Origin of the sequence: Pseudomonas sp. NFACC56-3, assembly GCF_900100025.1 — a bacterium.
GTDB lineage: Bacteria > Pseudomonadota > Gammaproteobacteria > Pseudomonadales > Pseudomonadaceae > Aquipseudomonas > Aquipseudomonas fluorescens_AA.
Window position 1 is genome coordinate 512,206 of the sequence record NZ_FMTK01000001.1, and the last position, 57,671, is coordinate 569,876.

Here is a 57,671-nt window from a genome sequence, read left to right on the forward strand (position 1 = left end):
CGGTATTTGGGGTTGGGAAGTCATAAGCTATAAACGGTCCATTCTGGACAAATGGTTCAGAAACTGTGTGCATCCCTTGTAGCTTGGGGGGTTAACCGAATCACTCCGCCAGCTTGAACTCCGCGGCCTCGTCAAACTTCGACCGGGCCGCTTCAACCTCGGGCAGTTTGTCGAGCGTCCATTTATGCAATTCGCGAAATGGCTGCTGCAATGTTCGACCCAGCGGGGTGATCTCATACTGCACTGCCACGGGCGAGAACGAAATGATCTGGCGCGAGACGAGACCATTGCGTTCCAGCCGCCGCAGACACTGGGTAAGTGCCTTCTGGGTGACGCCCTCCAGGCGACGTTTGATAGCGTTAAAGCGATGCGGCCCGTCATCAAGTACCGCCAGAACCATCATTGACCACTTATCCGCGATCTGGTCGAACCAAACGACTGGGCTTCGATACTGTTGAGATCCACGGAGCCCATGGCTATTTGATCGGTCAGTTTTTCTGTCTGGTAGCAATCTGCGCACCGACCGCCTGAGTTTCCCGAAACTGACGGTGAGAACGGGTTGAGCTGCGCGGGCTGGGCGAAGAAAGTCACTGGCGCCACAACCATCAGCGTCGGTTCGGTTGGGCTGGAGAATGGTGTCACTAACGCCTTCGCCGGCAAGGGATCAGTCCCTGCGAGTCTGGATCGGCTCATAGAGCGTATGGAGCGCGGAGAGTTCGATCTGATCGCAGTAGGGCGTGCGTTGCTGAGTGAAGGATTGGGTCGCCAAGGTGGAAAGAGGCGATTACGCGGAACGGAAGGGCTTCAATCCGGCCTCTTTAGCTGAATTGGTTTGAATTGCGGTGTGGCCCGGATGTACGCGCAGGCCACACGTTCAATGTAATGAAAATGGACGCGCAGCTTGAACTCAGTACCTCTCGATCATGTCGGCCGCCTGCTGGGTGGCCTGGCTGGTACGGGTGGCCAGCTTGCGGACCTCGTCGGCGACCACTGCGAAACCCCTTCCGGCTTCACCGGCTCTGGCCGCCTCTATGGCCGCGTTCAAGGCCAACAGGTTGGTCTGTTTGGCGATGCTTTGGATGGCGGCGACTATCTGCGTCAGCTTGGCGAGGTTTTCCTGCATGGCTTGATGCTGACGTTCCTGAGTCTGGCGCAGCTGGCTTTCCTCGCGATGGGAGTGCACGTCGGTGATCGCCCCCACTGTACGTAAGGGCGTGCCGTCGGTGCTTCGCTGGGTCTGACCTCTGCCTCTGAACCAGCGGTACTCGTCGTTGCGGTGCTTGAGGCGGTAGGTCACATCGAAGGGTGTTCGGCCGGAGCGGTCGGCGACATGCTCGACAAACGCTTGCACGGCACGCTGGCTGTCTTCGGGATGCAGGCGGGACAGCCAGCTTTCGAACACATTGGGAAACTCTTCGATGGTTTCGTAGCCGAGCAGACGACGCATCTGTGACGAGAACCAAATGACGTTATGCGGATTGGCTGGATCGCCTGCGACGATATTGATATCCCAGAGCGCGTCCTGGATGCATTCGCGGGAAATATCGAAGCGGGCTGAGAGCATCGCGAATTCTTCGTCTTGCATGCGCTGTGTGTGGATGTCGCGCAGCAGACCGACGCTGATCTGTGGCAGCCCCCGTTCGTCACGGAGCGTTTCGCCGCAGATCCGGACCCAGCGGTATTCTCCCGAGAGGTTCGCGAGGCGCACCTCCACCTGGTAGGGAGCATGCCCGCTGCGATCGGCAAGGTGATGGGCCAGGGCATCCAGGTTGGCCTGGCGGTCGTCAGGGTGAAGGCAATCGTTCCAGGGCCCTAGACAGACGGGGAGATCCGCTTGGGTGGGCAGGTTGCCGAACCATTGCAGTACTGCATCGCGTGCGGGCCGTTGGCGGCCATCGTGCTGCAATTTCCAGAGCAGCTCACCCGACCCGCCTGCCGCCAATTGCCAAAGTTGTTCTTGATCATGCAACCGCGTTTCGTATTCACCCAGCTGAAGCTTGAGGCGTTGCAGTTCAGCATTAAGGTCGACCACGCTGGCCCGGAGCGCCGTGCGATCGGCGAGCAGGCGTTCGATGCCCGCCAGTACCCGTCGCAGTGACGAATCCTTCGTCGCTATCAATACTTCCTCGCCGTCGGGCTGGTCCAGCCGGTCGCCGAGCCGCTTCAATGCCTTGCGGGTGCTATTTCTGAAAAACATCAAACACCTCTGGTTCGCTCACGAGGTTTCGGGGCGGTTCTCGCTCTTGATGCCCCGAGCATCACGGTCTTCGAATGCCCGGGGACAGTCTGGCCTGGAGGAGTCTGTCGACTCAGGCGGCCTGGTACAAACGGCGCTCAAGCAGCGTACTACCACGCAGGCGATGTGTTGCCTTGGCGCCGGCCAGCACGGCCAGGTCCAACAGCGGTTCGAGGATGACGACGGTCATGTAGGCACTGCCGAAGGTCAGAATTGACAGGGCGTTTTCTGCTGTGAAGCCTCGCCCGTAGAAGGCCCAGAAGGCAACCCAGGCGACAATGCCCCCCTGGAAGGCGGTCGACAGCCCCAGCGCTTGCCTATAGCTCAGTTCCACATATGGCGTGTTTGGCGCGATGACGCGTTTCGCCAAGGCGGTAACTGCGAACAGCGGTACCAGGAGGGTGGTGACGTTCATGCCGTATTGCGGCAGGTCGAATGGCGCGAAGAACAGACCCTGGATCAGCAGCCCCAGGGCCAGACCCGCTGCCGCAGGTGCGGCGCCGAACAGCAGAAACAGCGTTGACCCGAGGATGAGATGGACCTCGGAGACGCCGACAGGATGGTGCGGTAGTAGCTCGAAGAAGCTGAATACCAGGGCCGTGGCAGTGACAGTGCGAGCCAGCAGCGAGAAGGCACCACGCTCGCTCATGGCCTGGGCGGCGAGTTTGAGGGTGTAGGCGCCGGCACCCGCGGCAGTGACGTAGCTCAGCCAGAGTTTTCCAGCTTCCACCAGGTTAGGTTCGATATGCATGACGATTGCCCCTTGGCCGCTACGCGACCTCGAAAGTAAAAAACAGGACGACTCCGGCCTCAGCTAGTGGCCCGGCTGATCGCCACCGGCTCGTGCCGCGGCAGGTGTTCGTGCCCGCTTCCATGGGCCGGTGGGCAACTCGCATTGAGCAGCGTGACCGGTTGTCCATGGGGGGTATTCAAGTAAGCTTGCTGCCATTCCTCGGTGCGGCGGGTGATGTCTTCCATGCCCGTTAAACCGAGTGTGGTGACCATTCTTTCCAACGCTGTGAGCCACTGCCGGTAGTAAGTGTCGTTGACGCTTTCTCCGGGTTGCGCCGGGGCAGCCTTGATCTCGTCGCTGAATACCTGCACCCAGTCCTCCCAGGTGAAAAGACCGATTTGGTGCAGGTGTACCAGCAGGGAAAAGGCCTCGGCCTGCCAAGGTTTGTCGAATACCGGGCCTTCGTCGAGAGACAGGCCGGCTATTGGGAGAATGTGACGCATGCTGGCGCTCATACGGCCTCCAGGTAGTTGTCCCACAGATCAATGCAAACACTGTCCGGTCGTGCCACTCCCCACAGTTCTGTCGCACTGAAGCGAACGGCATAGACCTGTTGGGGTTGTTCGCCGAGACCGTGGGCTAGCGTGTCCGGAGTGGCAAACGCGCCGTGTACAATTTCGATGGTCCCGACCTTGCCGCGCGCGTAGCGCGGCAGCCGGGTGTGGGTGGTTGGGTTGAGGTTCTTCGTCCGCACCCGGTCACCGACCCGGAAGCGGCCAGGGACGGGTTCCTTTGCCCGGGAAGAGGCGCCTCCGAGCACCACCGCCTCGACGATGTCCGGTGTCAGCACCGTTGGGGGCTGTGCCGGTGAGGTCGGTTTGACCGTGCCCAGCAGTTCGGCCGTGCTGATCACTCCTTTTTCCAGCAGCAGGGTCTCGAAGGCGTGCAGCCAGTGCTCGTAGTAACTTGACTGCAAGTATTCAGCCGGTTCCATGCGTTCAATGGAATGGCGGAACTCGTCGACATTGAAGTGTCCGCCGACGAAGAGTGAGGCGAACAGCGGAAAGACTCTGCGCTCCCAGTCGTGATGGAAGATGGGTTCATTTTCTTCGATGAGCACCGGGCCGAAACCGTGCATACCGCCTAAGTCGTGTACACCGTTCATGGTTTTTCTCCTTCTCGGGGTCAGGCTTCGTCGCCCGGCGTCTTCGGCAGGCCAGTGCCGATCATGGCGTCGCGCGTCACCAGCTCGACCAGTCGTTCCTCGCTCCAGCCGTCAGTACCGGCCGGACGTTCCGGCAATACCAGATAGCGCAACTCAGCACTGCTGTCCCAGACGCGGACTTCCTTGTCATTGGGAATCATCAAACCGAATTCGGCCAGCACGCTGCGCGGATCGATGACTATCCGTGACCGATAGGGCGCGGACTTGTACCAGACGGGTGGCAGACCCAAGGTCGGCCAGGGGTAGCAGGAGCACAGCGTGCAGACCGTCACGTTGTGCACGGTCGCGGTGTTCTCCACCACGACCATGTCTTCGCCCTGCACGCCGGAAAAACCCAGTTCGGCAATGGCCGCGGTGGCATCTTCCAGCAGCCGATGTTTGTAATCGGGATCGGACCAGGCCTTGGCGACCACCTGAGCGCCGTTGCGCGGGCCGACCTTGTGCTGGTAAGTGTCCACCAGAGCATCCATGGCGGCTGGGTCGACCAAGCCCTTTTCGATCAACAGGGATTCGAGTGCCTTGACACGCAGGGCGATGGCCTCGGGGGGCTCGGTGTGGTCGTGATCGTGATCGTGATCGTGATGATGTTCGTGGGTATGGCTCATGTATTGGCTCCTCTGAAGTTGATGCTCACTTTCAGTGCTACTTGCCGGTGTTTGCTCGCCAATGCGATGCGCAGGTTCACAACGTCCGCCAATCAACAGAAGCCTCGAATGCGGCTGCAGCCTGATAGAGGGTGCCTTCGGCATAATGTTTTGCGACTAACATCAGCCCCACGGGCAGTCCGTCCACCAGGCCACAAGGGATCGACATGGCGGGGTGCCCCGTAATGTCTTGAGCGGCCGTATTGCCCAGCATCTCCAACGCACGCGTGACGGTCTCGGTGATTGAGGAGCCCGGTTCCGGGAGCGGCTGGGCGGTGATTGGCACCGTCGGCATGACGAGCAGGTCATAGGTATTCAACGCCCGGTCATAGGCGTCTCGGGCAAAGCGCGCTATGTTCTGGGCCTTGGCGTAGTAGCGGCCGTTGTAGCGCTCCAGACCGAACTGGCCCACGAACATGCAAAGCTTGAGTGATGGCGACAATGCGTTTGCCTGGTCGCGCCAACCGACCTGTTTGTCCAGCAGGCCCACGTCGTAAAGCCCCTTCCAGTTAAAACCCGCGCCATTGCCGTGCATCATTTGCATGGTCAGGCCTTCACAGCCGATAGGGTTCCATAACGATCCCGCCAGGTTGTGTTCGGGAACCGATACTTCCTCGACCCGCGCGCCCAAAGCCTCGAGCTGGGCGATAGCGGCGCGCACCTTTTCTGCGATACGTGGATCCTGGTTAGCGAGTTGGAAGCCTTCCTGGAGGATCCCGATCCGGAGTCCGGTCACGCCTCGCTCCAGATAATCGCAATAGGCATCGACCTTGGGGGCGGCCTGGCGAGGGTCGAGCCCGTCGGCGCCGGCCATCACTTCGAGCATGAGCGCGTTATCGCGTACGTTGCTCGTCATGGGGCCGACATGGTCGAAGGTGGACTCGATCGCCATGACCCCGGTGTAAGGCACTAGCCCCCAGGTAGGTTTCATTCCATAAATGCCGCACCATGCGGCGGGAATGCGGATGGAACCGCCTTGGTCGCCACCGATAGCCAGGTCGACCGCGCCCGTCGCCACAAGCGCCGCGCTGCCCGAAGACGAACCGCCCGTCGTGAAACCATGGCGAAAAGGGTTGTGCACCGGCGCGGGGTCCGAGGTATGGCTACCACCGGAGAGGCAGTAATGCTCGCAGGTGGCTTTGCCGAGGATGGTTGCGCCAGCGTCGAGCAGACGCGTCACCACGGTGGCATCAAACGACGGTACGAACCCCTCCAGCGGTGCGGCGCCGTTCATCATCGGGACACCGGCCAGAGAGATATTGTCTTTGAGCGCGACCGTCTTGCCGGCAAGCTTGCCCGAACTGGCGCCCATCACCTCAGTTCTGTAGTACCACGCGTTCAGCGGATTTTCCGTGCTTGAAGGGCGATAACCGGAACTGCGCTCGTAGCGCACCGCAGGGATGAAATCAGGTAACTCATCGACTAGGTCGTAGGCATCGAAACTGGACTGCATAAGCGCCAGGTATTCGCTGGCTTGCTCGGGTGTCAGCTGTATGTGCAGGCGGCTGGCGAGATCCTGCACGTGTTCGAGAGTCGGGCGGATGATGGCCATGGGGTGTCCTGTGTCCTGTGCCAACCCGCAGGGCTGGCAATGTCTGTTCAAACGTCATCTCGGGGATGCCCGGGCACGGTGCGAGCCGTGGCCGGGGCTGGTATCAAGCTATCGCCACAGATTGAGCAGCGCTTGGCTGAGAAGGACAGTCGCTTGGTTGAGCGGGACTCGCTTGCCCCTCCACGGTAGCCCTCCATTGCTGTGGCTTAGCCTTATGCCGAGGGTATTAGTCTTCGGATTCAGGCGTGGTCTGTTTCCGAGATGATTTCCCTGGTTTTGGCCAGACAACCCCAACGCTTCTCATGCCTTTGGCGGGGTCCATTTCCGGGTGCGCGAGTACGACGTCCCGATAGGAGGGGCTCCCGATCACCGCCGGTTTGAACTTGATGAGGAAGTCATTGACCTCTTTGCGCAGGTCTGGGGCCAGAGCGTAGTCGTCGTAGCACGCCTCGAGACAATCGAGCACGGCTTGCCAGTGCACCTCGGTCAGCCCCATCCCGCGATGCGCGGTGACCATGTCTCTCCCCCTGTATTTGGCGCTTCCACCCCAGTGCTCGGAAAGGAAATCGACAAAATTGATGTGTTCCTTCTGGAACGTCGATTCCGACATATGGGCCCAGATGTGCCCGATGGCGGGGTGTCCCATTGTTTTTCTCAACACTGCGCCTGCGAACTGATAGATCGCGTCATAGCCGCCAAGACGGGTATAGAGGGAGGGTTGTTGTTCCGTGGTGGGTTGCTGGTCGGTCATTGTCGGGTTACTCCGTTTCGGGTGAGAGGCATCTCATTAGCCAACTGTCGCGTTGGCACGATTGATAGGGATGCGAGGTCTTGCGACGGATCCGAGTTGAATTCGTCGTCGGGCACACGCTTGGTTGATCAGGACAACGGGTGGTAGAAACGGGTGGCTCTAAAAGACCCTGACGTAGCGCAGGTTCATGCGAAAGTTCTCCTTGGGGCCGTTCTCCACCGCAAGGTCGCGTCCAAGTTGCACTTGGAGTTGGTCCTTGGCGGTGAAAAACTTTCTGGCCGTGACGCGAAAGTTGGTGGTTTCCATCCTGTCGTCCTGGTTGACACCATCGATCTGGTTTTCCCCGCCCCAGCTGTGGCCGAAGCCGATAGCCAGCGCACTGGTCTCGTCGGGCATGTAGCGCCCCATTAACTGAGCGCCGTAGGAAACGTCCTGCTCCCGGCGGGCGGAGCTGGCGCCGAAGTCGTTGTTGTCTGCGTACCAGATGGCGTCACCGACGAGGTCGATGGCCCACTTCTCCGTGAAGTGCTTGACGTAAGCGCCCTGGAGATCAACCTTCCAACGGTTCTCGCCAAGGTTGAGCGCGTCGTCTTTGTCATAGTTGCCAGTCGGCACGTACAAGTAGGCGGTCGCACCGAGGGTGTCGTTGGCGTCGTTGAGGCGGTACTTGAGTGGTGCAGTGAGAATGAGGTCGCCGATGCCGCTGGCGTCGCCTAGACCAGAAGCGTCACCACCGCCCGAGACATGACCGAAGGGCAACAGGAATTGAGGCTCGATGGTCAGCCGCTCGCTCAACTGATAGACGTGCAGCAGACGCAGAATGCCGACATCGGAAGTCAGGTTGAAATCGGAGCTGGTCTTGTGCCCTTGGGCATAGGCACTGTCCGTGGTGGCGTGCTGGTAGTAGACCACGCCGATGGTCGCTCCCACGGGGAGCGGCTCGTAATCGCCAGGATCCACCTCGAGCGCGTGGGAAGAAAGGCTGGGGAGGAGGGCGACAAGCGACAGGTAGCGGAACTGTTTCATGATCGATGATCCTTTTTTCGGGCAAAAAGAGCCCCGCAATCGCCAGTCAGGCAATGCGCAGGGCTAAAAGTGGAGTCAGCGATGGAGTCAGGCGGGCGACACTTGCGCGTCGCGCATCATCCCGGTCTGCGGGTGGCAGTTGATGTACTCGAACAGTTGCTGGCTACCGTCCGCCACCGAGACCTCGTGATACAGCCGCAGCTTCGAAAGGCCTCCGATCACTCGGAAGAACGTGGTGAAAATACGTAAATGAGTGGGGTGGGATTCTGCCCAGCGTTCCAGTTTGTCGAGCGATCGCCAGTGACCGATGTCATAGGCGATGTCGAGGAGATTGCCATCCAGGTCGACATTGCGTACGAAGCGGTTGCTATAGCAGCCCAGCGCCTGCCCTTCGTCACGCAGAAAGTTCATGCCGTCTTGCAGTGGCGGCAGCATCTCGTTGAAGTAGAGCGCACGCTCTTCCTCGCCGGCTTCGACCCAGTCTTGTCCGGAGCGGATCAGCGTCAGGTTGTCGTGGCCGCGTACCACGACCCTGCCGCCCTTGGCGGGGTCGCCTGAAATGACGTGTAGTTCGCTGGTCGGCTGCATCCAGTCGGTCTGCGAAATAGCAAAGCGGTCGCGCGCCGAGCCCCAGTAGCCGTGCTCCTCGATCTCGCCGCTGATGCCGTCCATGATCGCACCGACACCTGGCAAATCGTCCTTGAATGCATACAGCGTCTCGAATTGCTCGGCACGTGGTGCGATGACTTCGCGGAAATACCCCAATCCCTCGTTCAGGCGCGCATCGTCGCCCCACCAATCGGCCACGGGCGCTGAAAGTAGCCATCGGTGATAGGCGGCGGGATCACGCCAGTAGCCCACAGCGATGAAGTTTCCATAACCCTGATTGTCGAGGTGGTAGGTCAGGTCGTGATTCCCAGGGCCATCGGCAAGGGCAAAGCTTGCGTCAATGTAGCGCATGGCTTGCAGGGCGGCGGCGCGTTGCTCGTCGCGAAATTGCACCCCGAGGTAAGCCATTACCACTTGCTTCACGTTTTCGTCGGCTCGCCCCACATACATCGGGAAGGGTGGCTGGTAATCGTCGTGAACACGACGGGACAAAGTCCGGGGACATTTGAGGTGTTTATCGATTGCAGATTCCATGGGGGGCTCCTTTATTTCCGTCTCAAACGGACGGTTCGCTGTTCTACATCCCGGGGGATGTCGTTGTTTTGCGGTGGGGACCACGCCATCGGCGTTGCAGCACCAAGGTTCCGAGCAGCACCAGGTAAGTGGCGAACTCTTCGGGTGCCATGTCCCATCTCTGTAAAAACCAGGAGGAATCGGACAGTCGCTGCTGTTCTCGTGGATGCATGAGACACCTCATCATTCGTGCTTGTAGGGACACGGCGTGGAGTAAAAATTATCCAGGGGGGATGCAACGTGCTTGGCTCGAATGGACAACCGTTTGGTTAAAAAGGACAGGTAAAAAAAGGCCGGCATCTCAACGCGCAGCAATGGTGCGGGGCTTGTGGAACAAGAGGGCGAGGCGCCCCGAGAAGTGGCATGGGGAGTGTTGGAAGGATCGACCTATGTAACGCGCAGGCGGCTGTCTTCCGAGGTGTCTGACCGCGGGAATGAGGCAATGGCGATGGCCTGCTAATTGCTTGGCTCGCAAAAACGTTACCCCGCTTTTCTTGTTGAAACGCCGCCGCGAGGTGAATGCAATGAGCCAGACCTGTCAGTATTCAACGCTTGCCGTTACGGCACCCCTCCGGTTCGATTACTGGAAAGAGGTGGTTTGTCACCACTGCCTGGACGCAGACAGCAAACCGCTGGCGCAGAGCGATTTTGATGGGGCGTTGGAGGTGCATAGCATGGGCGCGTTGGACATCTGCACGTTGTCCGCACCCTTGCATTATTGGGAGCGGTCCGCCCAGCACCTGCGCAGTGATCCCAATGACGATTTGTGGTTGGGCTTCACCAGGAGCGGTTATGGCGAACTGGAGCAGGCTGACCGACGGACGAAACTGGGGGCGGACGATCTGTTTCTTTATGACGCATCCCAACCGTTCAGGTTCAGCTTCGGTGGTACCGATAACCACCTTGTCCGCATTCCGCGACAACTGCTCAGCCAGCGGCTGCCGGGCGTAGCGGATTGCACCGCGATGGTTCTGGATGATCGTCGCCCAGGGGTGATTCCGTTACGCGAGATGTTACGCCAAGCCGCGAGTATGCCTTCAGTCTTCCATAACACAGGAGTCTCCAGTCGTTACTCCAGCACGTTGCTCGACCTTCTGGTGGTCAGCCTGGAACTCCAGGATTTAAAGCAGACTCATGACGAGTTGGATCTGCATGGCCGGATCATGAAGTACATCCATCAGTACTTGACCGAGGCGGACCTGTCGCTCGAACGCATCGCTCAAGCCCACCATGTCTCCACACGCACGGTGACGCGTGCTTTCGCCCGTCATCAGAAATCGCCGGTCGCGGAAATCTGGAAGGCGCGATTGCTCGCCAGCCGCGACGCTATTGAGCGCGGTCAAGTCCGCAGCATTTCTCAGGCGGCGCTGGATTTCGGCTTCTCCGACTTTTCTCATTTCAGCCACGCTTTTCGCAAGGCCTTTGGCGTCGCTCCCCATACGCTCCTGCGACGAGAGTGAAAGAGGAGCATGCTCTGGGGGCACCGTTTTCAACAATCGAAATGTGCCCCAACTGGTCGGTCTATCTATTGAACGAAGCTTGATCAGCGCACATCGTTTGCCCGCAGCAGATATAAATCAGTCATGGAGTGTGGAACGGCAGCGTCATGGAATATTGCGATAGAGCATCAGCCGCGCCGTTTCGTGCAGTCCCCGTGTCAGCCCATTCAAGCGCCGAAACTCTTCGGGATGCTGCGCGGCCACATCGTCACGCGGCGTGGGCGATGCCAAGTCGTGCAGGGTCGGTGAACTGCCGTCGTGCTGCATCTGCAGCAGGAAGTCCTTGGTAACGCCGCCAATGATCGGGAATGTACCCTCGCGCAGCACCAGCGGCACCACGCGCTCACCCTCGGGTGCCGGCTGCTGGATATCCCGGCCCAGCGCGCCATTTCTGAACGGTATACCCGCCATGCCCGCCACCGTCGGCAACAGGTCCACGAGACCGACGGCCTCTTCGATCACCCGGGGTTGCGCGCGTGAACGGCCGATGGTTGTCGGAGGTTTGCAGGTAAGCGAAGAATGGCTGGTCCTTGGGCACGGGACGCAGCAGTCGGTCGCTTTCCTTGAACAGGTCCAGATCGGAGATCCTTCGTGGGGGCACACGTTGCCAGGCGGCTGCCAGATGGAAAAAGTTGTAGAGGGGTTGCTTGTCCCGCGCCGTACATTCGACGGCATCCGGAAACGTGATTTCGGGATGCGCGACTTGGGCGAAACCGCAGGAGCGCTCGGCATCGTCATGCCAGCCTTGGAAAAATTGCCACTGTTCGACCTTTTCCGGTGCCCAGCTCAACAGGCGAGGCGAAAAGTCGATACCGGCGAAATCACAAAAGCGCGCCAAAGTGCTTCGCGTATCGCCCATCAGGTCCTCATCACTGTCCAGGTACAGCACCTGACTGGCATCACACTGTTCGAGCACCCGCTCATGGATACGAGCCAGCTCATCGAAGCCGGATTCATCCGTCGAAATAGGTGGTGCCACCGCTCTGGCTGACGCGATACAGCGAGCGCATCACATCCCGCGGCTGGCGGACCAGGAACACATGCCTGAATTGCGCCAGCCACGTGCTATCAATCGAGTTGAAGTCGACGAAGTAAGCAATCTCCTTGGAGAATTGCAAGCGGTGCGGTGGTGCTGGACGTTCGCCGAGCAACGTCATCGCCTCGGCGTAACCGGTAATGCCGGGTGGTCCGTTATTGATCCGGCGGGTGTGCTCAATCAGCGCATGTTTTTCGGGAAAATGCCTGGCCAGAAAAGGCCCGGAGAGCCTTTCGTGCAAGACCTTGACGTCCGGATGCTGCATCACGGCCCGCTCGAAAGCGGTAGAGCGGCTGCGGGAAACCGCCCACAGAATCACATTGGGCAGGGAATCAGATGACGTCAGCATAAACAGCTCCTTGTTAAGGTCTGTGCATGTGAAGCGTTCAGCGCGTGGCGGTGGGCTTTTTCAGCAGGATGAAGCCTGAAATCAGGATAAGGGCCAGACCGGCTGCGGTCCGGCCATTGAGCACTTCATTGAACAGCAACGCCCCCCAGGCAATCGCGAAGATCAGGTAGGTGTAATCGAATGCGCCGATGATCGAGGTCTCGCCGATTTGATAGGCCCGGGCGATACCGGTACTGACCAATACCATCAGAATCGCCAGCACGACCATCACGCCCCAGTCGCTGATCGCCATGGGCGACCAGTCGCCCACCAGAAATCGCAGACCCTCGTTGGCCGGCAGGTGAGGGCCAGTCTGTGCGACGACAATGCTGCCGACGATCCCCATCAACAACAGGACGATGTTCAGCGCCAGGGCCAGGTGCATCGGCACCTCATTGGCGCACTTGCCCTTGGTCACGACCGCTGCGAGGGCATAGAAAATCGCAGCGAGCACGGGCAGCAGTGTCCATAGGTTGAAGTCAGCCTGACTGGGTGCGAGTGTGACCAGCACCCCGGCAAATCCCACCAGAATGGCCACCCATTTGCGCGGTGTGACATGCTCGTCCAGGGTGACTGCCGAGAACAAAGCGATAAACAAAGGTGTTGTATAGATTGCCAATGCGGCTATGGTCAGGCTGATGAAGGGCAGTGCGCTGTAAAAGGCGATCCACATCAGGGCGAGCAGCAGGCTTCTTGTCCCTATCCACAAGGGGGAAAGCGGCCGCTGCCGCGTTGTGCCGCGACGGTACATCAACAAGGCGACGAGCATGCCGATGGCCAGGACCGAGCGAATCACGTAGAGCTGCCACATCGATGTCTCGGCGCTGGTGGCCTTGATAAGAGCGTCTGACACTGACAACAGGAACACCGAACCTACGACGATGAGGATGCTTTGTCGGTTTTCAGCGGCGGTAACGGTTGTGGTTGCAGACATGATGAGTCCTGATGTGATCGACCTGGAGGATTCTGGTTGAGCTCGTATTGCATTTAAAGTGACTTATGGTTACGCAGGAGGAATGAAAATTATGGATAACTTCAAACGCTCACTGCCCCCACTTTCCAGCCTGGTTCCCTTTGAAGCCGCGGCGCGTCTGGAAAGTTTTTCCAAAGCTTCGGATGAGTTGCATCTCACCCAGGCTGCAATCAGTAAACAAATACGATCCCTGGAAGAATTCCTTGGCGTCGCGTTATTTACGCGTAGAAATCGCGCCGTATTTCTGACCGAAGCGGGCGCCGAGTTTCGCGACGCGGTGCGCACGGCGTTCCTGGGCATTGCTTCACGCGCCGAAGACCTGAAGTCAGGACGAGACAACAGTGAAATCGTCCTGGAGGTTCAATTGTGCGAAGCCTTTTACTGGTTGATGCCCAATATCACGCATTTGCACAGGAAGTACCCTGACCTGGACGTTCGCCTCAATGCATCCATCCAGCCGATTACCGAAACCGCGGAAAAATTCGATATAGCCATCCAAACCTCAGGGCGCCCATCCGGTGATCACACCCGGTTGTTGACCTTGAGTGATGACGTGTTTCCGGTGTGCAGTCCCGGCTACCAGGCCTCGTTGGGCGATCACCCACTGACCTTGCGAACCTTGGTGGATCTGCCTTTGCTGCATCACGTCGCCACGCCTCAGTACTGGAGCACCTGGAGCGACTGGCTGGGGGAGTTTCATATCAGGCCCGGAGAACTCAAGGGCAAGTTCTATGACAGCTATCCGGTCATGATGCAGGCGTGTGTCGAAGGCCTGGGTTTTGCCCTTGGGTGGCGTAGGACCAGTGAAAAGATGCTCGCCAGTGGTGACCTGGTACGGCCTTTTTCCGAATCCATACACATCCCTGAAGCCCTGAGCGTGTACAAATGGCGTGATGAAACCCTGAACCCGTCGGTTCGCCAGGTGCTGGAATGGTTGAGTTCATCGTTCGGAGACTGAGTTCTCGTGGTCCGTGTGCAGCAAGTCCCAGCGCGGCGAGGGTCTTTTTCTGAATGTCGTGCACGGCATGTTTGCTGTTGGCCCGAAATCACGGGGTATGGGCGAGACGCGTTACCGGAATACATGGGCGTCTGGGCGTGGGGTGATTTGGAGATTCAAGAGTGCTGCCCGTTTTGTGGATGCTTTTGCGGTATGCATTACCAAGACGGCTTCCAGCATGTACCACTGCATCAATTGCGCTGTGCTCACAGACTTTTCGGAGATCTCGCGGGAAGATTTTGATTGATCCTCGCGCTTCGAACTTTCTCGATCATGGCCGTGAAATTTTTGAAGGTGCTGCCGCGGATCGGTGGCCCAGTGAAGAAACGCGAGATTGGGTATTCGTGGCGGGGGTTGGAGGTGATCAACGTCTAAGCCGTCCGGCAATTCACCTACCCGACCCCGGCCATAAGAGCGAGAGGGTAATTCACCATACGCTTACACCGATTCCTCATTGATCGTGTTGGTCTCCGCCACGTTTGGTCATGCCGCTATGTTCGGGGGAGGATCGTATCGTGTCTCTGCACCGGGCCGGCAGTATTTCATAGGGGCCAGAAGATGGTAATCGACACGCTGATGTAATCGGATAGCGCTCGACGTCGGTTTGCGATCAGTAGCGTATGACTTTTCCGAGAAGGAGCTGCCGGACCTTAGGTTAGGGCCATCCTTTTCAAACCATCCAAAGCATGCCTCAGATATGCCCCAATGTAGAAATCCACTGGAAGTGAATGGATCTCCATGGCCTATGAAAAGCCAGAAATGATCAGCTAAACAGGCTGCCCGGCGACGCCTAAAGACTCTCAGGGTCGCCGAAAAACATCTGAATCCGCGAACGCAACCAGCGTTCACCCGGATCATTGTCCTGAGAACCCCGCCAGGCCATGTGCAGTTCGAAGCTGCGCACCGGTATGGGCGGGTCTTCGGCGCGTACGCCACCGGCGGCGGTCAGCGCGTCGGCGGTGTAGTCGGGCACGGTGGCGATGATGTCGGTGCCCGACAGCAGGGTGCTCAAGCCATTGAACTGCGGCACGGCCAACACCACATGGCGCTTGCGGTCGAGTTTCGCCAGCTCTTCATCGATGAAACCGCTCAAGTCACCGGCGAAGGAGACCAGGGCGTGGGGGCGAGCGCAGAACTCGTCCAGGGTCAGCCGTCCCGGCGCGGTGTCTGCCCGTAGTACTTTGGGCAGGCTGCGCCGCAAGACCTTGCGCTTGGCGTTGGCCGGCAGGTCGTCGGTGTAGCTGACGCCGATGGATATTTCACCGGACGCCAGCAGGCCCGGCATCAGGATGTAGTTGACCCGGCGCACCACCAGCACAATGCCCGGCGCTTCGGCCCGCAGGCGTTTGAGCAGCATGGGCAGCAGGGCGAATTCGGCGTCGTCCGACAGGCCGATGCGAAACACCGAGGTGCTGGTGGCCGGGTCGAATTCCGCGGCGCGGCTGACTGCCGTGGAAATCGAATCCAGGGCCGGAGAGAGCAGGGCGAAGATCTCGACCGCCCGGGCCGATGGTTCCATGCTGCGGCCGGTGCGCACGAACAGTGGGTCATCGAACAGGCTGCGCAGGCGCGACAGTGCGGCGCTGATGGCTGGCTGGCCTAGAAACAGCTTCTCGGCCGCGCGAGTCACACTGCGCTCATGCATCAATGTTTCAAATACGATCAACAGGTTCAGATCGACACGCCGCAGGTCATTACGATTCATCTGGGGTCCTGGCAGATTCGGTAAGCTTGACGTGAACGGCCATATGGGAACAATGGCCGGCATGAATCTTACGGGGAAAGACTGGTACTCTGCACCGGCTAATTGAGTTTTCTTAGGTTAAGTCCTACAGGAGTGGTTGGTTTTTCTTGCTGCGGAATCAATGACAGGCATGTCGACTATTAATAGCCACTGATGGTCTTGGCCACAAAGCCCGGATAGAGTTCGTGGCATTAGAGGTTACTTTGACGAGGTTTGCGATGTCCCGCACGATCCGTTTTCACAAGTTTGGTGGTGCCGAGGTGCTCAAATGCGAAGAGCATGCGGCGGCTCTTCCTGCGCCAGGAGAAGTGCAGGTCCGCGTCGAAGCGATCGGCATCAGTTGGTACGACACCTTGTGGCGCCAGAACCTGGCGTCCTCCCAGGCACGCCTGCCTTCGGGCCTGGGCCATGAAATGGCCGGCGTGGTCACGGCCGTCGGCGACGGCATCGATGACTTGGCTGTGGGCGACAAGGTCGCCAGTTTTCCGGCCGAAAGCCCGAACGATTATCCGGTGTACGGTGAAGTCATCGTGCTGCCTCGCACCGCGCTGACCCGTTATCCCGACGTGCTCAGCCCGATCGAAGCCGCCGTGCATTACACGCCGCTGCTGATCGCCTACTTCGCCTACATGGACCTGGCGCGGGTCAAACCGGGGCAATTCGCCCTGGTCACCGATGCCAGTCATTGCGCCGGCCCGTCCTTTGTCCAGTTGGGCAAGGCCTTGGGAGTGCGGGTGATTGCGGCCACCAAGACAGCTGACGAGCGTGAATACCTGCTGTCGCTGGGCGCCGAGAAAGTCATCGTCACCGAAGAGCAGGACTTGCTGATGCAAATCAACAAGCTCACTGACAGCCGTGGCGTCGATGTGGTATTCGACGGCCTTGGCGGGCCGCAGATGTCGCTGTTGGGCGATGTACTGGCACCCCGTGGCAGCCTGGTGTTGTATGGCTTGCAGGGCGGCAACCAGACGCCGTTCCCGGCCTGCGCGGCGTTCCAGAAGAACATCCAGTTCTTCGTGCACTGCATCGGCAACTTTACCGGCAAACCGGAACTGGGCATCCTCCAGGACCAGGTGGCGTTGCAGCGTGCATTGCGTGATATCAACCAACTGACCGCCGATCGCGTGCTGTTGCCACTCAAGACTCGGGTCTTCCCGTTCTCCGAGTTTGTCGAAGCGCACCGGTACATGGGTGAATGCCCTTGCCGTGAGCGCGTTGCCCTTCAGGTCGTCGACCCCGCCTGATAGCTGTCTTGCGCAAGAGTCATCGCCGGGCTCTTGCGCTGCCTCCGGTTCGATCCCCATCCCTCCTTTTCCACGCACTGGCGCCTGACGACGGTGCGTTCGTGTCTCGCAAGGCCCCTCAAGCAACCTGTCCCGGTTGTCTCGAAGCAGAAACGGTTTGCCGGTTAACAATCTGAACTGGTTTTTGCCCTCAATCTGTATCTTCTAATCATTATTTAAGTCCTGATAATTGAACGCTGATTTCCATATCAAGGAAGAAGTCGTGGTGCGGTGTAACTTTTTCGAAGGCTTTCATCCTTCAAGGCGCATTCAAGGTACAGCGAGCGTTAATTGGCACGGGGCTATCTATCGATCCTGGAGAAAACAGGGTGGGGTAGAGGGTCAATTAAAGTTCGGTAAGTTCCTTATTTCTCGTACTCATTGTCTGTGGGACGTTGTCGGAATTCTCCTAGGACGTACCGCTAGCCCGGCAAGGCCCCGTGTTTTCAAGGCCCGCAGCGGCGGCGCCCGGGCGCACGGGGTGACTTTCTAGGTATGTATCAAATAATTACGACAAGCAACGCTTGGGCGTATTGCTAATACTCTTTGAGTACTAGAACGATTCATTCAGACCAACACGTCGCGCGGTCACGTTGGTGCGGGTGCGGCGCCGATAGTTGAATTTCAGGTAAATGGCTATGAGTGCAATTCATGAGCAGGCAATGACTCACGTATATCAACAGGTACTGCAACGATTGTTGGGTTTTTATTCCCGGGCCGAACGGACCGCGTTGCAGCTTTTGATCCAGCGCTTGATTGTCGCCGCCGGAGGCATCGATCGGATTGGCGATTATCGTGTGTTGACGGTCCAGAACGGGAGTCGGGAGAGCTTTTATGTACTGACCGCCTTGCGGGCCGCCCAGTTGAGCATCGCGGGCCGGCATCCGGTGACCTTCGCCTTGCGCGTCGCCACGCCGCGCCTGAGCGAAACCACCCAGGCGACGCTGGAGAACATCCACCGCTGCTACAGCGCACTGTTTGTCTATGACGATCCCCGGGTCGAATTGCTGATGGCGGATAACCGCGAGGTGTTGCCGTTCAATCACCGCCAGCCCTTGTCGGTGGCGGGGCACGAGGCCAATCGCATGGACCTGCTGGCCTTGGGGCACCTTCGCTCGGTCGACAGTCCCCTGGAAATCGGGAACGACGGTTACCTGGCGATGGCCGAATTCTATCGGCACATGGCCCGCTGGGAGTCTGGCGTGGACTCGATGGTCAGCAGCGATACGCCGCGCCAGCAAAAACAGTTCATTTCAGGCCTGCGTCGCGCGGCCCGCAAAATCGGTCTGCCGACCGACAATATCAGTTGCTTCGACAGCCTCTTCGCCCACCTCGATACCTTGAGCAGTGACCTCTACGAGCATTTCTACGGTCCCGAGCGCCTTGGCGCCTGGAAGCCCGAGGGGCATTTTGAGGCCTGCCGGCGGATGAGCCACATCGGCATCGACGACCTGATCGTCGACCGCCTGGAGGGCACCAACTGGCCGCTTTTCAACGAATTCCTGCGGGTGCAGACCGACAGCCTCATGCCCTCGGCGATTGAAAACGAATACCTCAGCCCACTGCTGTCGGCCCATTTGCATGGCCTGCAGGCCTGCTACGTGCAAGGGCGCAGCTATGAAACGGGATACAGCGACTACGTACAGCGGGCGATCATGATCATGCATCGCAAGCAACTGCCGGAACACGCCTGCGAGCAGGCCCGGGCGTTGTTCGGCTCACCTTCGGCGATTCCCGAGCGCCGCGCCTACGCCGCCCTCGAAGCGCAAAAGGTCCTGGGGCTCAGCGAAACGCAACTGGTGTGCATGCTGTTCGCGCCATTCGTGGAGCAGGGCGCGGGCCTGGAACACTTCCTGCGCTGTTGCCACCCCGGCATGCTGGTGGCGATGCCGGACCTGCACAAGGCCATGCAGGGCGCGGCGGTCGCCGATCAGATCGCGCAATGGATGGTCGACGTCAGTGGCCTGCCCATCGATATCCTTGGCAAACTGTACCGGGCGAGCGTCACCGTGCCGGAACAACCGGAAGCGGTTCCGGAAGCCAATCTGCAGCTGGCCCTTGACGATGTTGATAGCGTAGAAGCCGGGCAGGCCGCCGATGAGCCGCACGAACGCTCGGCAAGGCACTGAGGAACGAGGTTTGATGGGCTCGTCTACCTCGTTCCTGGTCGTGATGCCCGGCGTTGCGGCCTGGCCGACTGCAACCTGTTCGCCTGGCGTGATTCCATGAAAGGTTGCCGGGAGACAGACTTCGCCTACCAGGCGGTTTATCGCTACCTGACCACGTTGATCAACGAACTGGAAGTAGATGCGCGGGTGCGCCTGCCTTCGCTGCGGCAATTGGCCGAGCGTCTGAATGTGTCGATATCGACCATCCAGTACGCTTATTCGTTGCTGGAGAAGGAGGGGCGGGTCTACTCGATCGCCAAGTCCGGTTATTACGCGCTGCCGGCGCCCAGCATGACGCCCCTGGATGGCGGCGACGATTTGCTCGAGAGCGTGTACGTCAATGCCCGGCGGCCCGGCATGCTGGTGCTCAGCGCGGACGAGCCGGCGTCGATGCAGCCGTTGGACAGCCCGATGCTGTTGCTCGAACGCGAGCTGCTGCGCCAGTACCCACGTTCCTCGCAGACGCCCTCGCAACCCTGGGGCGAGCTGGAACTGCGCACCGCGTTGGCGGCCCGCTACACCTCTTCGCCGGCCCGTTGCTGGAATGCCGATGACGTCTACATCGGCGCCGACCTGCAGGGTGTGCTGGAGATCCTGATCGCCGTGCTTGCACTCAGGGGCGCCACAGTACTGATCGAGTCGCCCTGCGACTGGGCGGTGTTGCGGTTGCTGCAGGCAGCCGACATCAACATCATCGAGCTGCCACTGCTGGCCGGCGAGGGGATCGACATCGAACAGTTGGAGCAGTTGCTGGAGAGCGAAACGGTACGCCTGGTGGTGCTGTCGTCAGTCCTGAACATGCCAACGGGTTCGCTGGTTCCTGAAGAGAACCGTCGTGCCATCGCCCAATTGCTGGAACGGCATGGCACCTGGGTGCTGGAGAGCGACAGTCATACCGACCTGGCATTCGAGGCCGGGGCGACGCCTTTTCGGGATTTGCTCGACCCGGACCGGTTGATCGTCTACTCCACGTTCGAGAAGACCATCGGCCCAGAGGCGCCATATGGCTACGTGTTGTCGCGCCAGATGACCCTGCACCTGCAACGACACTTCCTGCTGCGCGCGTTTCGTCTGTCGCCGATTCGCCAGAAAGCCATCGCCCGGCTGTACAGCAACGGTCGGATTGACCAGCATTTGCTGGTGTTGCGGCGCCTGCTGCGCGAAAGCGCGGTTTCGACCGCACAATTGCTGCGCGAACGGCTGGGCGATAGCCTGCAATGGGCGGACCCCCAAGGTGGCGCGACGATCTGGATGCGCTCGACGCGACGGGTTGATTTGCGGCGGGTTTTCCATCGGCTGCTGGCCCAGCGAATCGTCATCGCTCCGGGGGAGTTGTTCAGCCTTCATGGCCTGTATGGGCAACATATGCGCCTGACCCATGCGCTCAATGGCCCCCAGGAACTGGATGCCGCACTCTGCGCGCTGGCTGACGCCCTGAGGCTCGAACAAGCGTAATCGGCGGCGATGGATCGAACCCGTCGCGCCATGGTCGAACTGTCAGTAAACTGCACCCCATTTCCCGAGTCACTCCACTCAGAGGTTTTGCATGACAGTCAGTCCATTTGCGGGCAAGCCGGCACCGGCAGAGTTGTTGATCGATATCCCGCGACTGGTGACGGCCTACTATACCGGCCGACCCGATGCCTCGGTTGCGACCCAGCGCGTGGCTTTTGGCACCTCCGGCCACCGTGGCAGCTCCTTCGACCTGGGCTTTAACGAGTGGCACGTGTTGGCAATCAGCCAGGCGATCTGCCTGTACCGCGAAGCCCAAGGCATCAACGGGCCGTTGTTCGTCGGTATCGATACCCACGCGCTGTCGACCCCCGCGGGCGCCAGCGCACTGGAAGTCTTCGCGGCCAACGGTGTGACCGTCATGATCGCCGAGGGGGATGAATACACCCCGACGCCAGCGGTTTCCCACGCCATTCTCTGCTACAACCGTGGCCGCACCTCGGGCCTGGCGGACGGTATCGTCATCACGCCGTCCCACAACCCACCGCAAAGTGGCGGCTACAAGTACAACCCCACCAACGGCGGCCCGGCCGATACCCATATCACCAAGTGGATCGAAGCCAAGGCCAACGAACTGCTGGCCAACCAGCTCGCCGGCGTCAAGCGAGTCAGCTACGAGCAGGCTCTGAAAGCCGATACCACCCACCGTCACGACTATGTCAACACTTACGTGGCGGACCTGATCAATGTCATCGATTTCGATGCCATCCGCACCGCCGGGTTGCACCTGGGCGTCGATCCGTTGGGCGGCGCGGGCGTGCGCTACTGGCCGGCCATTGCCGAGCATTACCGCCTGGACCTGGACGTGGTGAACACCCATGTGGATTCCACCTTCCGTTTCATGACCGTCGACTGGGATGGGCAGATCCGCATGGACCCATCCTCCAGCCACGCCATGCAAGGGTTGATTGGCCTGAAGGAGCGTTTCGACGTGGCCTTCGCCTGCGACCCGGACCATGACCGCCATGGCATCGTGACGCCGTCCGGCGGCCTGTTGGCGCCGAACAATTACCTGGCGGTGTCCATCGACTACCTGTTCCAGAATCGCCCGCAATGGCGCGCCGATGCCGGCGTGGGCAAGACGGTGGTCAGCAGCGGCCTGATCGATCGTGTCGCCAAGCGCCTGGGGCGCCGTCTCTACGAAGTGCCGGTGGGCTTCAAGTGGTTTGCCGACGGCCTGTTCGATGGCTCCCTGGGCTTTGGTGGTGAAGAAAGTGCCGGTGCTTCGTTCTTGCGCAAGGACGGCGGCGTCTGGAGCACCGACAAGGACGGCCTGATTCCGGCGCTGTTGGCGGCTGAAATGACGGCGCGCACCGGTCGCGACCCGAGTCAGGCCTACCGCGCCTTGACCGACGAACTGGGTGAACCGTTCTCGGTACGCGTCGATGCCAAAGCCAACCCGCAACAGAAGGCCCTGCTGAGCAAGCTGTCGCCGGATCAGGTGACGTCTACCGAACTGGCGGGGGAGAAGATCCAGAGCATCCTCAGCCATGCACCGGGCAATGACCAAGCCATCGGTGGCCTGAAGGTCATGACCGAAAACGGCTGGTTCGCGGCGCGTCCGTCCGGCACCGAGGATATCTACAAGATCTACGCCGAAAGCTTCATTGGCGATGCGCACCTCAAGCAACTGGTGGCCGAGGCGCAAACGTTGGTGGATGGGGCTATCACCAGCAAGTGATACCTGTGATGTGAGCTTGTGGCGAGGGAGCTTGCTCCCGCGCCACAAGAGCAGCAGTGCAGCGATGCGAGGTTAGGCGAGGTCCACGAGCACGATTTCGCTGTCTTCGATCGCGGTCACCCGCAATATCCGTTCATCTTCAATCGCAACACCGTCTCGAGCTTGTGCACGCAACCCATTGATTTCTATCAATCCTGTCGCTGGCACAAGATACGCTCGTCGACCCGCGTCCAGCCGGTATTCCGCACTTTCACCTGCCTTGAGATTGGCCGCGACCAGTCGCGCGTCGGCGCGAATGCGCAGGCTCTGGTCGTCGCCGGCCTTGCCACTGGCCAAGGTCACGAAGCCTTCGCGCGAGTCCTTGGGAAACGGTTTGGCGCCCCACGACGGTGCCAGACCTTCTTCGTTGGGAATGATCCATATCTGGAAAATGCGCGTGGCCGTCGACTCCAGGTTGTATTCGCTGTGGGCGATCCCGGTGCCCGCGCTCATGACTTGTACGTCGCCAGCCTCCGTGCGGCCCTTGTTGCCCAGGTTGTCCTGGTGGCTGATCGCACCTTCGCGCACATAGGTGATGATTTCCATATCCCGGTGCGGGTGCTGGGGAAAACCGCTGCCGGGGGCGATGACATCGTCGTTCCAGACGCGCAGGTTGCCCCAGTGCATGCGTTGCGGGTCGTAATACTCGGCGAACGAAAAATGGTGGTGGGCATCCAGCCAGCCGTGGTTGGCGGCGCCCAAAGTGGCGAAGGGCCTGAGTTCGAGCATGTTGGTGTCCTTTTCGCTGGGAGCGAAAGCAATGGTTGATGGCGCTATTCTCGCGAAGGAAATCATCGACAAAAAGCGTAAAAAACGCGTCAAACCTATCGACTAACCAGATATGAAATCGTGAGCCAACTTTCACTTCATCGCCTAAACCCATGACTTAAAAGCTTTTGGGTGGAACCCGGCAGCAAATACAGACACCATAGCCGGCATGGTTCATGAACACCGGAGTCCCCAGCGTGTCGCAACACACTCCCGATCTTCCCCCCGAGCTCCTATCCCTGGCCCAGATGCCCTTGCTCAAGCGCCTGGCCGCCCGGCTCTTCGGCCATGGCCTGACGCGTCTGCGCGCCCAGCACCGAGCGTCCTGGTTGCACGGTCAGGCCGACGGCTTCCGCAGTGGTCATACCGCCGGTTTCGACTATGGCTATAAGGAAGGCAGGGCCGAAGGGCTCGAGGAGGGCCGCCAGGTCCTGTTGATCCGCGATTCGCGCAGCACAGAGCATCCGGCACCGCAGGTGGATGATTTACTGTTCGATGACTGGCGTCTGCCGCTGACCACCGAGCTGAAGAAACGTATCAAGGCGGACGTCGCCCGATTGCTGCCGGCCCATGCGCAACCGAGCGCCGCGCAGTGGAAGATGATTTTCAGCGATACGCCGTCTACCTCGGTGGTCGCCGGAGCGGGTGCGGGCAAGTCGACCACCCTGGTGCTGCGGATTGTGCTGCTGTCCCACTACCTGGGCTTCGAACTGGACTCAATGACCGTGGTGACGTTTACCCGGGAATCGCGCAAGGACTTCATCCAGAAATTGATCGAAGTGTTTGCCCTGTGGGGGCGAACCGTCAGCCTCAAGCAAGCGCGTGATCTGGTGCGCACCTTCCATTCGCGTATCGTGCCCATGGTTCGCAGCCTGCCCGGGTTCGAGCGGCTCCAGGCCTTCGAGACCCTGAGTCATCGCGTCGAAGCGGACGACGACGCCCAAGGCAATCCCTTTGAATTGCGCATCAATGATGTCCAGCGTCAGCAACTCAATGCCTGTTACTACAACCTTTACCAGCGGGATGCGCGTTTCCGTGAGTTGATCCAGCCGTTGTCCCGCCATGCCCTGCAGCTCAAGGCGCTGGAACGCGATCACCCGGATGTGCAAAAACGGGTGGCCGTGACCGAACTGGCGGCCCAGCGCGACGAAGAATTGTGCGATGCCGTCGAAGACCTGTGGTTTCGCGCCGGTGCCTGGCCAATCAAGGGGATCGAGCCAAAGCGACACACCTTCGAAATCAATGGCTCGACATTCCACTGCCATGGTTACGCGCCCTCACTGGATGCCTGGGTGATGCTGGGTTTCGATCCGCAGGAAGACGCCCGGCTCAGTCGTCCGGGCGCCAAGTTGAGTATCCGTGCGGAGTGGGCGGTAAAGCGCACCTTGTTTCAAGCTTTCTGCCGTAAGCGACTGATATGGCTTGAAAGTTACGAGGCATCAAAGCGTGTGGTGGCATCCATGGCCGGCGACGCCAGTGCCGGCCCCGGGTTCGACTATAAGGTCAAGGGTGAGCTGGGTTCGGCGCCATTGTTGGACTGTTTTGTCGCGGCGGCGGGCTTTATCGAGAACCTTGGCCTGGACGTCCCGGACGCCGTGGGCCGGATGTCCTTTGCCCAGGATGACCCCGATCGGTATTTCTTCGAGGCGCTGAGCCGTTACTGGCGGGCATTCGAAGACCATTTGCTCGATCAATCGCCGCCGATCATGACCTATAACCGTATGTTCGCGCTGTTCAGCGAACACTCGCCGGAAAATTTCAAGTTGCTGGCCGATGCCTTGCTCAGGCCGCTTTCGCACCTGATGATCGACGAATTCCAGGACGTATCGCCGCAGATCGTCTCCTGGCTTCGCGCCAGTCTTCGGGAGGTCCGCAGCCGTGGTCCGGCGCTGCACGTGGGGCGCGGTGCCCAGCGTTCTTCCTTGTTGTGTGTCGGGGACGATTGGCAATCGATCTATGGCTGGCGCGGCAGCTCGCCGAGCTACTTCATGGCATTCAATAAGCAATTCCCGTCACCGGCGACAACCCGGGTGATGCTCACCGACAACTACCGCAGCCACCAGCACATCATCGACGCGGCCGAGCACATCGTGCGCGCCGCGGCGGCTATTCCAGGCAAAAAAGCCAAGGCCAGCGGCGTTCCCCGATCGCTGAGCCCGGTCAACGTGTTGGATCGAGACGACGAAGGGCTGGCCCTGCGATTGGAGGAGCACTATCGCAAGGGAGACTCCATCTTGATGCTGTATCGAAAAAGTAGCGATAAGCTATTGATAGAAAAATATATTCAGCCAATAGTTAATGTCGATTCTAGCTTGCCGTACGACGCCCGACGGCTCAGGCAAATGACCTACCACAGCGCCAAGGGGCTCCAGGCGGATGCGGTGTTCTTGTTGGGCGACTGCCAGCACCTGAGCAGTTCGCCCTACAAGAACCAGGTCTATCGGATGGCCGGGCTAGGCCAGGATGGAGACGCCGAACCTTACGACACGGCGCAAAAAGACGAAATCCTGCGCCTGGCGTATGTGGGCATCACGCGCGCCGTACAGCACTGTTACTGGTACGTCGATGGCCAGGACGGCCAGGCGGTCAACGGGCCTAAGGCGTCGGATCGTATTGCAGCGGACAAGCCCTTTTTCGCTGACCATCGTCGTGCCCGCAAAGGATGAGGCAAACAGACACACCGAGTGGCGGGGCAAAAGCGTACCGGAGGCCATAGAAAAGCGGCGCCTTCCCTGGAGAGGAAGACGCCGCTTTCAAATGATAAGCACTGTTCCTGTCAGGAAGCGAACCGCCGTAATCCCACCGGTGGCACAAACGCTTCCAGCTCGGCCTCCACGGCCTCGATTATTCGTTCCACATCCGGCGCATTCATCACTGTCGCGCAGGGGATCCCTGCAATGGCGATCATCGTCTCGCCGCTGGCACGGTCGAATAGCCGGGCAACCATACTGCCAGGCGCATCCATGCTCGCTTCGAATCCCATGGGATGGAAGTGCCAGCGCATCAACTGGCAAGCGTTGGGGAACGTAACCTTGCTGAAAGATCCTTTATTCATGTGTTGCCCGCCGTCTTCAATCGAGCGCTTCCTTTTGCTCATGTCAGGAAGGAAGAGCCATCATGGCTCTACCAGTGAGAACTAAAAATAGCACCTGAAAATGAACCTCATGTGGATTTTTTCAGTCCGTTTTGCGATTGGTTCAGTTTTTTTGATTTGGATCACGACTTAAGCGGTGATGCTCAGAATGCCATCACCCTTGGCCGGGCGTGTCCTCGACTTCGTTCAACCGCTCTGGCACGCGACATTTCAAGGCAATGACCACGGCCAGGACCGCCATCGCCAGGGCGACGGCGAAGGTGGTGTGCAGGCCGTTCGTCACGGCCTCGGGGCTGGCGCGGGTGATGTCATTCGTCGCCGCTGCGGTTGCAAACACCGCGCCGAGCACCGAGGCTCCCGTGAAGAAACCCAGGTTGCGCGACACGTTGAGCAGCCCGGCGATGACGCCTCGCCTTTGGGCGGCCACATCGGCCATGACGGCCGTGTTGTTGGCGGTCTGGAAAAACGCATAGCCCAGGGTCGTTACCACGATGGCGCTGATGTAGCCGGCGCTGCCAAGAGCAGGGGGAACCAGTGACAGCATCAGGCAGCCGAGGGCCATGGTCGCCAGGCCGGCGAGCCGCATGGGTTGCACACCGAACCGACCCGCCAGGCGTCCGGCAGGCACTCCGGCCAGTGCCGCGACGGTCGGCCCCGTCGCCAGCGCCAATCCGACGAAGGTCGCTGGCAGTCCGAGGGTGATGGACAAGTAAAAAGGCCCGACCAGCAGCGTCGCCATCATGATCGTTGCGACCAGGGCGCTCGTCGCCAGGCCCGAGACCAATGACTTGTCGCGAAACACGGCCAAGGGAATCAGCGGCGACACGGCCCGGGACTGGACCCGAACGAACAGCCCGCCGCCCACCAGCGCGGCCAGTAGCAGCGCAATGCTCAACCCGCCAAAGCTCCCATGCCCGACGGTCATGGCCAAGGCATAGGCGGCGAGCGTCAACGCCAACAGCACCGTGCCGGTGATATCGAAGCGAATCGTTTGCGCCTTCGGCGGCACTTGCCGCACCGGTAGCGAGTACCACGCCAGCCATAACGTCAGCAGGCCGAGGGGGATGTTGACCAGGAACAAGGCCTGCCAACCGAACCCACTGATCAGCAGGCCGCCAAAAGATGGTCCAAGGGCCGTGCCCACCGCCGACAGCGTTGCCAGCAGCCCCATGGCGCTGGCGGTTTTTTCCTGGGCGACCGTGTCGCCGACCAGGGCCAGGGTCAACGTCATCATGATAGCGGCCCCCAGGCCTTGCAGCGCCCGACCTGCAATCAGCAGCCAAAACGAAGGGGCCAGGCCGCAAAGCAGCGAAGCCAAGGTGAACAAGGCAATGCCGGCCAACAGCAGCTTGCGACGGCCCATCAGGTCACCCAAGCGGCCGACGCTGACAATCAGCGTGGTCATGGCGAGCAGATAGGCCAGCACCACCCATTGGACCTGCTGGAAGGAGGTATCGAGGGCCTGGGCCAGCACCGGCAGCGCCACGGCGGCCACACTGGCCCCCAGGGAGGCCAACAGCGTCGAGAGTGCAAGGCTGGCCAGGGCCCAACGCGGTGAAGAGAGCCGGTTTGCGGGTGCGGTTGCCGGTCGACTGGGTTGCGTGTTGGTGGGTTTCATCGTCTCACCTGTATCCGTGGCGCTCGAAATGGCGCTGTCGAAACGTTACAACCCGGCATAACATGGCGGAAGACGCAGCACTTGCAGGTTATAGCTGCGCCAGACGCCATCTATTGAATCGAGACTTCGCCATGTCTTCGCCGGATCTCAATCTACTCGTCACCCTCGATGTGCTGCTCTCGGAAGGCAGCGTGGCCCGCGCCGCTCGGCGGCTACGGCTCAGCCCGTCGGCCATGAGCCGGGCGCTGGCGCGATTGCGGGAAACCACCGGTGACCCGCTGTTGGTTCGGGCCGGGCGAGGGCTGGTGCCGACACCCCGTGCGCTGGAGTTGCGTGAGCAGGTCAGTCAGTTGGTGCAGCAGGCCCAGGCGGTACTGCGCCCGGTGACCACGCCGGATCTCGGGCGCTTGAGCCGTACCTTCACGCTGCGCACCCGCGAGGGGTTCGTGGAAAACTTTGCCATCGACCTGATCGCCCGTATTCACAAGCAAGCGCCGGGTGTGCGGTTGCGCTTCATGGAAAAGACCGACCGGGACAGCACGGCGCTTCGCGAAGGCACCGTGGACCTGGAGACCGCCGTCGTGGACAAGGACACCAGCCCGGAGTTGCGAACCCAGGCGTTGTTCAGCGACCGTTTGATTGGCGTGGTGCGCATGGGTCACCCGCTGAGCCACGCGGCGGTGAGCGCCGCCGGCTATGCGGCGGGCGGGCATGTCGGGGTCTCGATGCGTGGGTTGGACCATGGCCTTATCGACCAGGCCCTGGCGGCGCTGAACCTGTCCCGGGAAATCGTCACCACCGTGCCAGGTTTTTCCTCGGCACTGGGGCTGGCCCGCGCCAGCGACCTGATCGCCAGCGTACCCGAGCGCTACACCACCAGCCTACGGATCGGCCTGCACAGTTTCGCGCTACCGGTCTCGGTGCCTGGGTTCACGATCGCCATGCTCTGGCATCCGCGAATGGACGCCGACCCCGTGCATCGCTGGTTTCGAGGTTGCTTACGGGAAGTGTGCGCAAGTAAAGCGTAGAGGCTTAGTAGATATTAATTAATAGCACTTCGCTGGCATTTAGTTGGCGAAAGTGCGACGTCGTTCGCAAATGACTAGTTATCGATATTTAATATTTAAATAGAGTTTTGTCCGACAATCTGCAACTCGGGCAGTTGAGCGTCCGCACTAGCCAGGTAGAAACCTATTGTTTATGGGCATTAAGGGGCAGGGCATGAAATTGAACGAAAAAAATGACTAGACGTTTGATTTCCAATTGTGTCAGGTTTCTTGCGTCCTCATTGGGCGAGTGATAGGACGATCTCGCCAGAGATCGCCTGTCTGACTAAATTGTTCCATTTGCAAACAAGGAAGTGTGTTTATGTCGAAAGTCAAAAACAGCGCTATCGATTCTGCCGAACAACTGCTCTGGGCCCCGCAACTGGCGGCTCCCAGTAATGCGTTCAACCAGATCAATAGCTTCAGTCACCAATACGACCGCGGCGGTAACCTGACCGTCAACGGTAAACCGTCGTACTCCGTCGACGAGGCGGCCACGCAGTTGCTGCGCGACGGCGCGGCTTACCAGGACCGGGACGGCAGCGGCAAGATCGAACTGACCTATACCTTCCTGACGTCCGCCTCTTCCAGCACCATGAACAAACATGGGATCAGCGGCTTCAGCCAGTTCAGCGCCCAGCAGAAAGGCCAGGCCGCCCTGGCCATGCAATCCTGGGCGGACGTGGCCAATGTCACCTTCATCGAAAAAGCCAGCGGTGGCGACGCTCACATGACCTTCGGCAACTACAGCGGCGGCCAGGATGGCGCGGCGGCGTTCGCTTATCTGCCGGGGACGGGCGCCGGTTATGACGGGACGTCCTGGTATTTGATCAACAGCAGCTACACCCAGAACAAGAACCCGGACCTGAACAACTACGGCCGCCAGACCCTGACCCACGAAATCGGTCACACCCTCGGCCTGGCCCACCCGGGTGACTACAACGCCGGCGAAGGCAGCCCCACCTACGATGACGCCACCTATGGCCAGGACACCCGTGGCTACAGCGTCATGAGCTACTGGAGCGAAAGCAATACCAACCAGAACTTCAGCAAGGGCGGCGTCGAAGCCTATGCTTCGGGTCCGCTGATGGATGACATCGCGGCCATCCAGAAGCTTTACGGTGCCAACACTTCGACCCGTACCGGCGACTCGACCTACGGTTTCAATTCCAACACCGGTCGCGATTTTCTCAGTGCCGCTTCGTCGTCGGACAAAGTGGTGTTTTCGGTATGGGACGCGGGTGGCCGCGATACCCTGGATTTCTCCGGGTTCACCCAGAACCAGAAGATCAACCTCAATGACGCCTCGTTCTCTGACGTGGGTGGCATGGTGGGTAACGTGTCCATCGCCAAGGGTGCCGTCATCGAAAATGCCATCGGCGGCTCGGGCAGCGACCTGTTGATCGGCAACTCGGTGGCCAACGAGCTCAAGGGCGGTGCCGGCAACGATATCCTTTGGGGCGCCGGTGGTGCGGACAAGCTCTGGGGCGGCTCGGGTTCGGACACCTTCGTGTTCGCCGCCAGTTCCGATTCGCGGCCGGGCACGACGGACCAGATCCTCGATTTCGTCAGCGGCCTGGACAAGATCGACCTGACCGGCATCACCCAGGGCGCGGGCCTGCATTTCGTCAACGCCTTCACCGGTGCGGCGGGCGATGCGGTGCTGTCGACGTCGGGTGGCAACAGCCTGCTGTCGGTGGACTTCTCCGGGCACGGCGTGGCTGACTTCCTGGTCAGCACCGTTGGCCAGGCGGTGGCCTCGGATATCGTGGCGTAATGCTGAAACCCCTGTAGGAACTGCCGCAGGCTGCGATCTTTCAAGTGGTAGGGGAAAGATCGCAGCCTCGCTTCGCTCGACAGCGCCTACAGGACCCCGGCGAGGATCAAGCGAATGTGTAGAAAGTCGATGCCCTGTAGCGTTCAGGCAACCGTCGGGTTGCTCGCTACGCTGATGATGTTTTGTGGAGAAGTCGCCATGGCGCGCAGCCTGTTGTTAGCAGAACCCTCGCAGTTGGCCGGTCAGTGGCTGGCCGTTTTGTCGAGCCCGCAGGACACCGTGCAAAGCCAGGCGATACAGGACAAACCGTCCAACACTTGCCTTGTCGAGCTTCGGGCTGACCAGACCCTGGGTGGACAAACCGAATGCCTGGGGCACTGGCTGGGGGAAGAGCCGGTCCATTGGTTTACCGAACCCGATGGTCTTTCCCTGATTGGCAGACAGAACTCTAGAGTGCATCTGGAGTTGCGCCAAGAACATCATTATCAGGTCACGTTGAAGTCCGGCCTGATACTCAGGCTTGAGCGCCCGATCGAGCTTTAACAAATTGTTACATTTGTTCCGTGGCAAGGCGCGTATGTTCAATCAGGCGTGCGCATCGGCCGGGGCCGATTTAATAATTAAAGATTGGTAGTGCATAACAGCCGGATAGCCGGCGAAGCCAACAGCAGGAAGATCCATGACTAAGAGCCGGGGCGCTGTCGCCGTGCCATTGTTTAAAGCGTTGGGCGCTTATAAGAACATTCTGATCAGTGTCGGTTGTTTTACTGCATTGATTAACGTCTTGATGCTTGCACCTTCGATATACATGCTCCAAGTGTATGACCGCGGGTTGTCCTCCCAAAACGAAACCACCCTGGCGATGTTGTCGTTAATGGTGGTCGGGTTCTTTGTGTTCATTGGGCTATTGGAGATGGTGCGCAGCTTCATTGTCATCCGCATCGGCAGTCAGTTGGAAAGACGCTTCAACCTTCAAGTGTACAAGGCTGCGTTCGAGCGCAACCTGTTTCAGGGCGAGGGCAATGCCGGGCAGCCGTTGGGCGACCTTACCCATATTCGCCAATTTGTCACGGGCCCCGCATTGTTCGCGTTCTTCGACGCGCCATGGTTCCCCATTTACCTGCTGGTGATTTATCTGTTCAACGTCTGGCTCGGCGTATTCGCTACCGTCGGCACGCTTCTGCTGATCGGCCTGGCCTGCCTGAACGAAGCCATGACCAAAAAGCCGTTGGGGCAGGCCAGCGTCTACTCGCAACAGTCCAGCCAATTGGCCACCAGTCATTTGCACAACGCCGAAACGATCCAGGCCATGGGCATGCTCGCGGCGCTGCGCAGCCGCTGGTTTGCGGTGCACTCACGCTTTCTCGGCCTGCAAAACCAGGCGAGCGATACTGGCGCGGTGATCAGTTCTCTGAGCAAGACCTTGCGCCTGTGCCTGCAATCGCTGGTGCTGGGCCTGGGCGCGTTGCTGGTGATCAAGGGCGAGATGACCGCCGGAATGATGATTGCCGGCTCGATCCTGATGGGCCGGGTATTGAGCCCCATCGACCAGTTGATTGCCGTGTGGAAGCAATGGAGTGGCGCCAAGCTCGCCTATCGTCGCCTCGATGCGCTGTTGCAGGCTTATCCGTCGCAGGATGACGCGATGGCGTTGCCGCCGCCCAAGGGTCAGCTGAGTTTCGAGCAGGTGAGCGCCGGCCCGCCGGGACGCCGCAATGCCACCCTGCAGCAGGTCAGCTTCAGACTGGCGGCAGGGGAGGTACTCGGGATTCTAGGGGCTTCGGGCTCCGGTAAGTCCACCCTGGCTCGTGTGCTGGTCGGTGTATGGCCGACACTGGGGGGAACGGTGCGGCTCGATGGGGCCGATATTCATCGCTGGAATCGCGACCAGCTCGGCCCGTATATCGGCTATCTACCTCAGAACATCGAGCTGTTCAGCGGCAGCATCGCCGAGAACATCGCCCGCTTTCGCGAGGCCGATCCGCAAAAGGTCGTCGCCGCCGCACAACAGGCCGGCGTCCATGAATTGATTCTGCGCATGCCCCAGGGCTACGACACCGTGCTGGGGGAGGACGGCAGCGGTTTGTCGGGAGGGCAGAAGCAACGGGTGGCCCTGGCCCGGGCGATGTACGACCGGCCGAGCCTGGTGGTGCTCGACGAGCCCAACTCGAACCTCGACGCGGTAGGCGAGGCCGCGCTCGCCAGTGCCATCGCGCAAATGAAGGCCCAGGGTACCAGCGTCGTGCTGGTGACCCATCGTTCATCGGCGCTGGCCCAGGCCGACAAACTGCTGGTGCTCAACGAAGGCCGGCTACAGGCTTTCGGGCCTAGTCAGGAAGTACTGCGGGCGCTGTCCGGCCAATCGGAGGCACCACAACGGGACCGTCCCCAGGCAACCCCCAACGGGCTGAGCATGAGTCGCCAGTACCAAGCTGCCAGCAAACCGGGTGGTGCATGAACAAGGAATGCCAGATGAACCTCGAGCAGGCTCAAGACGTTGAACGCCCGGAGCGCGACGCCCGTTTCTTCACCCGTATGGGCTGGATACTGGCGCTGGTGGGCGCCGGCAGTTTTTTCACCTGGGCCAGCCTGGCGCCGCTGGACCAAGGCATCCCCGTGCAAGGCACCGTGGTGGTTTCAGGCAAGCGCAAGGCCGTGCAATCGATGAGTAGCGGTGTGGTCAGCCGGATCCTGGTGCGCGAAGGCGAGGCGGTGAAGCAGGGCCAGCCGCTATTCCGCCTGGACCAGACCCAGGCCGACGCCGATGTGCAATCGCTGCAGGCGCAGTATCGGATGACCTGGGCCAGCCTGGCGCGCTGGCAAAGCGAACGGGACAACCTGTCGCAGGTGAATTTCCCGGCTGAGCTGAGTCGCGATCCCGATCCACGCCTGGCCCTGGTGCTCGAAGGCCAGCGGCAACTGTTCAGCAGTCGCCGCGAAGCCTTCGCCCGCGAGCAGGCGGCGTTGCGCGCCAGCATTGAGGGCGCCACGGCGCAATTGGCCGGCATGCGTCGAGCCCGCGGCGACTTGGCCGCCCAGGCCGAATCCCTGCGTCTGCAACTGGGCAACCTGCAGCCCTTGGCGGACAACGGCTACATCCCGCGCAACCGCCTGCTGGACTATCAGCGCCAGTTGTCGCAGGTGCAGCAGGAACTGGCGCAGAACAGCGGCGAAAGCGGGCGGGTGGAGCAAGGGATCGTCGAGTCGCGCCTGAAGTTGCAGCAGCACAACGAGGAATACCAGAAAGAAGTGCGCAGTCAGTTGGCCGACGCCCAGCTCAAGAGCGAAACCCTGCAACAGCAACTGAAATCCGCGGGGTTCGAGCTGCAACACAGCGAAATCCTCGCCACCGCTGACGGCATCGCCGTGAACCTGGGTGTGCACACCGAAGGCGCAGTGGTGCGCCAGGGCGACACCTTGCTGGAAATCGTCCCCCAGGGCACGCGGCTGGAGGTGGAAGGGCACCTGCCGGTGCACCTGATCGACAAGGTCGGCCCGCATTTGCCGGTGGACATTCTGTTTACCGCCTTCAACCAGAACCGCACGCCGCGGGTGCCGGGGGAAGTCAGCCTGATTTCCGCCGACCAGATGCTCGATGAGAAGACCGGCACGCCGTATTACGTGCTGCGCAGCAGCGTCAGCGACGTGGCGATGGACAAGCTCAACGGTCTGGTGATCAAGCCCGGCATGCCGGCCGAAATGTTCGTACGTACCGGCGAGCGCTCGTTGCTCAACTACCTGTTCAAACCGCTGCTCGACCGAGCCGGCTCTGCGTTGACCGAAGAATAAGGATGTCCGGTGGTATGAAGCGTTTCTATTGGATGGCCGTGCTGGCCGTTTCCGTGTGCGGCAACGCCTGGGCCATGGGGCCCTTCGAGTTCTACGAGCAGGCCCTGCGCAATGACCCGGTCTACCTGGGCGCGATCAAGGCGCGCGATGCGGGCCTGGAAAACCGCGCCATCGGCCGGGCCGGGCTGTTGCCGCATTTGGGCTACAGCTACAACAAGGGCCGCAACCAATCCAAGGTCACGTACTTCAATGACCGTGGCGCCAGCCAGCATGACGATCGCAACTACAGCAGCTACGGCTCCAGCCTGACGCTGCAACAACCCTTGCTGGACTACGAAGCGTACGCGGCCTACCGAAAGGGCGTGGCCCAGGCATTGTTCGCCGACGAAAGTTTTCGGGACAAGAGCCAGGCGCTGTTGGTGCGGGTGCTGAGTCAGTACACCCAGGCGTTGTTCGCCCAGGACCAGATCGACATTGCCCAGGCCAAGAAAAAGGCGTTCGAGCAGCAATTCCAGCAGAACGAACAGCTGTTTCGCCAGGGCGAAGGCACGCGCACCGACATCCTCGAGGCGCAGGCGCGCTATGAGCTGGCAATCGCCGAAGAAATCGAGGCGCGGGACGAGCAGGACGCCGCCTTGCGTGAGCTCGGCTCGCTGATAGGCGTCCCGACCCTGGATATCGGCGACCTGGCGCCTTTGCACGACACCTTCCAGACCTTTGCCTTGCAGCCGGCCAGTTTCGACACCTGGCACGAACTGGCGGTGAGCAACAACCCCAGCCTGGCGTCCCAGCGCCAGGCGGTGGATGTGGCGCGCTTCGAGGTCGAACGCAACCGCGCCGGACACCTGCCCAAGGTCAATGCCTACGCAACAATGCGCCAGAACGAATCGGAAAGTGGCAACACCTACAACCAACGCTACGACACCAACACCATCGGTCTGGAAGTCAGCGTGCCGCTGTATGCCGGCGGCGGTGTCTCGGCGTCGACCCGCCAGGCCAGTCGCAACATGGAACAGGCCGAATACGAGCTGGAGGCCAAGACCCGCGAGACGCTGATCGAACTGCGCCGTCAGTTCAACGCCTGCGTGTCGGGGATGAACAAACTGCGCGCCTACCAGAAAGCCCTCAGCTCCGCCGAAGCGCTGGTGGTATCGACCCGGCAAAGCATCCTCGGCGGCGAGCGGGTCAACCTCGACGCGCTCAATGCCGAGCAACAGCTCTACACCACCCGCCGCGACTTGGCCCAGGCCCGCTACGACTATCTCATGGCCTGGACCAAGCTGCATTACTACGCCGGCACCCTAGGCCCGCAGGACCTGGCGAAGGTGGATGAGGCGTTTGTGTCCCGGGCGCCGATGCAATAACCGGCTCCCTCGCCACAGAAGCCAGGCAGGCCACAGGATTTTTACAACAACTAAGGATGGTTCGTGATGAAAATCGATAACAAAAAACACCCCAGGCCGGCAGGTCGCCTATTCCTGCTCAAGGCCCTCAACCACGCCATGCTCTGCGCACTGGCGACCTTGGGCACGGCCCAGGCGGCGCCTTATGTCGAGAGCGGCAGGGCGGGTGACCCGGACAGCTGGCGCAGCGGCGAATTCAACGCCGAATGGGGGGTGGAGGCGATCAACGCGCAGCAGGCCTACGCCTCCGGATACACCGGCAAGGGCGTCAAGCTGGGGATCTTCGACCAGCCGGTCTACGCGGCCCACCCGGAGTTCTCCGGCACCGGCAAAGTCGTGACCTTGGTCACCAGCGGCATTCGCGAATACACCGACCCCTACATCCCGGTGAAGGCCGGTGATCCGTTCCGCTACGACGGTTCACCCACCGTCGGCTCGGACGGTAAGCTGGGGTCCCACGGCACCCATGTCGGCGGGATCGCCGCCGGCAGTCGCGATGGCAGCCCGATGCACGGCGTGGCGTTCGATGCGCAGATCATCAGCGCTGACAACGGCGACCCGGGGCCCGAGGACGGCATCATCCGGGGCAACGATGGCGCGGTGTACAAGGCCGGCTGGGACGCGTTGATCGGCAGCGGTGCACGGATCATCAACAACAGCTGGGGCATTGGTATCACCGATCGCTTCGACCAGGGCGGTCGCGATCCGGCGTTCCCGCACTTCACCGTGCAGGATGCGCAACTGCAATTCGATCAGATCAAACCCCTGCTGGGTACCAAGCCCGGCGGCGCCTACGAGGGGGCCATCGCGGCGGCCCGCAGCGGGATCGTGACGATCTTCGCCGCGGGCAACGACTACAACCTCAATAATCCCGATGCCATCGCGGGCCTGGCGTATTTCGTCCCGGACATCGCGCCGAACTGGCTCACCGTGGCGGCGCTGCAGGTCAACCCGGACACCGCCAGCGCCAATCCATACACCATCAGTACCTTTTCCTCGCGCTGCGGCTACACCGCCAGTTTCTGCGTGTCGGCACCGGGCACCCGGGTCTACAGCGCCGTGATCGGCGGCACCCGTGCCGACGACCTGACCGTGGGCTACGCCAACAAGAGTGGCACGTCCATGGCCGCGCCGCATGTCGCTGGCAGCGTGGCAGTGTTGATGGAGCGTTTTCCCTACATGACCGGCGCCCAGGTCGCGAGCGTGCTGCGTACCACCGCCACCGACATGGGCGCGCCGGGCGTCGATTCGTTGTATGGCTGGGGCATGATCAACCTTGGCAAGGCCATCGACGGGCCGTCGATGCTGGTGACCGATCAGGATATCCCCGCGGAGTTTCGCATCGATGGCGCCTATGGTTCCGGTCAGTTCGTGGCGGACTTGCCGGGCATCGGCGCGATCATCGATGCGGGCAAACCCACGGAACGGCTGTGCAGTGGCATCCAATGTGGCCTGGACGTTTGGCGCAACGACATCGCCGGTCACGGCGGGCTGACCAAGGAAGGTATCGGCACCCTGGTGCTCACCGGCGAAAACACCTACAGCGGGCCGACCCTGGTCAATCAAGGGCGACTGGCGATCAATGGCTCGCTGGCATCGGCGGTTACCGTCAACGACGGCGGCATTCTCGGCGGCAACGGGCGCATCGCCAGTCTGATCGCCAGCCGCGGCGGCAGCGTGGCGCCGGGCAATTCCATCGGCACCCTGCAAGTGGCCGGCGACGTGACATTCCAACCCGGTTCGAACTACGCGGTGGAAGTCTCGCCCACCTCCAGCGACCTGATCGTGGCGGGCGGCAAGGCGTCCATCGATGGGGCGACGGTGTCGCTGTCCTTGGAAAACAGCCCGACGCTGCTGACGGCTGGGGAAGTGAAAAGCCTGCTGGGCAGGCAGTTCAATATCTTGCAGGCCGCCGGTGGCATCGATGGGCGTTTCGCGCAAGTTTTGCCCAACTACGCATTTCTGGGGGGCGACCTGGCGTACAGCGCCAACGGCATTCAACTGGCGGTCGAGCGTAACGACGCGTCATTTGCCAGCCTCGGCTTGACGCCCAACCAGCGTTCAGTGGCCACTGCCGCCGAGCGATTGGGCGCGGGCAACGGGTTGTACGAGGCCTTGCTGCTGGCGCCCAGCGCCGCCGTGGCACAGCAGGCGTTCCAGCAGTTGTCCGGTGAAATCCATCCGGCCATCGGTACGCTACTGATCAATGACAGCCGTCAATTGCGCGACGCCGTGGCTGATCGCCTGCGCCAGGACGCGCTCTATGACGCCGGTACGCCGACCGACACCAGCAGCAATGCCTGGTTCAAGGTGCTGGGGGCTTGGGGCAAGAACGAGGGTGGGCATGATCAAGCCAGTTCCACCAGCTCCATCGGTGGATTGCTGGCCGGTGTCGATGGCCTGATCAGCGACCAGACACGTCTGGGCTTCGTCACTGGCTACAGCGACAGTTCGTTGAGCATGGGCGATGGCACCCATTCCTCAGCCAAGGCCGACAGCTATCATCTGGGTGTCTATCTGGGGCATGAGATCGACGCGTTGCGCCTGACCGTCGGCGGCGCTCACAGTTGGCATCGCATCGACGTCAAGCGTGACCTGCAATGGGGCGACGTCAGTGGCCGGGAGAAAACCAAGCGCGATGCCCGGACCACCCAGCTCTTCACCGAAGCGGCGTATCGCCTGGACGGACAAGCGGTGGCCCTGGAACCGTTCGCCAACCTGGCTTATGTGCATCTGGACAGCGACAGTTTCCATGAGAAAGGCGACAACGCGGCCCTGCACGGTGGCGACGACCGCCGCGATGCCGTGCTCTCGACCCTGGGCGTGCGGGCCAGCCACACCCTGGCACTGTCGGATCAACAGCAACTGCAACTGTCCGGCTCCCTCGGCTGGCAGCACAACCTGAGCCATACCACGTCCGAACAGGACCTGGCCTTCGCCGGCAGCAGCAACACCTTCGCGGTGCAGAGCGTGTCCATGGACCGTAACGCCGCCGTGGTTGGCGCCCGTGCGGGGCTTGCGGTCGCCAAGGATGTGCGGGTCAACCTCGACTACAACGGCCTGATCGGCTCCCGGGATAAAACCCACGGCGTGGGCCTGACCCTGGATTGGCAGTTCTGACCATGAAGAAGGGGCTGGACATGCCCCTGTGGCGAGGGAGCTTGCTCCCGCTGGAGTGCGCAGCGCTCCCCAGGTCGGCTGCCATGCACCCGAGCGGGAGCAAGCTCCCTCGCCACAAAAACTGTACCTCCCGGTTCTAGCATTCCAACAACAAAAAGAGAGCAACAACCATGGGTATCTACGACTACAAGAACCTCGGCACCGCCGAATCCAAGGCACTGGTCAGCGACGCAATGGCGATCATGCTGTACACCTACCACAACCTCGACCACGGCTTTGCCGCCGGTTACCAGCACAACGGCTTCGGTGCCGGCTTGCCGGCGACCCTGGTCACCGCGCTGCTGGGAGGGACCGATTCCCAAGGGGTGATTCCCGGCGTGCCGTGGAACCCTGATTCGGAAAAACTGGCCCTGGAGGCGGTGCAGAAGGCTGGCTGGACGCCCATCAGTGCCACGCAACTGGGCTACGCCGGCAAGGTGGATGGTCGCGGGACGTTTTTTGGCGAAAAAGCCGGCTACACCACCGCGCAGGTCGAGATCCTCGGCAAGTACGACACCGCGGGTCACCTGCAGGAAATCGGTGTGTCGTTTCGCGGCACCAGCGGCCCTCGGGAAAACCTGATTGGCGATTCCATTGGCGACGTGATCAACGACCTGATGGCCGCCCTGGGGCCCAAGGACTTTGCGAAAAACTACGCCGGCGAAGCCTTTGGCAACCTGCTGGGGGACGTCGCGAAGTTTGCCCAGGCCCATGGCCTGACGGGCGCGGACGTGCTGGTCAGCGGCCACAGCCTGGGCGGGTTGGCGGTCAACAGCCTGGCGGACTTGAGCGCCAGCCAATGGTCGGGATTCTACGCCGATGCCAACTACATCGCCTACGCTTCGCCGACCCAGAGCAGCACCGACAAGGTCTTGAACATCGGTTACGAGAACGATCCGGTGTTCCGCGCCCTGGATGGCTCGACGTTCAACCTCGCATCGGTGGGCGTGCACGATGGGCAACAGGCGTCGGCCACCAACAACATCGTCAGCTTCAACGACCACTATGCTTCGGCGGCATGGAACGTCTTGCCGTTTTCCATCCTCAACATCCCCACCTGGATTTCCCACCTGCCTAGCGGCTACAGCGATGGCATGGGCAGGATCATGGGCTCGGCGTTCTACGACCTCACCGAAAAAGACTCCACCATTATCGTTGCCAACCTGTCAGACCCCGCGCGGGCCAATACCTGGGTGCAAGACCTCAACCGCAACGCTGAAACCCATACCGGCAGCACCTTCATCATCGGCAGCGACAGCAACGACCTGATCCAGGGCGGCCAGGGCAACGACTTTCTGGAAGGCCGCGCCGGCAACGACACCTTTCGCGATGGCGGTGGTTACAACGTGATACTGGGCGGGCAGGGCAGCAACAGCCTGCAACTGCAGCAGTCGGTGAAGGATTTCAGTTTTGCCCATGACGGGGCAGGGACGCTGTACCTGCGCGATGCCCATGGCGGGATCAGCATAACCCGTGACATCGGCACGCTGGTCAGTAAGGAGTCCGGGTTGTTCTGGGGGCTGCTCAAGGATGAGGTGAGCCACGGCGTCACCGTCGACGGCCTGGTGGCGGGCGGCAACCTGACGGCGTATGCGTCTTCGGTCAAGGGCAGTGCGGCCAACGACACCTTGGTGGCGAGTACGAAGGGTGACTGGTTGTTCGGCCAGGGCGGCAACGATGTACTGGTGGGCGGCGCGGGTAACGACACCTTCGTCGGCGGTGCGGGCAACGACCTGATGCAATCGGGCGGTGGCAGCGACACCTTTCTTTTCAATGGTGCGTTCGGCCAGGATCGGATCAGCGGTTACAAGGCAGGGGACAAGCTGGTATTCCTCGGCGTACCCGGCGCCGGGGCGGGTCATGACTACAGTGAGCACCTGTCACAAGTGGGCCATGACACGCTGCTCAAGGTCGGTGACAGTTCCGTGACCCTGGTGGGGGTGAATATCGGTCAGGTGGGTGGCGAAGGGATCGTGTTCGCCTGATATCGCTATCGCGAGCAAGCTCGCTCCCACGGGGGATTTCGGTGTACGCAGGATTAGTGTTCACCGCCGGACCCTGTGGGAGCGGGCTTGCTCGCGAAGGGGGCTGAACATTCAACATCATTGCAAACTGACCCACCGCTTTCGCGAGCAAGCCCGCTCCCACAGGAATGGGGGGTGAATACAGGATTCTGCGAGCACCGGAAAACAAATGTGGGAGCGAGCTTGCTCGCGATGGCTGCCTACAGGCCTGGAAATCAGTCTTCCTTGCGAATGGTTGCCACATCATCGGCGCGGACCCGGACTTTCCTGCCGGAAATATCCTCGAACTCGTAGAAACCGTCGGCGGTGCGGGTGTTAGGGGTGTCCTTGGTCAAATACTGGGTACCGTTTTGCAAGGTCACTACCGTGGGCGACGCGCAGCCAGCCAGAGCCATAAATGCCACGGCGACCAGGGACACGCCCAGAAACCTGATGTTCATAACCATAACCTCTCAATCAAAAGGACACGGAGCAACTGATTCGACCGCGCCATCACATTAGCTAACCGCCATTGGTCTCGCTTGCCGTAGGAAAGTTCATCGCTAGGTGAAGGATTTCACGTTAAATATAGGAGACCGTTCATCTTTTGCGGTTGCCTGAGGGGTTTACAGCTGTTATCTGTATGCATAACCAGTACATCTGACACCCTTGGCGTTTCTTCCCGTGGCAACCCGTTCTCTCGACGATCCGTATTACTACCTGAACAACTTCCAGCAAGTGCTCGCGTGGTTGAGCCAGCGTTATGCAGACGTGCTCAGCCACGAAGAGCAGCGCTTCATCGACGATTTCGCAGCGCTGCCCCGTGCTTCCCAAGGCTTGTTGGTGCGGATGGTGATGCGCAAGGGGCTGCGGTTTCGTCATGGCAAGCTGAGTTACCCGGAAATCGGCGACATTGGCGCCGCCGTCGCGCCGCTATTGGCCCTGGGATGGGTCGAGGAACAGGCCCCCATCGGGCTCGTTGAACTGTTCGACGTGCTGCTCAAGGCGGAAATCCTTCTGTGCCTGGGCCACCTGATCGAACAGCCCAAGGCGAAAAAGGCCGAATGGCTCCAGGCCCTGGATAATCACCCCAGCCCGCTCCAGCCTTTTCGTACCTGGTGTCCGCAGCTTGACGACCGCCTGTACAGCCTGACGATCATGCCTCTGTGCGACAGGCTGCGCTTGATGTTCTTTGGCAACCTCTACCAGGATTGGTCGGAATTCGTCCTGGCGGACCTGGGCATCTTCACCTACGAAACCGTTGAGTTCAGCGCCGAGTCACGGGGCTTGCGCAGTCGCGACGACGTCGATGCCTGCCTGTTCCTGCACGACTGCCAGCAGCGCTTCGAAGCCGGCGAGCCCCCGGACGATATCGTCGCCCAGGTCAACGAACTGTCCTTGGATAATCCGTGGCTGGAGCGACGCCGGGGCAAGTTGTTGTTCCAGATCGGCCAGCATGGCGAGCGTATCGGCGATTTCGCCTTGGCCTTGTGCATCTATCGCGATTGCACCTACCCGGGCGCGCGGCTGCGGATGGTCCGGGTATTGGAGCGAATCGGCGAGTATGCCCTGGCCCTGGAATTGGGCGAGGCGGCGGCGCAGACACCGCAAAGCGCTGCCGAAACCCAGGCCTTGCTTCGGATCGTGCCTCGCCTGCGGCGCAAGCTGGGCGGCCCGCCGGTGCCACGGGTCATGGCCCGGGAAGTGGACCGCCTCGACCTGCATCTGCCGCGCGTCGAACCGGACTTGTCGGTGGAATACCACGTCCAGGCCCACCTGCACGATGAAACCGCGCCGGTGCATTACGTCGAGAACAGCCTGATCAATTCACTGTTCGGCCTGCTGTGCTGGCCGGCGATCTTCGCGCCGTTGCCGGGCGCGTTTTTCCACCCGTTCCAGCGCGGGCCGGTCGACCTGCTCAATGAGGATTTCCATGCCCGTCGCGCCGAGTTGTTCGCGGCCTGCCTGGCAGAGTTGGACGATGGCCGCTATCGGCAGACCATCGGTCGTCGTTACGTTGAGAAGTGGGGCGTGCAATCGCCTTTCGTGTTCTGGGGCGCGTTGTCCGAGCCCTTGCTGGAACAGGCCCTCGATTGCTTGCCGGCCGAGCACCTCAAGCACTGGTTCCAGCGCCTGCTGCTGGACATCAAGGCCAACCGCGCCGGCATGCCGGACCTGATCCAGTTCTGGCCGCAGCACAAGACTTACCGCATGATCGAAGTCAAAGGCCCCGGTGATCGCCTGCAAGACAACCAGCTGCGTTGGCTGGAGTTCTGTCACGAGCACCAGATGCCCGTCGCCGTTTGCTATGTGCAATGGGCAACGTCTGCCATCGCGAGCGAGCTCGCTCCCACAGAAGACGAACCACCCCAGATCATCCATGGCAATGGCAGCGAGCTTGCTCGCGATGGGCGCACATGAGCCCGACACCCAGCTACAGCATCGCCGTGCGTGCGCTGTGTGAGTTCACCGCCAAGATGGGCGACCTTGACCTGCGCTTCACCCCCTCGCCGACAGCCCTGGAAGGCATCGCCGGCCATCGCACCGTCGCCTCGCGGCGCACCGAGGGTTATCAGGCTGAAGTGGCCCTCGAAGGTCATTGGCAAACATTGACGGTCAAGGGGCGGGCCGACGGCTACGACCCGGTCCGCCAGTGCCTTGAAGAAGTGAAGACCTATCGGGGCGAGCTGAGCAAACAGCCGGCCAACCATCGCCAGCTGCATTGGGCCCAGGCGAAAATCTATGGCTGGCTGATGTGCCAAAAGCTGCAGTTGCCGCACATCGACGTGGCCCTGGTGTATTTCGACATCGTCAGCGAAAAGGAAACCTGCCTCACCCAACGCTTCGAGGCGGCCCAGTTACAAGCTTTCTTCGAAGCACAATGCGCGCTGTTCCTGGCCTGGGCCGAGCAGGAAATGGCCCATCGACAGGCGCGTAACCTCGGCGCGCAGGCGCTGGTCTTCCCCCATGCGGGTTTCAGGCCCGGGCAACGGCACTTGGCCGAGTCGGTGTTCAAGGCAATCACTACCGGTCGCTGCCTGATGGCCCAGGCGCCCACTGGCATCGGCAAGACCGTTGGCACCTTGTTCCCGATGCTCAAGGCTTTAGCGCCGCAGCAACTGGACAAGGTGTACTTTCTCACGGCGAAAACCCCGGGGCGCAAGCTGGCCCTGGATGCGGCGCGGGTGATTACCCACAGCGCGCCGTCGATGCCGTTGCGGGTGCTGGAAATGATCGCCCGGGACAAGGCCTGCGAGTACCCGGACAACGCCTGCCATGGCGAATCCTGCCCGCTGGCCCGTGGTTTCTATGACCGCCTGCCGGGCGCCCGGGCAGCGGCGAGCCGGGTTTCGTTGCTCGATCAGGCGGCATTGCGCGACATTGCATTGGCCCATGAGGTGTGCCCGTATTACCTCAGCCAGGAAATGGCCCGCTGGGCCGACGTGGTGGTGGCCGACTACAACTATTACTTCGACTTCAGCGCCTTGCTCTTTGGCCTGGCCCAAGCCAATGGCTGGACGGTCGCGACCCTGGTGGACGAGGCCCATAACCTGGTGGAGCGCGGACGGCAGATGTACAGCGCGACCCTTGACCAGGCCACGTTGAGCAGTGTGCGCAAAACCGCCCCCGAACCGCTGAAGAAATCCCTGGAGCGGGTCAATCGCCAGTGGAACGCCTTGCATGCGCCTCAGGTGGCGGCCTATCAGGCCTATGAAAAACCGCCGGAAAAGCTGCTCCAGGCTTTGGCCACCTGTACCACCGCCATCGGTGATTACCTCAATGATCACCCCCAGGGTCTGGACAGCGGCTTGCAGACGTTCTACTTCGACGCCTTGCAGTTTGGCCGGGTGGCGGAAGCCTTCGACGAACATTTTCTGTTCGACGTCCACAAGCGCGAACTCGGCCGCCAGCGCAGCCTGTCGACGCTGTGCCTGCGCAACGTGGTGCCGGCCGCGTTCCTGCGGCCCAGGCTGACGGCGGCCCGCAGCACCGTGCTGTTTTCGGCGACCCTGAGCCCTCGACATTACTACGCGGACTTGCTGGGAACGCCGGGCGATACGGTGTGGATCGATGTCGAATCGCCGTTCAAGGCCGAGCAGTTGGACGTACAGGTGGTCAGCCGCATCTCCACGCGCTTTGCCCATCGCCAGGCGTCCCTGGAACCGATTGTCACGTTGATGGCCCGCCAGTTCAGCGAGCGCCCGGGCAACTACCTGGCCTTTTTCAGCAGTTTCGATTACTTGCAGCAAGTGGCCGGGCTGTTTGCCGAGCGGCACCCGCAGATAGCCCTCTGGACGCAATCGCGGGGCATGGGCGAAGCCTCCCGGCAGGCGTTTCTCGAACGATTCATGGAACACAGCCAGGGCATTGGCTTTGCGGTGTTGGGTGGCGCGTTCGGCGAAGGCATCGACTTGCCGGGTTCACGCCTGATCGGTGCGTTCATCGCCACCTTGGGGCTGGCGCAGTTCAACCCGGTCAATGAGCAGATGAAGCAACGCATGGCGGCGATCTTCGGCGATGGTTATGACTACGCTTATCTGTATCCCGGATTGCAGAAAGTCGTACAGGCGGCAGGCCGCGTAATCCGCACCCAACAGGATCGCGGGGTGGTGATGCTGATCGATGATCGGTTCGGCGAGGCCAGGGTGCAGCACTTATTGCCGCGTTGGTGGTCTGTCACCCAAGAGGCCCACAAATCCCCTTGTGGGAGCGAGCTTGCTCGCGATGGCAGACTGTCAGCCAGCATTGATGCAGACTGACCCACCGCTATCGCGAGCAAGCTCGCTCCCACAGGGTGGAAGGCTTGAGGATTTTTCCTGATGCCAGACTTGCTCCATAATCCGCAAAAAATCCACACGGATGCCCCGGCCAGATGCTCGAGAATGCCCCCAAGACCCCGCTCATGAACGAAGAACAGCGCTTCCGCCTGCTCATCGACGCGGTGGTTGACTATGCCATCTACATGACCGACCCTTCGGGCATCATCACCAGTTGGAACTCTGGCGCCAGGCGTTTCAAGGGTTATGAGGAGTCCGAGATCCTCGGCCAGCATTTCTCCCGTTTCTATACCAATCAGGACCGCGCCGCCGGCCTGCCGCAACGGGCGCTGGACACGGCCCTGCATGAGGGGCGTTTCGAAGGCGAGGGCTGGCGGGTGCGCAAGGACGGCACGCTGTTCTGGTCCCATGTGGTGATCGATCCGATCATCGACAGCCAGACGGGTACCTTGCTCGGCTTCGCCAAGATCACCCGCGACCTGACCGACCGCAAGATGGCCGAGGAAACCCTCAAGCAAAGCGAGCAGCAATTTCGCCTGCTGGTGCAAAGCGTCACCGACTACGCCATCTACATGCTCGACCCGGAAGGTCAGGTCACCAACTGGAACCTGGGGGCGCAGCGGATCAAGGGGTACCTTCCGGTGGAAGCCATCGGCCGGCATTTCTCGATGTTCTACACCCCCGAAGATCGTGATGCCGGCGAGCCGCAGCGCGCGTTGAGCATCGCTGCCAGCGAAGGGCGTTTCGAGAAAAAGGGCTGGCGCATGCGCAAGGATGGCACGCGTTTCATGGCCCACGTGGTTATCGATGCGATTCGCAGCGATACCGGCACGCTGCTGGGGTTTGCCAAGATCACCCGCGACATTACCGATGCCACCCAGGCCCGGCAGGCCCTTGAACAGGCCCGCGAGGCGTTGTTTCAATCCCAGAAACTGCAAGCCATCGGTCAGCTCACCGGCGGTATCGCCCATGATTTCAATAACCTGTTGACGGTCATCCTCGGCAACCTGGAAATCGTGCGCAAGCGCATGGCCAACGAACCGAAACTCACTCAATTGCTGGACAATGCGACCCAGGGCGCGTTGCGTGGGGTTTCGCTGACCCAGCGCATGCTCGCGTTTGCCCGTCGGCAGAAATTGACCTACGAATCGGTCGAGCTGGCGGCCCTGGTACAGGGCATCAGCGGCCTGCTGCAAAGCTCCCTGGGGCCGTCGATACACATCCAGACCCGTTTCGCCGAGGCGCTGTCGCCGGTGCTGGCCGATGTCAATCAACTGGAACTGGCGATTCTCAACCTGGCGACCAATGCCCGGGACGCCATGCCCCATGGCGGCCAGATCCTCATTGCAGCCGAGGAACGGCGAGGGGCTGATGCCGGGCCGGACAAGCCGATGGCCCCCGGGCGCTACATCTGCCTGGCGATGTCCGATGAAGGCGAGGGCATGGACGACGCCACGCTGGCCTCGGCCGTGGACCCGTTCTTCACCACCAAGGGCGTCGGCAAGGGCACGGGCCTGGGGCTGTCCATGGTGCATGGCCTGGCGGAACAGCTCGGTGGCCGCCTGATACTCAAAAGCCAGAAAGGCCTGGGGACCACTGCCGAATTGTGGTTGCCGGTGGCCGGCGATACGGCCCCTGGCAAAGTGGCGATCGAAGAGGCGGCGCCGCCGGTCCACGAGTTGAAAGTGCTGGTGGTCGACGATGACAGCCTGGTGTTGACCAGTACTCGCTTGTTGATCGAAGACCTGGGGCATCGAGTCCTTTGCGCCTCATCGGGGGGCCAGGCGCTGGAGCTGTACGGGCGCAACCCGGACATCGACCTGGTGATCACCGACATGGCCATGCCGCAGATGGACGGTGCGCAGTTGGCAAAACTGTTGCGCGACCGCCAACCGACCTTGCCCATCATCCTGGCCACCGGCTATGCCGAACGCCTGGAAGGTTTCGCCACGCAACTGCCTCGGTTGATCAAGCCATTCAAGCAGATCGACCTGATGCAGGTGATTGGGCAGACGATGAAATAGTCAGCCTCCTGTGGCGAGGGAGCTTGCTCCCGCTGGGTCGCGAAGCGGCCCCAATGTCGCGAGCGCTTTGCACTCAAGCGGGAGCGAGCTCCCTCGCCACAAGAGCAGGCGCTTATGGCGCCGATTCAGTGTTCTTCTTGAACCCACGCAAATTCATCGCACACAAGCAAAACTGCAACACGATCAATGCATACGCATGGGTATGCAGCCCCCAGACCACCCACAGGATATTGCTCGCGATGAAACAACTGAACCCCGCCACCCTGCGGCGGGGTTGGCGTGAGCCGATCAACCAGGCGGCCAGCACCGTGACGAGCATCGCCGGCCATTGCACCCATCCAAGATAATCCACACAACCGTCCTCTTGTTCTTACACAGTAGAGACCTTGGCGGTTGGGCAGCGTTTCCTCGGACTTTATTGCACCTGTGGTCCATCGGCTTGAACTTGCCGCGCGCCGGGTTCTTCTAATGAGTCCGAATCATCACCGAGGCACCGCCTGCGCAATGCCCAGAATACTCACCGGGCCCACCCCGGAAGAAGAACTGACGGAACACAACGCCAAACTGTTCGGCTCGCCCAAAGAGCGACTGGACTTCTATCGCCGGGAGATCCAATACGAAACCAGCATCCTGGCCAATCGAACCGATGCTTACCTGGCCGCTCAATCCTTCCTGGTGATCGCCTTTGCCTCCTGCATGGCCAACCTGAACCCGGAGTGGGGCAAGTTGTTCACGCTGATCGTGCCGCCATTCCTGGCCTTGCTGGGATTCCTCAGTTCGCTCAATGCCTGGCCGGGCATCAAGGCGGCCTACGAAATCATCGATCACTGGCATTTCAAGCAGAGCGAACTATTGCGCGCCGAACCCTTGATGGGGCTGGCCTATGACGAATCGCCGCTGTTCAGCGAGCGGGAGTCGACCCACAAGGGCTACCGCAAGTCGTTGCTGTTTTCGTTGCGTACCCCTTGGATCTTCGCCACGTTCTGGGTATTGCTGGGGACATATTCGGTTTATATCCAGGTGAGCAATCCAGGCGGTTGAGGCACACTTGCCTCAACTCGACCGCTTACGGCGCTCATACCATGCCAACGTAGGCTGGGTGGTGACGCCATGCACCAGAATGCTCAGGGCCACCACCGACAACGTGAGGTCGATGCACAGTTGCGCTACCGCTGGCGGCAGGTCATGGTTCAAGGCGAAGAACAGATAAAACAGGCTGCCGATCCCGCGAATGCCAAACCAGCCGATCAGCAGCCGTTGCGGTCCGTCGAGCAATCGCCGCCAGGGCACCAGCAGCACACTCAACGGGCGAATCACGAAAAACAGCAGGGCACCGATCGCCACGGCTCGCCAGTCCCAATGGCTGGCCAGCACGACCCCCAGCAGGGTCACCAGGAACACTTCCATCGACCGCTCCACCAAGCTGCCGAACGCCAGCATGTCGCTCATCATCACCCCGGCGGCCAATTGACCATCGTCCAGCGTCTCGGTATCGCCCGCGACGGCCTGTTGGGGATCGACGGTTTCGTGGCCCACCACCGGTTGCACCAGGTGCTCTGCCGGTGGCGCCTCTTCATCGGTGGATTGGACCTCGGCCTGACGCAGCCCCAGGCCGGCGGCGAACACCGAGAGAAAGCCATAGCCCTGGATCCACTCGGCCACGACGTAGGCCAGGGCAATCAGCGCCAGGGCCAGGTAATCATTGGGCGACAAAGTGCTGTCGGCATTCCTGATGCGCATCGACAGGGTCAGCTTGCCGATGCCGCGGCCCATCCAGTAGCCGACCAGCAACCCGGCCGGCACGGCCCACAGGACGTTGCGCAGCAGCCATTCACCGAGAAAACCGCTGCCGTCCTCACGCAGCATCAACAGGCCCAGGATGACAAAGGGAAACGCCGTGCCGTCGTTCAGTCCCGCTTCACCTGACAGGCCGAACCGCACCCGGTCGTCATCCCGGGCATCGTTGACCTGCACCAGCGCCGCCAGTACCGGGTCGGTGGGCGCCAGCATCGCGCCGATCAGCATCGACACGCCCCAACCCAAGCCCAGCAGATAGTGCAACGCCAGGCACAGGCCGGCGATGCACAGGATCATTACCGGCCCGGCCAGCCCATAGGCCACGCGCCAGGTTCGGTCCTTGAGAGGCAGGCGTAACTTGAGGCCGCTGACGAACAGCGAAAACACCACCGCGACTTCCGTGAGGTGTTCCATCCAGACCGACGAGTCGCTGACGTCCAGCTTCAGCACATCCAGCCCCAGCGGCCCGATGGCGACACCCAGCACCAGGCACATCGCCGAGGTGGTGACCGGCATCCAGCGCAAATAAGAGGAGGTCAGGGCCAGGGTCAGCAACACCGCGCCGAGCACCGCTACCCATACTGTGAACGTCATCGTTGCTCCTTGGATAGCGCCTGGTGGTCTCTGCATTCGAGGCCCGGAGCGAAGCGAGGGTTCCCACCAAAGCAGCAGGTCCCCGTTTATCCGCCTGCCATTCAATCCAACGGAATTTTTCGCCGTTCCTCGCGCTCTGCAACAGAAGAGACGTTCTGATTCAGCGTCCGCCAAGAACCCAAGAGGCCCTTATGACTGCGCTGACACCCCTCCAATCCCAGCCGGCCACCGTGCACCCCGTCATCCATAAAGGACAGGTGCGCCAATGCTATGAACGGCTGCTCCAGGGCTCCGACGATGGCGACAAGCAAGCCGTCGCCCAAACGTTCCTCCAGCAATGCATCGCCAAAGCCGAGGCACTCCCCCAGGAAATGCCCTCTGAGCCCATGGCGCTGCAGGCCTGGGTCGAACAACAGAGCGCCGGCGTGGCCCGGCAATACGCTGACTACCTGGAGCGGCGCCAGAACGGCGGCCTACGGGAGTTCTTCAGCGGCAAGGCCCATGCCCTGTACTTCCTCCAGGCCGTGGCCCCGACCAAACGGGTGGACGGCGCCTGGCTGTATGGCGTGGTCAAGCACTGGCACGACCACCGTTTCGAAGGGTTGCTGTGCACCTACCTGGAAGAACTGGGGGACGGTCATCCCGCGCAAAATCATGTGGTGCTCTATCGTAAGTTGCTCGCCGAATACGACCTGTCGGACGCCCCGGACATCGACGACGATCTGTATCTGCAAGGCGCCGTGCAACTGGCCCTGGGCTATGCCGGCGACGAGTACCTGCCGGAGGTCATCGGCTACAACCTGGGCTACGAACAATTGCCCCTGCATCTGTTGATCAGCGCCTATGAGCTGAGCGAACTGGACATCGATCCGTACTATTTCACCCTCCACGTCACCATCGACAACGCCAGCACCGGCCACGCCCACAAGGCCGTGCAAGCGCTGCTGCAACTGATGCCGATGGAAGCGGACCGTGAGGCTTTCTGGCAGCGAGTCACGCTGGGCTATCGCCTCAATGACCTGGGGCGGGGCAGCCGGGCCATCATCGGCTCCTTCGACCTGGATCGCGAAGTGCTGGACATGCTCGAACGCAAACGCCCGTTCGGTCAGCACATGCATTCCGATTACTGCAAATTCGAAGGCAAGACCGTCAACCAGTGGCTCTCGGCGCCGGGCCAGTTGGAAGGGTTCCTGACGGCCATGCAGAACAAAGGTTGGATCAAGCGCCATGAAAACCCGCAACACAGCCGCTTCTGGACGCTGGTCGACGGTGCAGGGGCGGCCATGTTCGGGGTGTTCAGCCCCTACGAAAAACAGCTGCTGCATGACTGGATCGCCGGTGACTGGCTGGACGAGGGCGTGAAGTCCGGTGCCCGGCGTGCTCCGGTTGCGGCTTGTGTGCCCGCGACGCCGATGGATGATCCCGATGTGCAAAGCCTGCAACAGGCGCTGCAAGGCCGCACGCCGAACGAGCAGATGCAAGTCCTGATGCCCTGGCTCTGTGCCCGCTGCCACAGCCATCCGGCCGGGCTGCTGGCGACTCGCCGGTTCATCGAACTCAAATCCGCACTTCGCTAGGGAGCCCTGCATGAATGAAGAAGAACGTCTGTCCGAGCCGGACCTTGCACTGCTGCAACTGGGTCGACGCCTGCAAGCCGACGGCTACCGTTTCATCACCCCGACCCCGTTGACCCACGAACGGGTCAACCAGCGTCCCGGCAATGAGCGCGCCAAGACCTTGCGGGACGTGTTCGGGTGGTCGCGGCCGTTTGCGCCGGGGCTGATCAGCACCGACGAACAGCGGCAATTGCAAGACGCCCAGGTGCTGGAAGCACACGACGGCTTGTTGCGTAGCCGGGTGCGCTGGTCGAGCCTGGATGGCTTGCTGTTTGCCCATTCGCAGTTTCCCACGCAAGCCAGCGATGCGGTGTTCTTCGGCCCTGACACTTATCGTTTCGCCCAACTGATCCATACTCACCTGCAACAGAACTTCACAGCTGTGCAGCGCGCCGTGGACATCGGTTGCGGCGCGGGTGTCGGGGCCATCGTGATTGCCCGCGCCCGTCGTGAAGCGCAAGTGCTGGCCGTGGACATCAACCCCCAAGCCCTGCGTCTGAGCGCCGTGAATGCCGCGCTGGCGGAGGTGGCCAACGTCGAGGTCGCCCGCAGCGACGTGCTGCAGGACGTGCCAGGCCAGTTCGACCTGATCGTCGCCAACCCGCCGTACATGGCCGACCCCTCCGAGCGCGCCTATCGCCATGGCGGCGGCACACTGGGCGCCGGGCTGTCGCTGCGCATCGTCGAGCAGGCCTTGCCCCGGCTCACACCTGGCGGCTCGCTGGTGCTCTACACCGGCGTGGCCATGGTGGATGGGCGCGATCCGTTCCTCGAAGCGCTGGGGCAGTGGCGTGACTCGGCGGATTTCGGCTGGACCTACAAGGAATTGGACCCGGACGTGTTCGGTGAAGAACTGCTCACGCCGGGTTATCAGGACGTGGAAAGGATCGCCGTGGTGGCGTTGGTTGTAACCCGCATTGGCGCAGGTCTGGGCGGGGCTATCGGAGGGACTATCGATGAACAGGCGCATGAAATTCGGCGTTGAAGAGGAGTATTTCATCACGGACCTGAACACCCGGTGCATGCCGGGTGAACCCCCTGCGGAGGCTGTCGCCGCGTGCCAGGCTGAACTGGGCAAGCATTTCGCCCATGAGATGTTCCAATGCCAGGTGGAAATGGCCTCGCCCATCTTTCGCAGCCTGCCCGAGGCTGCCGACTACCTGAACCAAGTGCGTACGGGCCTGAACCAGCGCCTGGCGCCCTATGGCCTGGGCCTGCTCAGTGCCGGTTCACACCCGATGGCCACCCAGGTGCTGCAACCCACCGACGAGCTGCACTTCCAGCAACTGTTCGATGATTATCAGCGGGTGGCGCGGCGCAGCGTGCTGTCGGGCCTGCATGTACACGTGGAAGTCCCGGCCACGCAGGATCGGGTGCGTATCATGAATGAGGTCCTGCCGTGGTTGCCGATGTTCCTGGCCCTGAGCGCATCATCGCCATTCTGGAACGGTGGCTACAGCGGCTTCAGCAGCTATCGACAGGTGGCCTGCGATGAATGGCCGCGCATGGGGGTGCCGGAGTATTTCGAAGATGAATCAGCGTTCGGCGGCTACGTCGACATGCTCATGCGCACCGGGTCCATTCGCCAGGCCAGCGATTGCTGGTGGGTGATACGGCCTTCCTCACGTTATCCCACGTTGGAGCTGCGCATTTGCGATGCCTGCCCACGGGCGGACGATGTCCTTTGTCTGGTCTCGCTGTTTCGCCTGATGGTGGCTCACGCCGTGACGCAGCGCCGGCCCGGTGCCCGCTACAGCCAGATGTCCCAGTGGATCCTCAAGGAAAACCGCTGGCGGGCCAAGCGCCACGGGATTCTTGCGGAGTTCATCGTCGAGGGCCAGGAACAGCCGATGCTGATCGGTGAGTGGCTGACCCTGGCAGAACAGATTTTCGGTGAAACCGCGGCCGAGCTGGGTGTCCAGGATGTGTTCAAGCAGGCCCGCCGGATCGTCCAGGAAGGCACCAGCGCTGATCGGCAACTCGTGCTCTACGAACAAGGCCTGCTGCTGGGCGATTCGGTCGAACAGGCCTTGAGCCGGGTGGTCGATCAGTTGCTCGCGGAAACCGCTGGGATGCCGGTGGCCGACCCAGCCTTGCAACAGGTGGCAGGTGGTCCATGAGCAGCAAGACCCTGGATGACTACAACCGCATGCGAGATTTCGCCGCTACTCCGGAGCCGGCGGCGAAACGTTCGCGCAAGTCGGCAAAAACCGCCCACGCCTTGCAGTTCTGCATTCAAAAGCACGATGCCTCGCGGCTGCATTACGACTTTCGGCTGGAGCTGGACGGTGCGCTCAAGAGCTGGGCGGTGCCCAAGGGGCCCTCCCTGGACCCCAAAGCCAAACGCCTGGCCGTGCATGTCGAAGATCATCCACTGGATTACGCCACGTTCGAGGGCAACATCCCTGAAGGCCACTACGGTGCCGGTGACGTGATCGTCTGGGACCGGGGCGTCTGGATTCCCCAGGGGGATCCCCATGAGGCCTACGAAAAAGGCCGGCTCAAGTTCGAGTTGCAAGGGGAAAAGCTCAGCGGCCTGTGGAACCTGGTACGCACCCACATGCCCGGCAAGCAGGAGCAGTGGTTCCTGATCAAGCATCAAGACCAGGCCGCCCGCCCCGAAAGCGAATACGACGTGGTCCAGGCCGAGCCGGACAGCGTGCTCAGCGATCGCACCCTCGTGCCCAAGCGTCGAGGCAAGGCTGCCGCCAAAGCGGTGAAGCAACCGGAAAAAGCCGCGCGGCCGAAATCGCCGAAACGCGCCTCGAAAGGCACCCTCAGCGGTGCGGTCGCCGGCCCGCTGCCTGAAACCCTCAAGCCGGAACTGGCGACCCTGGTGGAAAGTGCGCCCGACGGCGAATGGCTCTATGAGATCAAGTTCGACGGTTACCGGGTCATGGCGCGGATCGAAAACGGCGACGTCAGGCTGCTCACCCGCAACGGCCATGACTGGACCCACAAATTGCCAAGACAGGCCGAGGCCTTGGCCGCGTTGGGGTTGGAATCGGCCTGGCTCGACGGCGAGATGGTGGTCGCCAACGAGCAGGGTGTGCCGGACTTCCAGGCTTTGCAAAACGCCTTCGAGGCCGGCAGCAGCGGCAAAATCGCCTATTACCTGTTCGACGTGCCATATCTCAATGGCATGGATTTGCGCAACGTGCCGGTGCAAGAGCGCCGGGCCGCCTTGGCCGCCGTGCTGGAGCCCAACGAAAGCCCCTTGCTGCGTTTCTCCGATGCCTTCGAAGAAACCCCTGACGCGCTGCTCAACAGCGCCTGCCAGATGCAGATGGAAGGGCTGATCGGCAAGCGCGTCGGCAGCACCTATGTGTCCAGGCGCAGCAACGACTGGATCAAGCTCAAATGCAAGAATCGCCAGGAGTTCGTGGTGGTGGGCTTCAGCGATCCGAAAGGCGCTCGCAGTGCCTTCGGTGCCTTGCTGCTGGGGCTGCATGATGCCGACAGCGGCCAGTTGCGCTACGCCGGTAAGGTCGGCACCGGGTTCAACGAAACCACCCTTAAAAGCATCTACCAGCAATTGCTGCCCCTGGAGACGAAAAAGGCCGCCGTGGCGAATCCACCCACCGGCTACGAAGCCAAGGGCGTGCACTGGCTGGAACCGACGCTGTTGGCCGAAGTGGCCTTTGCCGAAATGACCAAGGAAGGCTCGGTGCGCCATGCGGTCTTCCATGGCTTGCGCAACGACAAGCCGGCCAAGGACATCACTCAGGAGCTTGCCAAACCCGTGAAAAAAACCACTGCGGCGAAAAAAACCAGCACCCAGGACGAACCTGACACGAAACCGCACAAGGCAAAGATCAGGACAAAAGCCAAGGCCCCGGCCATGGACGGCAAGGTCCGCATCACTCACCCGGAGCGGGTCATCGACGCTAGCAGTGGCACCACCAAGTTGCAGTTGGCCGAGTATTACGCCAGCGTTGCCGAATTCATCCTGCCGGAACTGGAAGATCGCCCGGTCGCCTTGGTCCGGGCGCCGGATGGCATCGCCGGTGAGCTGTTCTTCCAGAAAAACCCCGAGCGCCTGGCGATTCCCGGTATCACCAGCCTGGACAAGGAACTGACCGGGCAGCCGGTGATGATCATCAACAACGCCGAGGCGCTGATCGGCGCGGTGCAGATGAGCACGGTGGAACTGCACACCTGGAATGCCACGTCTGTCGATCTGGACAAGCCCGACCGCTTCGTCCTCGACCTCGACCCGGACCCGGCGCTGCCCTGGAAAAGCATGGTCGAGGCGACGCAGCTCACCTTGTCGGTGCTCGATGAACTAGGCCTCAAGGCGTTTCTCAAGACCAGCGGCGGCAAGGGCATTCATGTGGTGGTGCCATTGACGCGCAAACTGGGCTGGGACGAGGTCAAGGGCTTCAGTCATGCGATTGTCAGTCACATGGCCAAGTTGCTGCCGGACCGTTTTTCGGCGGTGTCCGGGCCGAAGAACCGGGTAGGGCGGATCTTCATCGATTACCTGCGCAATGGGCTGGGCTCCACGACCATCTGTGCCTACGCCGCCCGGACCCGGGAGGGGTTGCCGGTGTCGGTGCCGATATTTCGTGAGGAGGTGGCTGAGCTCAAGGGGGCGAACCTGTGGAATGTGCACAATGTTCATGAGCGTCTGGCGGAGGTGGGTCACGAGCCTTGGGCCGGGCTGAAGAAGACTCGACAGAGCATTACGGCTGAGATGCGCAGGCGTATCGGTATGAAGAAAGTCTGAGCTATAGCGGCTATTCGGATGTTCAGAAGTCACAAATGCTCTATACGACGCGGTCCCCTGTGGGAGCGAGCTTGCTCGCGAAGAGGCCAGCAAGCCCAAGATCCCTGTGACTGCACCACCGCCATCGCGAGCAAGCTCGCTCCCACAGGATGAACCTGATCATCTCAAGCCCCTGTCATCGGTAATCTGAAATGCGTTCAGCCCACCGGGACACGCAAATATTCCGGCTGCAGGTAGTTGAACCAGAGCAGGATCATTTCCACCAGGATTGTCACCAGGACCAGCAGGCCCACACCCCAGACACTTGCCGAATACAGCAGGCCTTGTTCCTTCTTGAGGCCCATGAACTTGGGCAGCCCGACGAACAGCAGGAATGTCGAGTAGGCCGACGCCAGCAACAGCACCGCCACGGCCAGCCAGCGGCTCGGGTAAAGCCCGAAGATTCCGGCCAGGAAGTACGGCGTTGCGGTATAGGCGGCGAAACCGATGCATTGGTTGACCGTCGGGCGCGCTTCGAAAGTGCGGGACATCCAGCGGATGAACAGCCCCATCAACGTGACGCCGACGACGCTGGTCAGGTACAGCAGCGCGCACAGTTGAAGGGCGCTGGCACTGCTGAGCCGTACCGTTTCGTTTTCGGCCAGGCTCCATCCGGTCCAGGTGGTGCCGATGAACAGGCATACCGCGGGAATCAGCGCGAGCAACAGCAAATGAGCCAGGTAATGGCGTGGATGTGCCTGTTCTTGCTCGCGTATGTCGGCCCAGGCGAATTCGGGCTGGGTGAACAGTTTGACGAAAGGTGCGGAC

44 protein-coding genes and 4 pseudogenes (2 of these 48 only partly in view) are annotated in these 57,671 nt (G+C 61.1%); 26 read left to right on the forward strand and 22 right to left on the reverse strand.

What is annotated here, in order from left to right; all coding sequences use genetic code 11:
• Nucleotides 1-33, forward strand: partial view of an APC family permease gene (locus BLO80_RS02115; RefSeq protein ID WP_092326444.1) — the 3' portion only. The gene continues 1,416 nt to the left of window position 1, outside the view; the window shows 33 of its 1,449 coding nt (coding positions 1,417-1,449); its start codon lies off the left edge, out of view; it ends in the stop codon at nt 31-33.
• Between the two features lie 67 nt (nt 34-100).
• Here BLO80_RS02115 and BLO80_RS02120 read toward each other — a convergent pair whose 3' ends face one another.
• The gene (locus BLO80_RS02120; protein WP_371914558.1) at nt 101-403 is read right to left on the reverse strand and encodes a winged helix-turn-helix transcriptional regulator; all 303 of its coding nucleotides are present in this window, start codon (nt 401-403) and stop codon (nt 101-103) included.
• 29 nt (nt 404-432) lie between these two features.
• Here BLO80_RS02120 and BLO80_RS30530 point away from each other — a divergent pair.
• Nucleotides 433-836: pseudogene (locus BLO80_RS30530) on the forward strand (hypothetical protein); the annotation flags it as partial.
• A 110-nt stretch (nt 837-946) separates the two neighbouring features.
• Here the strand turns inward: BLO80_RS30530 and BLO80_RS30535 are convergent.
• From BLO80_RS30535 to BLO80_RS02170, 10 genes and pseudogenes are all read right to left on the reverse strand, one after another.
• Nucleotides 947-1,123, reverse strand: a pseudogene (locus BLO80_RS30535) (methyl-accepting chemotaxis protein); the annotation flags it as partial.
• Between the two features lie 81 nt (nt 1,124-1,204).
• A pseudogene (locus tag BLO80_RS02130) lies at nt 1,205-2,197 on the reverse strand (PAS domain-containing protein); the annotation flags it as partial.
• Nucleotides 2,198-2,309: 112 nt separating this feature from the next.
• Complete coding sequence (locus BLO80_RS02135; RefSeq protein WP_092326447.1) at nt 2,310-2,987, reverse strand: energy-coupling factor ABC transporter permease; 678 nt, start codon at nt 2,985-2,987, stop codon at nt 2,310-2,312.
• A gap of 59 nt (nt 2,988-3,046) precedes the next feature.
• Complete coding sequence (locus BLO80_RS02140; protein ID WP_256574070.1) at nt 3,047-3,472, reverse strand: nitrile hydratase accessory protein; 426 nt, start codon at nt 3,470-3,472, stop codon at nt 3,047-3,049.
• 8 nt (nt 3,473-3,480) lie between these two features.
• Nucleotides 3,481-4,134 carry a nitrile hydratase subunit beta gene (gene nthB, locus BLO80_RS02145; protein WP_092326450.1) on the reverse strand — a complete coding sequence of 218 codons (654 nt, stop codon included), beginning with the start codon at nt 4,132-4,134 and terminating at the stop codon, nt 3,481-3,483.
• A 20-nt stretch (nt 4,135-4,154) separates the two neighbouring features.
• On the reverse strand, nt 4,155-4,799 hold the full coding sequence (nthA, locus tag BLO80_RS02150; protein ID WP_092326452.1) for a nitrile hydratase subunit alpha: 645 nt from the start codon (nt 4,797-4,799) through the stop codon (nt 4,155-4,157).
• 76 nt (nt 4,800-4,875) lie between these two features.
• Nucleotides 4,876-6,390, reverse strand: a complete 1,515-nt coding sequence (locus BLO80_RS02155; protein WP_092326454.1) for an amidase — start codon at nt 6,388-6,390, stop codon at nt 4,876-4,878.
• Nucleotides 6,391-6,616: 226 nt separating this feature from the next.
• The gene (locus tag BLO80_RS02160; RefSeq protein ID WP_092326455.1) at nt 6,617-7,141 is read right to left on the reverse strand and encodes a group I truncated hemoglobin; all 525 of its coding nucleotides are present in this window, start codon (nt 7,139-7,141) and stop codon (nt 6,617-6,619) included.
• A gap of 159 nt (nt 7,142-7,300) precedes the next feature.
• On the reverse strand, nt 7,301-8,167 hold the full coding sequence (locus tag BLO80_RS02165; protein WP_092326457.1) for a transporter: 867 nt from the start codon (nt 8,165-8,167) through the stop codon (nt 7,301-7,303).
• A gap of 87 nt (nt 8,168-8,254) precedes the next feature.
• Complete coding sequence (locus tag BLO80_RS02170; protein WP_092326458.1) at nt 8,255-9,310, reverse strand: aliphatic aldoxime dehydratase; 1,056 nt, start codon at nt 9,308-9,310, stop codon at nt 8,255-8,257.
• Nucleotides 9,311-9,873: 563 nt separating this feature from the next.
• Between BLO80_RS02170 and BLO80_RS02175 the strand changes: the two genes are divergently transcribed.
• Complete coding sequence (locus BLO80_RS02175; protein ID WP_092326460.1) at nt 9,874-10,809, forward strand: AraC-like ligand-binding domain-containing protein; 936 nt, start codon at nt 9,874-9,876, stop codon at nt 10,807-10,809.
• Nucleotides 10,810-10,953: 144 nt separating this feature from the next.
• Here the strand turns inward: BLO80_RS02175 and BLO80_RS02180 are convergent.
• Nucleotides 10,954-11,434, reverse strand: a pseudogene (locus BLO80_RS02180) (sulfatase); the annotation flags it as partial.
• A 36-nt stretch (nt 11,435-11,470) separates the two neighbouring features.
• Between BLO80_RS02180 and BLO80_RS30140 the strand changes: the two are divergent.
• Nucleotides 11,471-11,839, forward strand: a complete 369-nt coding sequence (locus BLO80_RS30140) for a hypothetical protein (RefSeq protein ID WP_256574095.1) — start codon at nt 11,471-11,473, stop codon at nt 11,837-11,839.
• On the opposite strand, the gene BLO80_RS30145 is transcribed toward BLO80_RS30140, so the two are convergent.
• Together BLO80_RS30145 and BLO80_RS02190 are read right to left on the reverse strand one after the other, a co-directional pair.
• Nucleotides 11,802-12,233: a hypothetical protein gene (locus tag BLO80_RS30145; protein WP_256574072.1), complete on the reverse strand. Its 432-nt coding sequence runs from the start codon at nt 12,231-12,233 to the stop codon at nt 11,802-11,804. The genes BLO80_RS30140 and BLO80_RS30145 overlap by 38 nt on opposite strands.
• A gap of 37 nt (nt 12,234-12,270) precedes the next feature.
• Nucleotides 12,271-13,206: a DMT family transporter gene (locus BLO80_RS02190; RefSeq protein ID WP_092326461.1), complete on the reverse strand. Its 936-nt coding sequence runs from the start codon at nt 13,204-13,206 to the stop codon at nt 12,271-12,273.
• A 58-nt stretch (nt 13,207-13,264) separates the two neighbouring features.
• Between BLO80_RS02190 and BLO80_RS02195 the strand changes: the two genes are divergently transcribed.
• Nucleotides 13,265-14,203 (forward strand): LysR substrate-binding domain-containing protein, encoded by a 939-nt coding sequence (locus BLO80_RS02195; RefSeq protein WP_256574073.1) that lies wholly within the window; start codon nt 13,265-13,267, stop codon nt 14,201-14,203.
• Nucleotides 14,204-15,032: 829 nt separating this feature from the next.
• Here BLO80_RS02195 and BLO80_RS02205 read toward each other — a convergent pair.
• Nucleotides 15,033-15,947 carry a LysR family transcriptional regulator gene (locus BLO80_RS02205; protein WP_003202191.1) on the reverse strand — a complete coding sequence of 305 codons (915 nt, stop codon included), beginning with the start codon at nt 15,945-15,947 and terminating at the stop codon, nt 15,033-15,035.
• A gap of 257 nt (nt 15,948-16,204) precedes the next feature.
• Here BLO80_RS02205 and BLO80_RS02210 point away from each other — a divergent pair, with 257 nt between their 5' ends.
• The 4 genes from BLO80_RS02210 (at nt 16,205) to pgm (ending at nt 22,630) form a co-directional block, all read left to right on the forward strand.
• Complete coding sequence (locus BLO80_RS02210) at nt 16,205-17,230, forward strand: zinc-dependent alcohol dehydrogenase family protein (RefSeq protein ID WP_092164618.1); 1,026 nt, start codon at nt 16,205-16,207, stop codon at nt 17,228-17,230.
• Between the two features lie 677 nt (nt 17,231-17,907).
• Nucleotides 17,908-19,398, forward strand: coding sequence for a hypothetical protein (locus tag BLO80_RS02215; RefSeq protein ID WP_092326464.1), 1,491 nt, complete (start codon nt 17,908-17,910; stop codon nt 19,396-19,398).
• A 96-nt stretch (nt 19,399-19,494) separates the two neighbouring features.
• The gene (locus BLO80_RS02220; RefSeq protein WP_092326466.1) at nt 19,495-20,892 is read left to right on the forward strand and encodes an aminotransferase-like domain-containing protein; all 1,398 of its coding nucleotides are present in this window, start codon (nt 19,495-19,497) and stop codon (nt 20,890-20,892) included.
• A gap of 91 nt (nt 20,893-20,983) precedes the next feature.
• On the forward strand, nt 20,984-22,630 hold the full coding sequence (gene pgm, locus BLO80_RS02225) for a phosphoglucomutase (alpha-D-glucose-1,6-bisphosphate-dependent) (protein WP_092326467.1): 1,647 nt from the start codon (nt 20,984-20,986) through the stop codon (nt 22,628-22,630).
• Between the two features lie 72 nt (nt 22,631-22,702).
• On the opposite strand, the gene BLO80_RS02230 is transcribed toward pgm, so the two are convergent.
• Nucleotides 22,703-23,398 carry a pirin family protein gene (locus BLO80_RS02230; protein WP_060742417.1) on the reverse strand — a complete coding sequence of 232 codons (696 nt, stop codon included), beginning with the start codon at nt 23,396-23,398 and terminating at the stop codon, nt 22,703-22,705.
• A gap of 236 nt (nt 23,399-23,634) precedes the next feature.
• On the opposite strand from BLO80_RS02230, the gene BLO80_RS02235 reads away from it, so the two are divergent.
• On the forward strand, nt 23,635-26,103 hold the full coding sequence (locus tag BLO80_RS02235; protein WP_092326469.1) for a UvrD-helicase domain-containing protein: 2,469 nt from the start codon (nt 23,635-23,637) through the stop codon (nt 26,101-26,103).
• Between the two features lie 110 nt (nt 26,104-26,213).
• On the opposite strand, the gene BLO80_RS02240 is transcribed toward BLO80_RS02235, so the two are convergent.
• Together BLO80_RS02240 and BLO80_RS02245 are read right to left on the reverse strand one after the other, a co-directional pair.
• Nucleotides 26,214-26,492: a DUF1652 domain-containing protein gene (locus tag BLO80_RS02240; RefSeq protein WP_003201764.1), complete on the reverse strand. Its 279-nt coding sequence runs from the start codon at nt 26,490-26,492 to the stop codon at nt 26,214-26,216.
• Between the two features lie 193 nt (nt 26,493-26,685).
• A complete protein-coding gene (locus BLO80_RS02245) occupies nt 26,686-28,149 on the reverse strand; it encodes an MFS transporter (protein ID WP_092326470.1) in 1,464 nt (487 codons plus the stop codon).
• 131 nt (nt 28,150-28,280) lie between these two features.
• On the opposite strand from BLO80_RS02245, the gene BLO80_RS02250 reads away from it, so the two are divergent.
• From BLO80_RS02250 to BLO80_RS02285, 8 genes are all read left to right on the forward strand, one after another.
• Nucleotides 28,281-29,177, forward strand: a complete 897-nt coding sequence (locus BLO80_RS02250) for a LysR family transcriptional regulator (protein ID WP_092326472.1) — start codon at nt 28,281-28,283, stop codon at nt 29,175-29,177.
• Between the two features lie 340 nt (nt 29,178-29,517).
• Complete coding sequence (locus BLO80_RS02255; RefSeq protein ID WP_092326473.1) at nt 29,518-30,972, forward strand: serralysin family metalloprotease; 1,455 nt, start codon at nt 29,518-29,520, stop codon at nt 30,970-30,972.
• A 114-nt stretch (nt 30,973-31,086) separates the two neighbouring features.
• Nucleotides 31,087-31,515 (forward strand): AprI/Inh family metalloprotease inhibitor, encoded by a 429-nt coding sequence (locus tag BLO80_RS02260; RefSeq protein ID WP_371914559.1) that lies wholly within the window; start codon nt 31,087-31,089, stop codon nt 31,513-31,515.
• A 136-nt stretch (nt 31,516-31,651) separates the two neighbouring features.
• Nucleotides 31,652-33,430 (forward strand): type I secretion system permease/ATPase, encoded by a 1,779-nt coding sequence (locus BLO80_RS02265; RefSeq protein WP_092326475.1) that lies wholly within the window; start codon nt 31,652-31,654, stop codon nt 33,428-33,430.
• On the forward strand, nt 33,427-34,761 hold the full coding sequence (locus BLO80_RS02270; protein ID WP_092326476.1) for an HlyD family type I secretion periplasmic adaptor subunit: 1,335 nt from the start codon (nt 33,427-33,429) through the stop codon (nt 34,759-34,761). Before BLO80_RS02265 ends, BLO80_RS02270 begins: the two co-directional genes overlap by 4 nt.
• Nucleotides 34,762-34,775: 14 nt before the next feature.
• Nucleotides 34,776-36,125: a TolC family outer membrane protein gene (locus BLO80_RS02275; RefSeq protein WP_092326478.1), complete on the forward strand. Its 1,350-nt coding sequence runs from the start codon at nt 34,776-34,778 to the stop codon at nt 36,123-36,125.
• 138 nt (nt 36,126-36,263) lie between these two features.
• A complete protein-coding gene (locus BLO80_RS02280; RefSeq protein ID WP_371914562.1) occupies nt 36,264-39,284 on the forward strand; it encodes an autotransporter domain-containing protein in 3,021 nt (1,006 codons plus the stop codon).
• 170 nt (nt 39,285-39,454) lie between these two features.
• Nucleotides 39,455-41,308, forward strand: a complete 1,854-nt coding sequence (locus tag BLO80_RS02285) for a polyurethane esterase (protein WP_092326481.1) — start codon at nt 39,455-39,457, stop codon at nt 41,306-41,308.
• Between the two features lie 254 nt (nt 41,309-41,562).
• Here the strand turns inward: BLO80_RS02285 and BLO80_RS02295 are convergent, their stop codons facing one another.
• A complete protein-coding gene (locus tag BLO80_RS02295) occupies nt 41,563-41,787 on the reverse strand; it encodes a YgdI/YgdR family lipoprotein (protein ID WP_092326704.1) in 225 nt (74 codons plus the stop codon).
• Nucleotides 41,788-42,010: 223 nt separating this feature from the next.
• On the opposite strand from BLO80_RS02295, the gene BLO80_RS02300 reads away from it, so the two are divergent.
• The 3 genes from BLO80_RS02300 to BLO80_RS02310 all read left to right on the forward strand — a co-directional run bounded on the left by BLO80_RS02300 (nt 42,011) and on the right by BLO80_RS02310 (nt 48,128).
• Complete coding sequence (locus BLO80_RS02300; protein ID WP_092326483.1) at nt 42,011-43,747, forward strand: VRR-NUC domain-containing protein; 1,737 nt, start codon at nt 42,011-42,013, stop codon at nt 43,745-43,747.
• Nucleotides 43,744-46,086, forward strand: a complete 2,343-nt coding sequence (locus BLO80_RS02305) for an ATP-dependent DNA helicase (protein WP_092326484.1) — start codon at nt 43,744-43,746, stop codon at nt 46,084-46,086. The genes BLO80_RS02300 and BLO80_RS02305 overlap by 4 nt, the downstream gene beginning before the upstream one ends.
• A 113-nt stretch (nt 46,087-46,199) precedes the next feature.
• Nucleotides 46,200-48,128, forward strand: a complete 1,929-nt coding sequence (locus tag BLO80_RS02310; protein WP_092326485.1) for a hybrid sensor histidine kinase/response regulator — start codon at nt 46,200-46,202, stop codon at nt 48,126-48,128.
• Nucleotides 48,129-48,240: 112 nt separating this feature from the next.
• On the opposite strand, the gene BLO80_RS30150 is transcribed toward BLO80_RS02310, so the two are convergent.
• The gene (locus tag BLO80_RS30150; protein WP_256574092.1) at nt 48,241-48,420 is read right to left on the reverse strand and encodes a hypothetical protein; all 180 of its coding nucleotides are present in this window, start codon (nt 48,418-48,420) and stop codon (nt 48,241-48,243) included.
• A gap of 212 nt (nt 48,421-48,632) precedes the next feature.
• Here BLO80_RS30150 and BLO80_RS02320 point away from each other — a divergent pair, with 212 nt between their 5' ends.
• Entirely contained in the window at nt 48,633-49,169 is a 537-nt protein-coding gene (locus BLO80_RS02320) for a hypothetical protein (protein ID WP_092326489.1), read from the forward strand.
• Between the two features lie 12 nt (nt 49,170-49,181).
• On the opposite strand, the gene BLO80_RS02325 is transcribed toward BLO80_RS02320, so the two are convergent.
• Nucleotides 49,182-50,519 carry a cation:proton antiporter gene (locus tag BLO80_RS02325; protein WP_092326490.1) on the reverse strand — a complete coding sequence of 446 codons (1,338 nt, stop codon included), beginning with the start codon at nt 50,517-50,519 and terminating at the stop codon, nt 49,182-49,184.
• 191 nt (nt 50,520-50,710) lie between these two features.
• On the opposite strand from BLO80_RS02325, the gene BLO80_RS02330 reads away from it, so the two are divergent.
• Genes BLO80_RS02330 through ligD form a run of 4 tightly spaced genes read left to right on the forward strand, consistent with a single transcriptional unit; the run spans nt 50,711 to nt 56,864 of the window.
• Entirely contained in the window at nt 50,711-52,096 is a 1,386-nt protein-coding gene (locus tag BLO80_RS02330) for an iron-containing redox enzyme family protein (protein WP_092326492.1), read from the forward strand.
• Between the two features lie 10 nt (nt 52,097-52,106).
• Nucleotides 52,107-53,120 carry a methyltransferase gene (locus BLO80_RS02335; protein WP_092326493.1) on the forward strand — a complete coding sequence of 338 codons (1,014 nt, stop codon included), beginning with the start codon at nt 52,107-52,109 and terminating at the stop codon, nt 53,118-53,120.
• A complete protein-coding gene (locus tag BLO80_RS02340; protein WP_092326495.1) occupies nt 53,092-54,255 on the forward strand; it encodes a carboxylate-amine ligase in 1,164 nt (387 codons plus the stop codon). The genes BLO80_RS02335 and BLO80_RS02340 overlap by 29 nt, the downstream gene beginning before the upstream one ends.
• The gene (gene ligD / locus BLO80_RS02345; protein ID WP_092326496.1) at nt 54,252-56,864 is read left to right on the forward strand and encodes a DNA ligase D; all 2,613 of its coding nucleotides are present in this window, start codon (nt 54,252-54,254) and stop codon (nt 56,862-56,864) included. Before BLO80_RS02340 ends, ligD begins: the two co-directional genes overlap by 4 nt.
• A gap of 197 nt (nt 56,865-57,061) precedes the next feature.
• Here the strand turns inward: ligD and BLO80_RS02350 are convergent, their stop codons facing one another.
• On the reverse strand, nt 57,062-57,671 hold the 3' portion of the coding sequence (locus tag BLO80_RS02350) for a Yip1 family protein (RefSeq protein ID WP_092326498.1). Its footprint extends 2 nt past the window's final position; the window shows 610 of its 612 coding nt (coding positions 3-612); its start codon straddles the right edge of the window (only 1 of its three bases is visible, at nt 57,671); its stop codon occupies nt 57,062-57,064.

Coding starts and splice junctions, on each gene's coding strand:
- BLO80_RS02120 (WP_371914558.1), bottom strand. CDS start 403: ATGATGGTTCTGGCGGTACTTGATGACGGGCCGCATCGCTTTAACGCT.
- BLO80_RS02135 (WP_092326447.1), bottom strand. CDS start 2,987: ATGCATATCGAACCTAACCTGGTGGAAGCTGGAAAACTCTGGCTGAGC.
- BLO80_RS02140 (WP_256574070.1), bottom strand. CDS start 3,472: ATGCGTCACATTCTCCCAATAGCCGGCCTGTCTCTCGACGAAGGCCCG.
- nthB (WP_092326450.1), bottom strand. CDS start 4,134: ATGAACGGTGTACACGACTTAGGCGGTATGCACGGTTTCGGCCCGGTG.
- nthA (WP_092326452.1), bottom strand. CDS start 4,799: ATGAGCCATACCCACGAACATCATCACGATCACGATCACGATCACGAC.
- BLO80_RS02155 (WP_092326454.1), bottom strand. CDS start 6,390: ATGGCCATCATCCGCCCGACTCTCGAACACGTGCAGGATCTCGCCAGC.
- BLO80_RS02160 (WP_092326455.1), bottom strand. CDS start 7,141: ATGACCGACCAGCAACCCACCACGGAACAACAACCCTCCCTCTATACC.
- BLO80_RS02165 (WP_092326457.1), bottom strand. CDS start 8,167: ATGAAACAGTTCCGCTACCTGTCGCTTGTCGCCCTCCTCCCCAGCCTT.
- BLO80_RS02170 (WP_092326458.1), bottom strand. CDS start 9,310: ATGGAATCTGCAATCGATAAACACCTCAAATGTCCCCGGACTTTGTCC.
- BLO80_RS02175 (WP_092326460.1), top strand. CDS start 9,874: ATGAGCCAGACCTGTCAGTATTCAACGCTTGCCGTTACGGCACCCCTC.
- BLO80_RS30140 (WP_256574095.1), top strand. CDS start 11,471: ATGGAAAAAGTTGTAGAGGGGTTGCTTGTCCCGCGCCGTACATTCGAC.
- BLO80_RS30145 (WP_256574072.1), bottom strand. CDS start 12,233: ATGCTGACGTCATCTGATTCCCTGCCCAATGTGATTCTGTGGGCGGTT.
- BLO80_RS02190 (WP_092326461.1), bottom strand. CDS start 13,206: ATGTCTGCAACCACAACCGTTACCGCCGCTGAAAACCGACAAAGCATC.
- BLO80_RS02205 (WP_003202191.1), bottom strand. CDS start 15,947: ATGAATCGTAATGACCTGCGGCGTGTCGATCTGAACCTGTTGATCGTA.
- BLO80_RS02210 (WP_092164618.1), top strand. CDS start 16,205: ATGTCCCGCACGATCCGTTTTCACAAGTTTGGTGGTGCCGAGGTGCTC.
- BLO80_RS02215 (WP_092326464.1), top strand. CDS start 17,908: ATGAGTGCAATTCATGAGCAGGCAATGACTCACGTATATCAACAGGTA.
- BLO80_RS02220 (WP_092326466.1), top strand. CDS start 19,495: ATGAAAGGTTGCCGGGAGACAGACTTCGCCTACCAGGCGGTTTATCGC.
- pgm (WP_092326467.1), top strand. CDS start 20,984: ATGACAGTCAGTCCATTTGCGGGCAAGCCGGCACCGGCAGAGTTGTTG.
- BLO80_RS02230 (WP_060742417.1), bottom strand. CDS start 23,398: ATGCTCGAACTCAGGCCCTTCGCCACTTTGGGCGCCGCCAACCACGGC.
- BLO80_RS02240 (WP_003201764.1), bottom strand. CDS start 26,492: ATGAATAAAGGATCTTTCAGCAAGGTTACGTTCCCCAACGCTTGCCAG.
- BLO80_RS02245 (WP_092326470.1), bottom strand. CDS start 28,149: ATGAAACCCACCAACACGCAACCCAGTCGACCGGCAACCGCACCCGCA.
- BLO80_RS02250 (WP_092326472.1), top strand. CDS start 28,281: ATGTCTTCGCCGGATCTCAATCTACTCGTCACCCTCGATGTGCTGCTC.
- BLO80_RS02255 (WP_092326473.1), top strand. CDS start 29,518: ATGTCGAAAGTCAAAAACAGCGCTATCGATTCTGCCGAACAACTGCTC.
- BLO80_RS02260 (WP_371914559.1), top strand. CDS start 31,087: ATGTGTAGAAAGTCGATGCCCTGTAGCGTTCAGGCAACCGTCGGGTTG.
- BLO80_RS02265 (WP_092326475.1), top strand. CDS start 31,652: ATGACTAAGAGCCGGGGCGCTGTCGCCGTGCCATTGTTTAAAGCGTTG.
- BLO80_RS02270 (WP_092326476.1), top strand. CDS start 33,427: ATGAACAAGGAATGCCAGATGAACCTCGAGCAGGCTCAAGACGTTGAA.
- BLO80_RS02275 (WP_092326478.1), top strand. CDS start 34,776: ATGAAGCGTTTCTATTGGATGGCCGTGCTGGCCGTTTCCGTGTGCGGC.
- BLO80_RS02280 (WP_371914562.1), top strand. CDS start 36,264: ATGCTCTGCGCACTGGCGACCTTGGGCACGGCCCAGGCGGCGCCTTAT.
- BLO80_RS02285 (WP_092326481.1), top strand. CDS start 39,455: ATGGGTATCTACGACTACAAGAACCTCGGCACCGCCGAATCCAAGGCA.
- BLO80_RS02295 (WP_092326704.1), bottom strand. CDS start 41,787: ATGAACATCAGGTTTCTGGGCGTGTCCCTGGTCGCCGTGGCATTTATG.
- BLO80_RS02305 (WP_092326484.1), top strand. CDS start 43,744: ATGAGCCCGACACCCAGCTACAGCATCGCCGTGCGTGCGCTGTGTGAG.
- BLO80_RS02310 (WP_092326485.1), top strand. CDS start 46,200: ATGCTCGAGAATGCCCCCAAGACCCCGCTCATGAACGAAGAACAGCGC.
- BLO80_RS02320 (WP_092326489.1), top strand. CDS start 48,633: ATGCCCAGAATACTCACCGGGCCCACCCCGGAAGAAGAACTGACGGAA.
- BLO80_RS02325 (WP_092326490.1), bottom strand. CDS start 50,519: ATGACGTTCACAGTATGGGTAGCGGTGCTCGGCGCGGTGTTGCTGACC.
- BLO80_RS02330 (WP_092326492.1), top strand. CDS start 50,711: ATGACTGCGCTGACACCCCTCCAATCCCAGCCGGCCACCGTGCACCCC.
- BLO80_RS02335 (WP_092326493.1), top strand. CDS start 52,107: ATGAATGAAGAAGAACGTCTGTCCGAGCCGGACCTTGCACTGCTGCAA.
- BLO80_RS02340 (WP_092326495.1), top strand. CDS start 53,092: ATGAACAGGCGCATGAAATTCGGCGTTGAAGAGGAGTATTTCATCACG.
- ligD (WP_092326496.1), top strand. CDS start 54,252: ATGAGCAGCAAGACCCTGGATGACTACAACCGCATGCGAGATTTCGCC.